The sequence below is a fragment of the Odoribacter sp. genome, from assembly GCF_985060555.1.
This window is the reverse complement of sequence record NZ_CFKYFN010000034.1, coordinates 1-57,671: the sequence shown is the minus strand read 5'-3', so window position 1 is coordinate 57,671 and position 57,671 is coordinate 1. Positions and strand designations below refer to the sequence as shown.

Sequence of the window (57,671 nt, the reverse complement as noted above, 5' to 3'; positions counted from 1 at the left end):
TTTCTTTCCAACAATCAATGGTTACACAAGGATGATCACCACTATATTTTATAGCATTATCTACAAGGTTGACCACCATATAAAAGAAATAGACCTGATCCAGACAGGCCGAAGCAGCCTCGGGAGTGATATGAAAACTCACTTTGGCATAGGGTTTGAGTATCTCGAAAAGTTCGAGTACCATGTCCATTTCTTGTCTGACATTCAAATCGGCACACTTGAATTGGGGCATGGAATTACCACAAATCATGAGTAAAGTATCTGTCATATCAGCCATTTTGATCAATCTTACCCGCATCATTTTCAATTTCAGCTGCTCCCGTGCGGTCAGGATATCTTTGTTACTTTCCATCAGATCCTCTACTGCATTCAATAAAATCGCTATCGGTTTTTTCAGCTCATGTTCTAGATGAGCAGCCCCCATCATCTTTACTTCCGAAGTTTTCCAAAAAGTGTGAATGTAATGCCATTGCCACAATAAACTCAATATAAAACCGAGTAAAAAAATAACTTCCACCAGCAAGATACCCATAAAAGCGTTGAATACAAAAGGGAGTTCGAAGGAAGCGATCAGGTGATGCTGAAATCCGCATCCCAAATTTGCCGGCACTGCCTGAATTAACTTATCGGAGCCGGAAACTTTCCCGCAAGTGAGTAAGATATGACCTGTATTCCGGTCTGAGATGGCCCAACAAACCAACGGAGGCATAGAACGTTCGGTCAAGGCATTCCGCAATAAAGAATCGAGTCGTCTCACATCGAGCTCCCGATTCTCGTACAAATCATCATATACCAAGTGGATTTTATCCTCAGAAAACACATAGAAATGATTTACCGGAAAACATTTTTCATCTTTATTTTCTCTTAATCTCCCATTACGGAAAGAAGAATCTCTACCATAAGCCAAATACTTAAGCCCCTCGTCTGCAATATATTCCTCCGCCACTTCCGAAAGAAGATAACCTGCCCGCATTTTGAATTCTTTAACTTTCAATTCACGCACATGATAGATCCAGACTCCTTGTCCTAAGAGAAACAAGAATAACATAAGGAGCGTTAATACATTGATAATCTTTATATTATTATTCACCACATAAAAGTTTTGTAAAAAGAATATTATAGAATACTTGTTTTAGCACAAAAATATAAATCTTTTATAATTTTGCTTTTGAAAAAACAAAAAACAATATTCAAAAAAGAGAAAAAACTGACATTTATAAATAATGATATAATTATATCAGTTTTCTTATTTCAGTAAAGAAATTAATTAATTTAAAAATAATATATAAAAAATAAATACAAACAAGTAATATTTACGTGCCTACAGTTCATAAACCGACTTAACCTATTAGAAAAAGAAAAACAACATCAGAATATTTTGTAGAATTACCCATATTTCAAAATATAATGAGGTATTGAAATAGCCAGACCGGCAAGAACAAACGCTATATTTGAGTTACCTAGGATTGCCGACCTCACTATAAAGACGTTGCAAAGCGTTCTTGTTTATTCCGTAACGAAAAAAGCAAGCATTATCGCTCTTGCCCGGTCTGAGCTAATTTGAAAGTTTTATATAATGAATCAAGCAATAGAAAGCATAACTAGATGATCACTGCCGACTCATCTACATGGGAGGAAAAGAAACCAAGGAAAGTATTCCCAAGTTAATCCTTACAGGTTCTACCTCCCTTTCTTTTTGTCACTATTTCAACATATTCTTCACTTCTCCCTTCTGACATACACAGGCATACCGACCAGTTCTTTTTCATATTTTTCCTTTAAACTCTCTTCAAATTTAAACATTTTTTGCAAGCGGTCCCCTCAGGCTGTAACTCACGGGGAAGGGAGAAAGCGGGCTATTGTTAAAAAAATAGTGGAAAGTGATATATTCTTAAAATTATCGTTAACTTCAACCGTTCAATAAAACGGTGTTTCCGATCAGATTATAATGAAAAAAATTATCAAAAATATACTTCAATATATTGCAGTCATCGTTATTTCGTTAGTGATAGCAATCTTGTTACGACTGTTTGTCGTCGATTTTTATTCCATCCCCAGCGACTCCATGCAACCGACGATAGAACCGGGAGATTTTATTATGGTAAATAAATTGAGTTTCGGTGCGCGGATGTATAAAAATTTCGATTTTCTGAAAGACCGAACAGAACCGGAAACTTACCGGATCAAAGGCTTCTCGAAAATTCATAATGGGGATGTGCTGGTTTTTAATTTTCCCTATTCAGGAGGATGGGACAGGATCAGTATGCACCTTTCCCGTTTCTATGTCAAACGCTGCATCGGTATACCGGGCGATAGTCTGCAAATCAAAGGGGGATTTTATGAAATCAACGGTAGGCGGGGAATAGGCAATCTGAACGATCAGGAGATGCTTTCCAATTATCGGGGTGAATATCCGCAGGGAATATACAACACTTATCCATTCGACTACCGGCTAGGCTGGAACTTTATAAATTTCGGTCCCCTTTATCTGCCCCGTAAAGGGGATACCTTACCGATCGATACTTCAGCTGTCCGGATCTATTATAAAATGATTAAATACGAAAGTGGGCTGAACTTGCAAGAGCGAGAAGGTCAGGTGTGGTGTGGCGATTCACTGGTCGAGCGTTATACTTTCCGTACCAACTGGTATTTTATGGGCGGTGACAATATGTGGAATTCTCAGGATTCGCGCTATCTGGGGCCTATCCCCGAAGAATTTATCATCGGTAAAGCGACCTTGATTCTGACAGCCAAAGATCCCGAAACGAAAGCCTATCGCTGGAGGCGTTTTTTTACCCGGATCAGGAAAGAGGTAAAGAACAGATAGGAGCTGACCACAAAAGCTAAAACTTTTGGACCAGCTCCTTCTCTATAAAGACCGATTACGATCTTAGCTGAGCATCCATATGAGCAGCTGCCCGGCGTCCGTCTCCCATAGCGAGGATCACCGTAGCTCCTCCCCGGACAATATCCCCACCGGCATAAAACTCCGGCAGATTTGACTGCATGGTAGCATCATTCACGACAATCGTACCTTTCTTAGAAACTTCCAGTCCGGCCACCGAACGGGGAACGATCGGATTAGGCGAAACTCCGACAGCTACCACTACCACATCGGCATCGATCAGGTATTCGCTCCCTTCAACCGGCACAGGACGACGACGTCCGCTGGCATCGGGTTCACCAAGTTCCATTTTCTGAACCCTGACTTGTTTTACTCTTCCCTTTTCATCAGCGATATATTCTACCGGATTGGTCAAAGTGATAAATTCGCATCCTTCTTCCTTAGCATGTTTCACCTCTTCGAGACGTGCAGGCATTTCTTCTTCACTGCGCCGGTAAACAATCATCGCTCTCTCGGCTCCCAAACGTTTAGCGGTACGAACAGAGTCCATCGCTGTATTTCCACCACCGACTACGACTACATTTTTTCCCCGGTAGACCGGCGTATCCGAAAACTCGTTATCAGCCCCCATCAAATTCACCCGGGTCAGGTATTCGTTAGAGGAAAGCACCCCATTCGCATTCTCTCCCGGAATATTCATAAAATTAGGTAAGCCTGCACCGGAAGCGACATAAAATCCTTTGAAACCCTCCTTTTTCAGGTCTTCGATACTTTCGGTCATCCCAACGATAAAGTTAGTTACAAACTTCACACCCATTTTTTTCAGGTTACCGATTTCCACATCTACGATATGATTCGGCAGACGGAATTCAGGAATACCGTATTTCAATACCCCTCCAATCTCGTGGAGCGCTTCGAAAACCGTAACCTCATAGCCTCTCTTCACCATATCTCCGGCAAATGAAAGTCCCGAGGGTCCTGAACCGATCACTGCTATTTTTATTCCGTTGGGAGCAGCCACTTCGGGTATCGCCATCTGACCGGATTCGCGTTCGAAATCAGCTGCAAAACGTTCCAGATAACCGATAGCTACCGGTGCTTTTTTCATTTTTTGCAGATAGAAACATTTCGATTCACATTGTTTTTCCTGTGGACATACCCGTCCGCACACTGCCGGCAGAGCACTGGTCTTTTTCAATACGGCAGCAGCTTCAAGAATCTCTCCACGCTCGATATTTTTAATAAATCCTGGAATATCGATCCCAACAGGACAGCCTTCCATACAGGTCGGATTAGCACAATCCTGACAACGCCGGGCTTCCTGCATAGCCATTTCTTTCGTCAGCCCGGTATTCACTTCCAGGCGCTGGCTAGAGATCCGTTCCTGAGGAGTACGTTCGGGCATTTTCACCCTTTCGATCATCGTACGCTCTTTCGCTTTCACAGTTTCGCGCAGTGCTTTCCGCCAATCGGCATTCCGATCGCTCAGGGCACATTCGCCATGATGTACGAATTCCTCCATTTTTTCGGTTTCCGCCCCTTTAAAGCCTCCCAAGCGAGACAACATCTCATTGAAATCAATCTGATGGGCATCGAATTCAGGGCCGTCGACACAAGTAAATTTGGTCTTTCCACCGACAGTAACCCGGCAGGCACCACACATACCGGTACCGTCCACCATGATAGCATTCAAGCTGGCAATGGTCGGAATTTCATATTTTTTAGTAAGTAAAGCACAAAACTTCATCATGATAGCCGGTCCGATAGTTACACACAGATCCACTTTTTCACGGCCGATCACTTCTTCCATCCCCACGGTTACAACTCCTTGTTTACCATAACTTCCGTCATCGGTCATGATGATCACTTCATCGGAAGCTTTGCGCACTTCATCTTCCAGAATAATCAGTTCTTTAGTACGAGCAGCCAAAATACTCACTACCCGGTTACCGGCAGCCTTAAAGGCCCGTATAATCGGCAACAGAGGAGCCACACCGACACCACCTCCACAAGCCAACACGGTTCCCACTTTCTCTATATGAGTCGCTTTGCCCAATGGTCCTACCAAATCCGTTATATATTCTCCTTCTTCGAGATTACATAATTTGGTAGAAGAAACTCCCATTTTCTGGATCACAAGCGTAATCGTACCTTTCACCGGATCAGCGTCCGAAATCGTTAACGGCATCCGTTCGCCTTTTTCACCTACCCGTACAATCACAAAATTACCCGGTTTCCTGGATTTAGCTATTAAAGGAGCCTCGACGACCATTTGCACCACCTTCTCAGAGAAGTACGTTTTTTTCAGAATCTTATTCATTTTTTATACGTTTATAGTTCTTTGTTATATGGGCCGTATGGAATATTTTTCAATTCCACCTTTTGGTGATACAAAATTAGTGGCTATTTTCTCACAAACAACCCTTTAACAGAAAATTAAACAAAAAGTTCTATATTTGTATTTCTATTAAGAGATGGGAGAGAAGTGAAGATGAAAGATTAGGGATGTATCATCTCAGGAATTTAAGATATTAGTTTATGAAAGCAGATAAAAAGAACCGAATCCATGTAGTTTATTCCACTGATCCGAACTATAATTACGAATACAATAACGAGACAGAAGACGAGACATTACCCCCGGAAAAACAAAATCTGAGAGTAATGCTCGACTCCAAACAACGTAAAGGGAAAACGGTCACCTTAGTACAGGGCTTTGTAGGCAGGGAAGACGATCTGAAAGAACTGGCCAAACTGCTAAAAAACAAATGCGGAGTCGGCGGATCGGTAAAAGACGGAGAGATCATCATTCAGGGAGAAGTGAAAGAAAAAGTCCTGAATATCCTCCGGGAAAATAAATACCGGGCCAAATAAAGGTTGCTCCATTACGTTCCAGCGATTTTATCAATTCAATTTTCCTCTGAAAGACGATATTATCTTCTTTCAGAGGAGTTTGTCAAGTCACTTCAGCCTTCTCCTTTCTGTTTCAGCCCTTAGCCTATAGCCTCCCGGCCTTTTACCTCTTATTCATCCCTCAGTGCCTCCACCGGATTCACCCGGATGATCGCGCGTATTTTCCAGGCAATGGTCAAAGCCACCACCGTTACCATCACAAAGACTATAAAAATCCAAAAGGCCGGACCGTGACCGAAATGCAGGGTAAACCCCTGAAGCCACAAATGCATGATCCAGTTCAGAAAAGGGAAAGTAAGCACCATCGCCGCCACTAATAACCTCAGGTATAACCGGGCAAAGAGACGTACTATCACATAAGCCGATGCTCCGTTGATTTTACGGATAGCGATTTCCTTTCGTCGCCTTTCGGTATCGATACTGATCGCCGAATAAATCCCCAGAACAGTAATCGACAGACACACCAGCGTGAAAAACAGCAACATCGATTTCATCTGTTCCTGGGAGTGATTTTCTTTCTGCACCAATTCTTCCAGTGTAAAAATCCGGTTGTCCAGACTTTCCGGCACTTCTTCGGCCAGCATACGTTGCACCGTCTCCATGACCTTCGCTTTGGAGCCGGGAAGTACTTTAAGATAACACCACCTGGGATGTTCACTCAACATCCATAAACGTGCCCACGTATGATTTTCTGCATAAATCTGAGGAATAGCTTCCACCACCCCACAGATATTTATTTTTTTCCCATCGATATCTTCAAATCCATCGGTGATGACCTTTCCTCCGTATATGCCGTCGATAATCCGGTCAGCCACCCTTTGCCCCGGATACTTAAACATTTCGCCGGCAAGTACGGGAATATGAAAGAAAGAAGCAAAATTCGGTCCGGTCCGCACCTCACAGAATTCCCGGTACTGCCCTTCCCCCAGCCGAACCGTCGTCGTCGAAAAGTATCCGCCGAACAAATCCTTATCCATCGGCAAGACATCGGTGACACCGGCAATCTCTCCGAAACGGGCGATATAAGCCGTTTCCAATCCCTGCAACTGCGGATAGGTGAGATTAACTTCGAGGATATGCTCCCTCTCCTGTTTATCGAGAAAAGGAAAAATATTCTTCATATTCATTTCCGATTGTAAATAAACGGCCAGTCCGCCGGTAAAAAACAGGAAACAAATCACCAATTGCATACCCAACATCCAATTCCGTAATCTGTTTTTTCTTATTTTCAGGGAGGTTCCTATACCGGTCTGTATGCTCTGACGATTCAGCCGATGGGAAATCCCCCAGCAAACTCCCAGAAACAGGACGACACAGCCCCCCAGATATTGTAACAAATGGCGGTACAGCATAGCCGGCTCAAAAACGATCACCTGCCTCGTCAGACTAAAATCCAACCTATCGTATAGTAATTCGAGCAAACAAGCCACGATAATCCCGACAGCCATAAGCATGATCATCGTTTCGGCAAACAACAACCCCAATACCTGTCGACAGCTACTCCCGATAGCCCGGCGGATATTGTATTCCTTTTGTCGATTCAGAAAATTACCGCTGATGAAAATAAAAAAATTCAGTACCGCCACCAACAGGATCAATAATCCGATGCATAAATACCCATAGCCGAGATCATGATAATATTCCGTACTGTTCTTTCCGGGTGACAATAACTGCGGTCTTCCTTCCATTCCCGAGACAAAAATCTTATTTTTTTCGGGATCGATCCTTTGATTCACCGTTTCTTTTTTCACTCCGGGATATAGCAAAGCAAACGTCGTACATCCGGTTCCCTCTCCCGGTACATACCCGGCAAATCGGCCCTGCTGATCGTTAATCAACAGGGCATCAATCCGATTCAGGAGACTATAACTGGCATTCACCGGCAAATCCTCCATCACTCCCGACACCACATAATCGATAGCAGCCAATTCTTCCGGAGTATAATTTCTTTCGGACCTTCTTGTCAATTTATTCGGATGGAATACCTTACCGACCGGATTTTGTTTTCCAAAAATCCGACGTGCAGCAGACCGGCTCAATACTACAGCATTCTTTTGCCGGAACAACTGCCTCCAATTTCCGTCGGTTAACTGTACCGAGAAAACCTTCTGGAAATTGCTGTCAACCTCGATCGTATAAAGCATACAGACCAAAGGTTTTTTCTCTCCGCGTTCGAAGGTTACATTCATTTGTCCCCCATAGGATACTGCCGTACAACACTCGATCTGTCCCGGAAAAGCCGTTTCCATATCCCCGGCCAAAGTCGGCGGTGTCCCGGCAAAATAATCCTGCAACTCCCCGCCTTCTCCTACCTTGATCTGTATCTCCGCCATCCGGTCATAGTTAGGGAAGACCTTATCTATCGAAAAGAACAAACGGGCACAAAAATTACACAATACAAAACAGAGTAATCCCATCGCCAGACCGACTACCGCAATTCCGGCCGATACTTTATATTTACAGATATTGCGCCAGGCAACAATCAAAATGTGTCGAATCATAATTTCATACCAATCACAAAAAATAATATCTTCAATCGTTTTTCAATACCTCGGTCGGATTCACCCGGATGATTTTCAGCAATTGAGACCCGATTGTCAACAGCATAATGATCATCATCAGAATAAAAATCGCAGCAAACACATCCGGTCTCAACGTGATCCGGTGGCTATATTCTTCCAGCCACCGGTGCATCGTCCCGTATATCAGCGGAAAAGCGATACAGGCGGCAAAGATCAAGAGTTTCAGATAATGCAGACAAAAGATTCCGGCAATATCCGTCAAAGTAGCTCCGTTGATTTTACGGATAGCCATCTCCCGGCTTCGTTTTTCCACGGCCAGCATCATTGCCGAATACACACCCAAAGCACTGATCAGTATACAAAAAACAGCCAGCCAAAAGATCATACTGCCGAGTTCGATCACCTTACTTAAATAACCTTCCATATCTACCCAAAGATTTTCAATATATAGAGGGGTAAACGAACTCAACTGAGCTTGCACTTTATCTTTCAATGGCTGTATCCCTTGCTGAACATATCCCGGCCTGAATTTCACATAAAGCGTTTCGTTGATATAACCTTCCGGGAAAGGCAGATAAATTCCCGGTATGATCCGGGGTTCGTTTCCTACGGGTAAAAGATTCTCCATGATACCGATAATCCGGTAAGTAATCACTCCCATCATCCCATCGATAGTCACAGACTTTCCGATCGGATTTTCACCCAGCCAATCGGCAAATGCCCGGTTAACGACCATCACATAAGGTTCACCGGTCTTGAAAAAACGCCCTTCCTCCATTTTCGCATGGATAAAATCGGTATAGTTCGGGTCGACACAATTATAGTTCAACGTCACTTCTTTCTCTTCCTCCACACCTTCTATCCGATAACTTTTCGGGTATATCATCCAGGGAGCGAGTAATCCGGTACCACTCCGGCACCATTCTTCGGCATAGGGATTCGCCGCCAGCATATCGCGCATTTGTTTCCGGATCGGCTCGAGACTCTCACCATTCAGATTAAAGGCATAAATGCGCTCCATCTCCGCCCGGGTCATCCCCCCGGCCATCTGGCTTTCCAAGGCTTTTTGCTGATTCTGCATAAACCAGGAGAGACCGATCAGGAACATACAAATGACCAGCTGGATTCCCAATAGCACTGTCTGCATACGGGCACGGTAAGCAATCCCTCCTCCTTGTAAATTACGTAACATAGTCGCTTGCCGTACCTGCCGGATAATTCCGTATCCGACAACCAACATCAACAGCCACACTCCGATCAGGTATTCGGCTAAATCACCTCCCATTTTAATCACCCAACTCCCACCCTCGGAAAAATTCATATAATAGGTCCATTCCCCGGCAAAATACATCGAAATCAGTTCCAGCATGGCCGCCGCTATCACTCCGGTGATGAGCAAAGTCAGGGTTATTTCGACCATAAACAGCTGAAGCAGCCTCCCTGATGTCGCTCCGTGGAGTTCCCGGATACCCAGTTCTTTCCTGCGGTTGAACATCCTGCCGGCCGTAAACAACAGGAAATTGAACAGCGCTGTCAGCAAGACCAGCAACCCGATCCCGGAAAATATCAATCCCGCCTTACTCAATAGAGGCTTCCCGGTCAGTTTCTTATAGTCTTTGTAAGGATAAACTTTCACAGTCAAAGGTGTATTTCCCCTCCACTCCGGATGTTTCTCCATATAAACGCCGATTTTACGGTTCAGCAATTCATAGGAAGTCCCCTCCCGCAAGCGATAGTATACGAAAACATAATCCCTGTATCGGGCCTGACGCAATACATCGGAATTCAGGATCACCCCGTCCCCATACTGAAAATCCGTACGATGCGGAAAATTTTCCATCATCGCCGCCACGGTCCAGGAACGCTCAGTATTCTTAAAATCATTTACTTCTGTAAAACTCTTTCCGACCGCTTCCGAAGTACCGAAAATTTTATCGGCCCCTTCGGATGTCAGTATCAAAACATCGGGTTGCTTTTTCAATTTCTCCCCATTCCCCGCCGTCAGCCGAAAATCATAAAAATCGAAAAAAGAACTATCCGTCAGCACAAAGAAAGCCTTCGCAGCTGTCTGTTTCCCATTTTCCTGCCCGACGACACATAATTTATCGCTGACCCCGGACATACCGACATAATATACCGATTTTTCAATCTCAGGAAACTCCTGTTTCAACTGTTCAGCCAGATCCAGGCTGACCAACCCGTCGACCTCCCCATTTTCCCGGATAGTGACCAATTTATAAGTCTCCCCGTAATGGGGTAACTGTTTATTCCAGGCCAACTCTTTCCTCAACATATAATTACATACCGTAAAGCAGGATAATCCTCCGGCTAACCCGAGTACACAAATCACCGATTGTAACTTGTACTTCAATAAATTCCGGTATGCCATTTTCAGTCCATGACAACTCATCTCTTTATTCAATTTTCTGTAATTTCTACTTTCCTTCTTTCAGGGCCCTTGCAGGATCGCTACCGACAGCCCTGTCCATTTGCAGAGCCACCGCCAGACGATCTACAAATCCTGTCTCAACATGCCTGCCTGCTCTTTTATCATTTGAGAATCAATTCTTCGGCATCTCCAAAAGTATCGTAACCCGAGGTGATCACCCGATCCCCTGCTTTCAATCCTTCGATAATCTCATATTGACGCGGATTCTGCCGGCCTACCGTAATGGGTACTTTCACCGCTCTGTTACCGGATTCGTCCAATTTGTAGATCCATTGTCCTCCCGTATACTGGAAGAAATTGCCTTTCGGAATAACGACGGCATCTTCGGGCTGTCCCAGTTCGACCTGTACCCGGTAGCTTTTCCCGATGCGTACATTATCGGGCATCTTTTCACAAAATACCAAATCGACATCAAAGGTACGATCCTTCACCTCAGGAACCACCCGGGTAATTTTCAGCGGATATTTTTCATCCTGATAATTGACGGTGGCGGGTAGTCCGGTAGTAATCCGGTCGATGTAATATTCGCTTAGAGAAGTGTGGATTTTAAACTGGTCGAGCACTTTGATCTCGGCAATGCTTTCATTCGGGCCTACCTGTTGTCCCGGGGTCACTTTGACAAAGCTCAGTTGTCCCTTCACGGGAGCTCTGACCACCAATTTATCCAGACGTTCACAGGCCCGGGCAAATTTTTTCTTTTCGCGTTCGAGATCGCCTTGCATCAATTCTTTCCGGATCACCGTCACGGTAGAATCGTGCTGTAATCCCTCGAGTTGTAAAGCCGTACTTTTCTTTTTATATTCGTACTCATCCCGGGCAACTTCGAGCTGCGCCTTGCTTTTCACTCCCATCTTATATTCTTCCTGATCCAAAACATAGCTTTTTTCGAGGCGCTCCAATTCATAAGCGGCCTGTAATACCTGTTGTTTCAAATTCAGGCTTTTTTGTTCCATCTCGATCGCTTTCTCGCGGAATGCAGTAATTTGTTTATCCAAATCATCCCTTTGGTCGTCGATAGAACGGATCAGTTCCGGATTGGTCAGTATCAGGATAGTATCTCCTTTTTCCAGCATCACCCCTTCTTCGCCGATGATCTTATCGACACTTCCCCCTTCACGGGTATTTACTTTCAACGTCAGGATCGGTTGTACAATCCCTTCGGCATCCACATACTCCAGGAATTTATCTTGTCTCACCGTTTCGACCGACAGTTTATCGGCCTCTGTACGAAGCTTGCGTCCTCCCATCGAATTTACGACCACGTAAATCAAAAAGGCGAGAAAAACGACACCGGCAATCAGATAGTTCCGATAGCGGATGATAAAAGGTTTTTTTTCAAGAATCCGGTCCATACTATTTAATTTTCAAGTTTTTTATAATCTACACTGATCTCCGAATGGCGGGCAAAGTCATAGAGCGTCATACTCCGGAGCATATAATACAAATTCCAGTAATTACTCAAAGCATAAAGGAAATTACGGCTGGCAGTGTCTTTCTCGGTGACCGATGCATTCAAGTCGAGAATAGTGGATTTTCCCAGTAAGTACAGTTTACGGGCCACCTCATGACGGCGGCGGGCTGTCTGGTCGGTTTTCATAGCAATCTGTACCCGTTCGGCCTGCAAGTTGAATTGTAATACCAATTTACGGACATTCATTTCCAGGTTGTTCCGTTGTTGTTCCACCTGTATTTTCACCATTTCTTCCCTGGATTTCGCCACTTTCACCCGTCCGCGTCCACGGCCCCAGTCGAGGATCGGTAAGGAAATCCCGACACGAACCTGTTGCTGATCGTTGGGATTTGTATAGGCCTGGTTAAAAGTGGTCCCCGTCTGTGACAATCCGCACTGCACATACAGATCGGCCTTCAATCCGGCATTCGCCCTGGCCTGTGCCACACCACTCTTACTTTCTAATAATTGCCGTTCGAGATCATCTATATCGGGACTATTACGGTTGAATAATTCGTAGGCTTGCTCCGGATTCACCCGGATCCGGGGAACTTCGACATTTACCCGGACTTTCAGAATAACATTTTTATCCAGACCCAAATACACACACAAAGCCTGACGGCAGTTGTCCATTTCAATGGAAGCATCCATCACGTTGGTCGATTCGTTCAACCGATTGATCTCCAACTGTAAAAGTTCGTTTTCTGTGATCCGTCCGATCTCATACCTACCTTTACCGAATTTATACAGAGTATCCGCATTATTGTAATTGAACCGGGCCATATCGTAATTACTCTGAGCCTGTGCCAAAGCGAAAAATTTATTCACCGTTTCAGCCGATACCAGCTCGAGCGATTCCACATAGGCCTTTTTCGCCTCCCGATAACGTACCGGTTCGATCCGGCGGTCCCATCTCAGGCTATTGTATCCGAACAAGGATTGGCTATAACCGATAATAATCGGGGAAGAACGGAAGGATACCGAATTGGAATCGAATAATTTCATCCGTTGTAACGAACTCTGTACAAAAAAACTACCTCCGGTCAGGGAGACATTTTGGGAAATCGACAATTCACCGTCTACCGTCAACATATTCTGACTGACGTATTTCTCCGAACCATCCCCCAAGGTGACTTTACTAATCGTTCGTGTCAGATCGGGATTAGACGAAAGCGTCAATGAAGGCAGATAATTCGCCCGAAAAGAACGATAACTCCAATAAGCCGAACGGAAAGTGTGACGGGCAGATACTGCCGAGGGTGAATTTGTACGGGCCATGTCGACAGCCTCCTGCAAAGTCAATTCGATCACCTGACCGCTATCCCGGGCTACTTTAACCGCAAGATCGCCCCTATTCTGGGCCGAAAGCCCGGTAGCTACCAGTAATGACCATCCTGTGATATAGCATAATTTCAGGTTCATAGGTTTCTTTTTACAAATCAGGGAGGCAAACAACGTGCCATAAACAAAATAATATAATAATCAACAACTTACAAAACAAAAGCGATAAAATAGATGTGCATATCCGCACAAAAAATGTTCGAATCCGCACATACAAGCTGTAAATATTATTCCTACATTTGTTTGAAATGAATAACAACACCTGTTCAATCCTAAAACCATGGATGGAAAAATTCTGATTGTAGACGATAATGAAGATGTGCTTTTTGCTTTGAATCTATTATTAGAGCCTTATGTGGAAAAAATAAAGGTCACTACTTCTCCTGCGCGTATAGAATATTTTATGGACAATTTCAACCCGGACATTATCTTACTGGACATGAATTTCAGCCGGGATGCCAGCAGTGGACAAGAAGGCTTTCTATGGCTGGAAAAAATTTTACAAAAAGACCCGCAAGCCGTCGTGTTGTTTATCACCGCATATGCCGACACCGAGAAAGCCGTGAAAGCTATTCGTGCCGGCGCGATCGATTTTATTCCTAAACCCTGGGAAACCGAAAAACTGCTGGCCACCATTTCCTCGGCTATCCGTCTCCGCCAAACCCGGACCGAAGTAGTGGCTTTGAAAGAGCAGCTGACAGCCCTTTCCGCTCCGGACGAAGGAGTAGAAATCATCGGTGAATCGCCGGCCATACTGGAAGTAATTCACACCATCAAAAAGATCTCGGGCACCGACGCCAACATTCTTCTATTGGGTGAAAACGGTACGGGGAAAGACCTGATAGCCAAAGCCATTTACCAAAACTCTCCCCGCAACGGAGCTCCTTTTGTCCCGATCGACCTGGGGGCAATCCCGGAAACCTTATTCGAAAGCGAGCTTTTCGGTTACGAAAAAGGAGCTTTCACCGATGCCCGGAAAGACAAAGCAGGACGTATGGAAACCGCCTCGGGGGGAACCCTGTTTCTGGACGAAATCGGAAATCTCTCGCTTCCCATGCAAGCCCGGCTATTGACAGCGATCGAGAAACGTCAAATCACCCGTTTAGGTTCTACTCAGCCTAAAAACATCGATATCCGTTTGATCTGTGCCACCAATGCCGATATCCACAATATGGTCACTACAGGAAAATTCCGCCAGGACCTTCTTTACCGCATCAATACCATCGAAATCCCGATTCCTCCCCTCCGGGAACGGGGAAAGGATATTTTACTCCTGGCCCGGCATTTTCTCAACCGCTATTGCTATAAATACAAAAAAGAAATTACAGGCTTTACACGAGACACCCAACAAAAATTGCTCCAATACAATTGGCCGGGCAATGTAAGGGAATTACAGCATGCTGTCGAACGGGCCGTTATCCTGGCCCCGGGCAAGCTGTTAGAACCGGACAATTTTATGTTACGTCCCCCATATAGTAGTACTACCGGTGACCTGGAAACCTTAAACCTGATGGAATTGGAACAAAAAGCGATAGAGAAAGCGATGAAAAAATGTGAAGGTAATATCAGCCGGGCTGCCGAAATGCTGGGCATCACCCGTTTTGCCCTTTACCGTAAACTGGAAAAATACGAAATCTGATGAAATCTTTCCAAAACTCCCGTCTGATCTTACTCTTACAAAGCGGATCGTTGGTCTTCCTTTCTGTTTTGTTGGGAATCCTATTGATGAAATCGCTTTGGTTTTGTTCGCTCTTTACTTTTTTCGTCATTCTCCTGTTTATCCTCCATATCGACAAGCAGCAACAAAAGTTGACCGAAATGGTCATGCGGCTCATTACGGCTATCCGTTTTTCAGATTTTTCGTTATCTTTCCGTCCGGGGAGTAAAAAACAGGCAGACCCTCGGTTAACGCAGGCGATGGAACAAGCTTTAAAGCAATTCCGGGAAAAAATGTACACCCTCGAAGAACAACACCTATATTATAATACCTTGTTGAGTACCATCGATTCGGGCATATTGGTCCTCAACCGGAACGGAACCATCGAATGGTATAATAAAACCGTGCTTCGGGAATTCGGCCTGACCAGCCTTCGCCAACTTTCAGAACTGGCAGCGATTACCCCTGACTTACCCGACCTATTGCTGCGGCTTATCCCCGGAGAAACTCATATTCTGCGTCTGGAACAAGTCGGCCGGGTTCGTGAAATCGCTCTGAATCCGGTCATTTTCAGAATACAGGGCAAAGAATTATTATTGATCAGCCTGAAAAACATTCATTCGGTACTGGAAAACAATGAAATCGAAGCCTGGCAAAAACTGATCCGGGTGCTGACCCATGAAATCATGAACTCCCTGGCCCCCATCATTTCTCTATCCGAAACCCTGACGGAACGGGTTGCCCGGACAACGACCGAAGATGCGACCTCACCGGTCATGCTCCAGGCTTTAGAAGCGATCCACCGGCGTAGTAAGGGATTACTCGAATTTGTACAAAATTACCGGAAACTTACCCGTATCCCGGCTCCCGAATTAGTCCCGCTCTCGCTGGAAGAATTATTCACCGGTCTTCGGAAACTCCATGCGACCTCTGTTATTCCCTGTGAATTTATTTGTCACGATCCCCGCCTGCAAATCCAAGCCGACCGAACCCAGATCGAACAGGTACTCCTCAATCTCATCCGAAATGCCGAAGAAGCCTGCCGGGATATACCGGCTCCCCTGATCCGCATCACCACCCAGTCCGACACCACTCAGATCACCATCCACGTCGAGGACAACGGACCGGGCATCGTCCCTGAAGCTTTGGATAAAATCTTCGTTCCTTTTTTCACAACCAAATCCGGAGGCTCGGGTATCGGTCTCAGCCTGTGTAAACAAATCATGACCCTCCATAAAGGCAATATCACCGTCAAATCACAAACCGGTGCAGGAAGTGTTTTCACCCTTTCTTTCCGAAGATAAACCAATCACGGGAGGGGGATCGGAATATCAATAGCTCAGCAGACTTTGCAAGAATTTTCCGACCGCTTTTTGTAATTGTGAAGCAGTACAGGTATAATGGTTGATGAGAACGGTAAAGGCCATTCGTTCATTCCCCGTAGTAGTCAGGTAACCTGCCAGACAACGTACTCCGGACATCGACCCGGTTTTAGCCTGCATCCGTCCTTTCAATGCTGTCGCTCCGATACAATAACCACTTAAACCACCGTCTTTTCCTGCCACCGGCAATGAACGGCCCAATGTCTCCCCTACCACTTTGTCTGCATAAACCAACAGGTCGGTAAAAACAGAAGCCGGCACAGCATCCATCGGCGACAACCCACAGGCATCTTTTAAGATCATTCCTTCCGCCGGTATCCCAGCCTCTTTGAGTAACATTCCGACCTTTTCCGGCCAATCCGCCGGAGCTACCAGGCACCCTAAGGCTTCGGCAAACAAATTGACACTGGCTTTGTTGGTATGGAATACGATTTCCCCCAATTCAGGAGAAGTCAGGGTCAACCATTCCGTACGGGGTTGTTCTTCGATTTTTTTCTTCGCAACGGTAATTCCTCTGGCTTTCAGTATATCGGTCAATTCGGCTACAAATACTTCAGCCGGACGATGTATCGCACCTTTCACTTTAAAGAGCGTCCGGTTTTGTGGAAGAGTCCCCCGAATACATAAAACTTCACTATAGGGTCCTCCGAACACCCAGGCATCATCCCGGTTTCCGACAGCAGCCGTTACCTCATTCACTATTTTCACTCCCGGCAAAGCAGGGACAATCTCTTTTAACTTAGCCGGAGTGCCTGCGACTCCTGTCTGAAAATGATAAAAACAGGTATTATCCCGGTAATTGAAGGGCAGATACAAAGCTGCATAGTAATTCGAAACATCTTCCCAAGTCCACGATCCCGGAATATTCACTCCCGGTAATGCTCCCTCGACCCGGATACTTCCGTCTATTCGTTGTATTCCTGCTTTTTCCAACGCAGTGACGATCGGACTCAAAAGAGAATGATTGGGGAAATAACGGGACTCGAGCGTCGGATCACCCGCTGCCACAAGAATCAAATCTCCGGTTAAAGTACCATCTTGTATCTTTCCGGTATACCCGACCCGGGTTTTAAAACGAAAATCTTTCCCTCTTTCCTGTAAAGCAAATACAGTAGGCAGTAATTTCGTCACGGAGGCCGGAGTCAAGGCCATTCCTGCCTGATGAGCCAATACCGTCGTTCCATCTCCGACTTTTTTCACCGATATACCGATAGCAGCGTGATTCAATCCCGGCGTTTCCAGTAATTGCTTTAAAGCCACTTCCGGCTGTCCTTGCACGCCCCACCCCCAAAGACAAAAACAAAATACAACTCCCCAATATCTCATCATCAATCTTCTATCGTCTTCAAAATCTTCTCTACCTCTTCCTCGGTCTCGTGCAGTTTGGATTTACAAAAAGCAATCAATTCCGATACCCGCTTTACCTTGCCGCTCAATTCATCGACATCCAGTTGATTATTTTCCAGTTTAGTCACGATATCCTCGATTTCGGCCATAGCCTCTTTATAGGTTAATTTATTTTCTTCCATAGGGTTATAAAAGTTTTTGAGTTGCTGAGTTACTGAGTTGCTGAGTTACTGAGTTGCTGAGTTGCTGAGTTGCTGAGTTGCTGAGTTGTTAAGGATTTGACATTGGATTTTACCATGAGCTAATTCGGTTTCCACGATCTCTCCGGCTTGTAAAACCGCAGCTTTTCTGACTGCTTTTCCATTCAAACGGGTGATCGAATAACCTCTTTCCAGCACATTTTTAGGATCTACGTATTTGATCGTCGTTGCAGCCAATTCCAGACGACGGTGTTGATCTGCAAATATCCGACCGGTTTGTTGTTGTAAGGCCTTTCCGAAATTTTCCAGGCGATTTCGCTGACGATCGGCCAAGACATCTATCCGGCCGGTTATTTTCATTTTCAAACGATCGAAATATACCTGCCGGTTCCGGATATAATTTTCAGAAGCATGGTCCAAACGTTGGGACAGCAATTTCAGGTTTGTTCGATTCCCTGTCAACACCACTTGCACCGAACGTTTAAAATCGGATATCCTTACCACCTGTCTGTTTTGTTCGTTGTGGAGCAATTCCTGCACTCCTACGATAAAATCATTTTTCCAGGTCTCCAACTGCCCATCCTGCTCCCGGAAAGTCCCGATCAAAAAAGCGGCAGCAGCCGTAGGAGTCTTCACCCGCATATGTGCAACACGGTCGACGATTGTTTCGTCTCTCTCGTGACCGATTCCGGCAATCACAGGCAAGGGAAACTGCGCAATATTAGCAGCCATCTCATAAGAATCGAAACAACCCAGATCGGTCTGCGAACCACCTCCCCGGATAATGACCACCACATCGAATACCGATTCATATTCATAAATCCGTTCCAAAGCGGCAATCACCGAATCGGTCGTTTTATCCCCCTGCATAATCGCCGGAAAGAGTTTGACCTGAAAACGATACCCGTACGGATTGGTCTGCAGCTGATTCATAAAATCTCCCAATCCTGCAGCCGTAGGTGAAGAAATGACTGCGATCGTTTTAGGCAATACCGGGAATTCCAGTTCCCGGTTCATATCGATTACCCCATCGGCCTCGAGCTGAGCCAGGATTTCTCTCTTTTTCCGTTCCAGATCCCCGATGGTATAAGTCGGGTCGATATCCCGGATATTCAACGAATAACCGTATAATTCATGAAAAACGACCTCGACATTCAACAGGACTTTCATCCCTTTCTCCAACTGCCGTCCGGTTGTCGTCTCGAAATAAGGACGCAACGTACGAAAGGTAAACGCCCAGATCGTCCCCCGGGCAGTGGCTACAATACTGTCTTCCTGTTCCCTCTTGTCCGCCAATTGCAAATAACAATGACCGGAACGATTCAGCTGTACCTCTGTAATCTCGGCCGTAATCCAAACCGAATCGGCAAAGCTAGCCTTCAAAGTCTGCTTGATCCGGTTGTTCAATTCATATAGACTGATCGCCTCCATCATTCCATCCCGGTTAATTTCATATACCCCTCCGGATCATCGGCAAAAACAGCCGGATCGGGAATCTTTTTTACCGTCGACAACAAAACATCCAACTGCCGGCTTTCTTCCAGCTCATCTTCCTCTGCCGTATCCGAAATACCGGCGCGGTAGTTTTTACGTTTTACCTCTACCCCCGAATCATCGAAAAATACCCAGGTTCCCTCTTTCCGGTCATTCCGGTACCGGCCTTCCGAACGTAATATCCCCTGATAACTATAAGTCTTCACTTCCCCATCCAATTTTCCGGCTTTCAAACCGGCGATCATCCGCAACTGTCCGTTATCATAATACAATTTCCACTCCCCTTCCGGTTTACCGTTCACCCAACCTTTTTCCTCAGCGGGATTACCCGTACTGAAAAAACGGACCGTCTTCCCATTCAATACCTGATCACGATATTCCTCCTTCATCAAAAGACAATCGTTCTTAAAATATTCCCAGGTCCCCTGCTTCTTCCGGCCGACATATTTTCCCCGCATGCAACAATCGCTTTTCCGGCTGTACAACACAGCCTCGACCGTATCTCCGCGATACACCATCCGCGCCTGCAACTTACCGTCAGGATAATACCGTTTCATTTCTCCGGCAGGCTTTCCTGCTCTGAAATACCCTTCATAACGTAATGTCCCGTCAGGATAAGTCCCTTTACGCCACTCAGCCTCCTGTCCCCGGCTCTCCGGCATCCCCAGGAGCAAACATCCCCAAAACAAGACAGCAAGCACAACGTTCGTCTCCATATTCTAAAATATAATCAGTTCTTAAAGTTGCTCTTTTGTCACTTAAAGTTTATGTACTTTATAAACTATTCAATCCTACAATTTTACGGTACGGTTCAATTCATCGATATAATCCAGCACCTCTTCCCGTCCCAATCGCTTTTCAGAAGAAGTCATAAAAGCCATAGGTGTCGTCTCCCAGGTTTCCAGCATCACCTTATGATAGTCGTCGATACATTTCAAGCGTTGTGTGGCAGAGAGTTTATCCGCTTTCGTGAAAATCATCACAAAGGGAACCCCATTCTCACCCAGCCATTCCATAAATTCCAAATCGATTTTCTGCGGTTCCAGTCTACTGTCTATCAAGACAAAAAGGCAGACCAAATTCTCCCGTTTGAGAATATAATCCCGAATCATTTTTTCAAATTGCCGGCGGGCGGTTTCGGAAGTACGGGCATATCCATATCCGGGCAAATCCACCATATACCACATATCGTTGATCAGAAAGTGATTGATCAATTGGGTCTTCCCGGGCCGTGCAGCTGTCTTAGCCAATTTTTTATTGTTCGTCAGCATATTGATCAACGATGATTTTCCGACATTCGACCGCCCGATAAAAGCATATTCATGCCGGTCCGGCTTCGGACATTTCTCCACTGTTGCATTACTGACGACAAATTCTGCTTTTACTATATCCATATTCCATTCCATTTGGGATTATTTTACAAAGATAAAATATAAAACGGAGAATGAGAAAAACAGGAAACAAAACAAGAAAAATCAGAATCACCTAATTAGTTCTTCAGGGATTTCTTTGTCTCCTCTGCGGGATTTCACCCCCAATTCTTTTAGTTTCAGGGTTTGGGAGATCAGGTTTCCGTTACCTTCTTTTAAGCGGTTTAATGCTTGCCTGTAACTTTCTTCTGTACGTTGGATGTTGTCGCCGATAGCGGTCAGGCTTTCCAGAAAAGCCACACATTTATCGTAAAGCTTAGCTCCCCGTTCAGCGATTTCCTGAGCATGGCGGTTTTGGTATTCCCGGCTCCATAAATCGGCAGTGAGTTTCAAAGATACGATCAGATTGGAAGGACTCAACAACAATACCCTTTTCCGATAAGCTTCATGCCAAAGGGTAGGTTCCGACTGCATAGCCAACACATAAGAAGATTCGTTGGGAATAAACAACATCACAAAATCCAGGGCACCGTCACACCAATCGCAATAATTTCTGGCAGACAATTCGTCTATATGTTTCCTTACCGACAACAAATGGGCCTTCAAGGCAACTTCCCGTTCCGTTTCGGTCTCTGCATTGCAATAATCGACGTAGGCGGTCAACGAAACTTTAGAATCGATAATCACCTTCCGGTTATCAGGATACACCACAATCACATCCGGCCGCATCGTGTTCCCGTTCTCTGTCCGGATCACCCTATCGCTTTCATCTTTCAACGTTTCCTGAATAAAATACTCCCTTCCTTTCGTCAATCCCGAATTTTCAAGAATTCGCTCGAGAATCATTTCCCCCCAATCCCCCTGCGTTTTCGTATTTCCTTTCAAAGCATTGGTTAAATTGACGGCATCCTCCCGGATCCGATTATTCAGCTGCACCAATTCTGCGATCTTTCGTTCCAGTACGGTCCGCTCGACCGTTTCTTTCGAATAGCTTTCTTCCACTTTTTTACGGAACTCCTGAATATCTTTATTCAAAGGGCTCAGTATACGCTCTATATTTTCCCGGTTCGCTTCCGTAAAACGCCGGGATTTATCCTCCAGGATATCGTTTGCCAGATTTTGAAACTGCTCTTTCTGTAAAGCCGCTATTTGCAAAATCTCCTCTTTTTGGCCCCTCCATTTTTCTTCCGTCTGCCGCAAATTCTCCTTCAACCGTTCATTATCGCGGATCAAGGCCATTTTTTCTTCCTGCCATCGTTGTTCCTTCTCTTCCCAGGCTTTGACTTTTTCCTGTAATATCCGAAGATTGACCTCCATACCTTTTCTCCCGATACGGGTCGAAAGATAAGTCAGTAAACCACCTATTCCGGCTCCTGTCAAAAAATACAGTAATACTTCCATTGAAAATCAGTTTCATTATAAAAATAAAACAGACTCAACCGTTATCACCGTTTCATCTGTTTTATCTTTTGTTCTATTTCATCCGTCGTTTATCGTCTTATCTTTTCTTGCGGGAACGACCTCCGCTTTCGATACCTTTTTTCTTTTCTCCGAAGCGTCCACGGCTACTTCCGTCACTCCGGCGGTTTGCCGAACGCCATTTATTGTTGGCAGTAGAACTCCGGCGTTCTCCGCCCCGGTCCGAACGGTTATAACGATCCTTTACCTCGGAAAGCGTAAAGGGCAGACCGTTGAAACTGACATTCCGGAAACAAGACATAAACCCGTTGATTCCACGCACATCGACTTCAAATTTCGTATTATTACCGAAAATGCGGATACTCCCGATTTCCAATCCTTTCCGCGGGGCATTCTCATTGATAATAGTCATCAGATCACGTGGAGTGAACCCGTCCTCTTTACCGACATTCACAGAGAAAGTCGTAAAAGTCACACTCTCTTCATTTTTCCGTTCTCCACGCCGTTTTTCTCTCCGTCCTCCATCGTGCCGCTCTTCATCCGAAAGATTCAAATCGGCAACCGAAGCATATTTTTTCAGTAATTTTCCGAATTCATAGGACATCATCTTCTGGATCAACTCTTCTTTAGACAACTCTTCGAATTTCTCGAACAACTCGTGCCGGTATTTATCCAGAGTCTCTTTCGGTTCTGTCATCAGGATCTTGTCGGCATAATACGACAGCTGAGCCCGACACACTTCTTCACCTCCGGGCACTTCCTTATACTGGAATTTTTTCTTCAGGATATTCTCGATCCGGCGCAATTTTCCTTTTTCTTTCGAATTGATAATAGCCACCGAAATCCCCTCACGTCCGGCCCGGCCGGTGCGACCGCTACGATGGGTGTAACTTTCCACATCTTCGGGCAAATTATAATTGATTACATGAGTCAGATTGTCCACATCCAATCCCCGGGCAGCCACATCGGTAGCCACCAGCACTTTCAGCCGTTTAGCCCGGAAACGGTCCATCACATCATCCCGTTGTGCCTGACTCAAGTCACCGTGCAGGGCATCACAATCGATCCCGTCTTTCTGTAACTTCCGGGCAATTTCCCGGGCATCCATTTTCGTCCGGGTGAAAATAATCGCATACATATCCGGAGCGCAGTCGATCACCCGATGAAGAGTCTCATAACAATCCCTGGCCAGCACCTGATAATATTCGTGCGTCACTGTATCTGCCCCCTGATTTTTCTTTCCGGTAGAAATTTCCTGAGGATTACGGAGATAATTCTTAGCGATACGTTCCACCTCACGAGGCATAGTCGCTGAAAACAGATAGGTATTTCTTTCTGCAGGAGTTTCATCCAAAATAAAATTCAGATCCTCCTTAAAACCCATATTCAACATCTCGTCGGCTTCATCGAGTACGACTGCCCGAACCTGTTCGATTTTCACCGCTTCCCGCTTGATTAAATCACAGAGACGGCCCGGAGTAGCCACCAATACGTGTACACCCCTATCCAATTCCCTGATTTGTTTGCGGATATCCGCCCCCCCATATACACATGCCACCCGGATATCACTCCGGTATTTCGCATAATTCTGCAAGTCCTTACCGATCTGCATACACAACTCGCGGGTAGGACTCAGAATCAGCACCTGAATTGCATTCAATGAAGTGTCCAGCTTTTGCAATAAGGGCAAACCGAAAGCCGCTGTTTTACCGGTCCCGGTCTGAGCCAAGGCCACCAAATCATTTTCTTCCCCTAAAATCACGGGAATTACTTTTTCCTGTACAGGACTAGGAACCTCGAACCCTAAATCTTCAATTCCTTTTAGAATTTCTCCTTCTAAACCTAATTCTTTAAATTTTTCCATTCTTTTTTTTAATGCAGCATCTTGCTGCGTTACTTGGCAACTCCATTGTTGCACTTTCTCCTCTTCCCCATTTCTCTCTTCCTCCCCCTATCTTTCCCCCCTTTTACTTTTTACCTTTTACCTTTTACTTTTTGTGCCTCTCCCGTCTTTAGCTTTTAGCCTTTAGCTTTCTAGCCTTTAGCTTTTAGCCTCAACTCACCCTCAAGTCCCTCCGTTCGAATGCAGGTACCGTCTCTAATTCCCTCACCTGTTCTTCGGTCAATCCGGGTTTCACCCGTACTTCTTCCTCTTTCAGGCATTCCGGTTGTTTAGCATATCCGGCACAAGTATTCTCTTCTCCGAACAACTCGATATCTCCGGTAGGGAAACCGGTAGCAATGATCGTCACAGAGACGGCATCCCCCAAATCGGGATCGGTACCCACACCCCAGATCACAGCGGCATTATTTCCCACTTTACGAATAATATGGGAAGTAATCTGAGACATTTCGTCCATGGTAATCTCATCTGTTCCGGAAGTAATATTCAGTAAAATATCTTTCGCTCCTAAAATATCGTTATTATTCAGCAGCGGACTTTCCAAAGCCTCTGTGATTGCCCGGATCGCCCGGTCCTCACCGCTAGCCTGGGCAGCTCCCATAATAGCCACCCCACTATCCGTCATCACCGTCCTGACATCGGCAAAATCGACATTGATATATCCCGGAAGGGTAATAATCTCAGCAATACCTTTAGCAGCGATATTCAGTACATCGTTGGCTTTTGCAAAAGCTTGCGATATAGTTTGCGATCCATAGATCGATTTGATTTTTTCATTATCGATAACGATCAGACAATCCACATGATCTTTTAAGCGACGCAATCCGTCACGGGCCTGATCCAAACGTTTCGGACCTTCGAAACGCGCCGGCACCGAAACGATCCCAACCGTCAGAATCCCCATGTCCTTAGACAACCTGGCAATCACCGGGGCAGCCCCCGTACCGGTACCTCCTCCCATAGCAGCCGTGATAAAGGCCATCCGGGTATCCTTCTTCAGAATAGCTTCTATATCGGCCAGACTCTCCTGAGCCGACTTCTCTCCCATGGCAGGATTATTACCTGCTCCATGTCCTGCGGTCAACTCTTTCCCCAACTGAATTTTACAAGGAATCGGACTGTTGCGGAGCGCCTGATAATCTGTATTACAAATGACAAAATCGACATCACAGATCCCTTTCTCGTACATATATTCCACAGCATTTCCACCTCCGCCACCGACACCGATCACCTTGATAATGGTAGGCGTTTTCTCGTTCAGATTAAAATTTATAAATCCGTCGACCATGGTATTATTCGTTTATTTGTTTATTCTTCATCACTAAAAAGCGTACCGATCTTTCGTTTGAGCCATCCGTTCGTATCGGGCACTTCATTGACTCCCCGCTGGCTCCGCTCAAAACGGTCTACCCGTCGGTTAGATTCCCGTTTCTGTTTTCTCGCCCGTTCTTCTTCCTGTTTCTGACGGCGCAAACGGGCTTCTTCCTCCAGTTCGGCCGGATTCATAACCTTCATCTCCAGATCGTCGGGCAAGGGCTCCACCTTAAAATAGGGCTTTTTAGCCGATGTCGTAGTTGCCGTTTCTATTTTCTGCTCTGTTGCAGCAGTAGCTCTTCCCCGGTTATTGTTAAATCCGGTAGCGATCACCGCTACCCGCAGTTTATCCCCCAAGGTCTCGTCTTTACCGGTCCCCCAAATCACATTCACATTTCTTCCTACTTTCTCCCGCAACGAATCGGTGATCAGACTGATTTCATCCATCGTGACTTCCTTTTCGCCGTAAAGCATATTCAACAGAATATTAGAAGCTCCCCGAATATCGTTACTGTTCAACAAAGGCGATATCAAAGCATTCGTCAAGGCTTCCATCGCCCGGCCTTCTCCTTCCGCTTCAGCCGCTCCCATCAAAGCCACCCCGCTATCCCGCATCACGCTCTCGACATCGGCAAAATCGACATTGACATATCCTTTTACGGTAATGATTTCGGCAATACTCTTCGCCGCAATCGTCAGGACGTTATCGGCCATAGCAAAAGCATCGGACAACTTCAGGTCTCCGTATATCTCCCGCAACCGTTCATTGGCAATAATCAGCAAAGCATCTACATACTCTTCCAGTTCATCGATACCGGTCATCGCCTGTTCGATCTTGCGTTTGCCTTCGAAGCTGAAAGGCACGGTCACGATACCGATGGTCAGAATACCCAATTCCTTCGCCTGCCGGGCAATTTCAGGAGCGGCTCCGGTACCCGTCCCTCCCCCCATTCCGGCAGTAATAAACACCATCCGGGTATTATGTTCGAGAATCGTTTTGATAAAATCCATACTCTCGATAGCGGACAGACGTCCTCTTTCGGGCTGGCAACCAGCCCCGCGTCCTTCTGTCAGCTCCTTCCCCAACTGGATCCGGTTTTTTACCCGGCTCTGGCGCAAAGCTTGTATATCCGTATTACAAACGACAAATTCAACCCCATGAATTCCCTGCCGGAACATATGGTTTACGGCATTACTTCCACCTCCGCCGACACCGATCACCTTAATGATCGATTCTTCTTGAGTTGCATCAGGTAATTTCAATGAAATCAGGTCGTCTTCAATTTCCATAACTTGAAAAATAAAAGTTAAACATTCCGGAGCCTAAATACCGAAGATCTTACCGATTCTTCTGACAATCTTTTCTCCGATACCATTAGGGGTCTCCTTCGGTTCTTGCCGGGCACAAAGCAACAGTCCCAGAGCCACCAGATACTCAGGTGTCCGCAACACTTCTTCCCGGGGGGCCTGAATCCGACGTGCCGCAGCACTTTCTACAGGATGTCCGGACATCCGCCGCAACAATTCATCTACATCCTGCAACCGACTGCCTCCTCCTGTCAACAATACCGGATCTTCGACATCATCGAATCCCCATTGCTGCAACTGGAAAATCACACCCTCCAGCAATTCTTCGCACCGACTTTGTATAACCGTAGCCAAATCCCGGCTTTCCAACGTTAAGCGGGTATCCGGTATCGGCAATTTTTTATTTTTACAGATCGACCTTAAGGCCTGTCCGTATTCGTGTTTCAACTTACGGGCTTGTCCGAAACTCAAGGCAAAAGCAGCCATCGTATCGGTATCTATCGTCCGTACCCCGATCGGCAAATGCGCTTCATATTCCAACATTCCATCACGGAAAAGGACGACGTTCACTCCCATCGCTCCCAGATCCACCAAAGCAAAGTCACGTTCAGCCCGTTCTACATCCAGTGCTTCAGCATAAGCACGAACCGCCGGATAAAACTCTATCTCCTGAATCCCGCTTCCCTCGAACAGTCCCTGAATATCGGCCAAATAATCATAATCGGCCAGATATACCTGATAGGTCACCTCCAGATTCCGTCCGCTTCTACCCAGCGGATCGGCGATCATTTCCCCGCGGTCGATCGCATAACCTACCGGCAGGATATCCACCACTTCATCCTGTCCTCCGCCATAAGCGTCTATGCAACGTTGTTCTGCCCGGAATAAATCACTTTGTTCAACGACTTTCTTTTGTATAGGTACGACTATTCTTCGTTCGACGATCCGCAAAACAGCTCCCGACAAGGCCACATTCATCACCTCGATTTCCCGGTCTTTCATCAGCTCCGACATCAGGCTACGAATACACATTCTCACCTTCTCCTTATCCTTGATTACGCCATGTTCGATGCCTTGTGAGGCCATAATCTTTATTCCTTTCAAATGGCAAACGCTCCCTTCTCCCGAAGCCAGCGCCATAACCATTTTTTCAGATCCCATATCCAAAGATGCAGTCCAACCCATAATCTGCTATATTATCTTTTAACACATACTATCTGATTCTTAAACTTCAGATTTATTTCTTTATATACGTTCCATCCCTTTAAAACTATACCTTCCCGAAGGAAAAGACGTAAATTTTCCAATTTCTCGTTCATATCGTCCAAAGTCCCTAATACAATCCTGAAATTCCCGACTTTCGGGATCAGTACAACTTCATTTCCTTTTTCGACGACGATCTGTTCCACCAAAGCATCCCAGAACTCATCATTCCGTAAAGTCATTATAAAAGGGTATAAACCATTACAAGCAAACTTTCTGGATATATTTCCGGTAGCCACGACTACGCGCGACGTATATTTCCGGGACAACGGCATGATTTTACCATCTTCATCCACATAATAACCTTCACCTGACATAATTCTCAGTACAGGCTTTCGTTGTGTGATTTCTACATGAAAATAACCGTCCAAAGTGTAGTAAACCTGAGCCGACTTAATCACCGAATTTCTGACCAGAATATGCTCCAAACTGTCTTTATCGACACTGACTATATTGCATCCCTCGATATCACCATATCCGCGTTTAATAATCCCCAACACTTCCGTCTCGTCGATAAACGCATTTTCTTCGGTACCGTCAACGACAACCTGCAAACCCTCACATTTTACCTCCCTCAATTTTGCCGATGCAAAGGTAAACACAATTATCAGGTATACAAACAAACTGACAGATAATATGTAAGGCAATGTTTTTTTCATTCTTCCCGCCTTTATAGCTTATAGCATATAGCCTTTAACTTTTTACTTTCTACCTTTTTACCTTCTCCCCAATCTCTCCCACCAACCGATCGATATCCCCTGCTCCCATCGTCACCAATATACCTCCCTGAAAATCAGGTATAATCTGTTGTAACAGTTCCTCTTTTGTCACAATATTCCCCGGAACAGTAAGCCTTTTCCGGATCACTTCCGCAGTAATTCCCGGAATAGGTCGTTCCCTGGCCGGATAAATCTCCAGTAAAACCACCCGGTCGGCCAAACTCAGGCTCCGGGCGAAATCCTCCTGAAAATCCCGGGTCCGGGTATATAAATGAGGCTGAAAAACCACCGTCACCGGCCGATCGGGCCACATTTCCCGGACAGAACGCAGCGTAGCCTCGATCTCCCGCGGATGATGAGCGTAATCGTCGATATAAATGGTCTTTTCAGTATACACTTGTATATTAAAACGCCGGGCTACTCCCTTAAAGTCAGGCAGTGCCCTGCGGATTTCCTCAGGCTGTACTCCGGCTTCCAAAGCCAACGTGATGGCTGCCGTTGCATTTTCAACATTCAACCGCCCCGGTATTCCCAGTATCAATCCTTCGATATCTACCCCACGCCCATGATAATCGAATACATAACGTCCCTGTTCGATCCTCAACCCATCGGCATAACAATCGGCTTTCACCTCTACGCCGTAATAACCGGTTACCTGCGTCTGCTTCAACTGCAATCCTTTTTTCAGAAACAGTCTCCCGCCCTGTGGGTTCACTTGTCCGGCAAATGCTTCGAAAGCCTCCAACAGATTGGCTTTATTCTCATAGATATCCAAATGATCTTCATCCATTGCCGTGATTACCGCTATTTCCGGACTCAGATGTAAAAACGAACGGTCGAATTCATCTGCTTCGATAACGATATACGAAGAATTACGATCCAGCAATAGATTAGTTCCAAAATTCGCCGCTATTCCGCCCAAAAAAGCATTACATCCTACGGTTGAATTTTTTAACAAAAAGGCAGTCAGCGTAGATACCGTCGTTTTCCCATGTGTACCGGCTACACAGATCGCCTTTCCTTTCCGGGAAATCATACCCAGGACCTCCGCCCGTTTATGCAAATCGAAACCCGCCCCTACGAAATAAGCCCGTTGCCGGTTATCCCCGGGTATCGCCGGAGTATATACCACCAACGTCGTCGTTTTATCCCGGAATTCAGCCGGAATCTCTTCCTCTTCATCGATATAATTAATCCGGATTTCTTCTTCAGCCTGCATTTTTTGAGTCAATGCCGAAAGAGTCCGGTCATAACCGGCCACTTTGTACCCTTTAGCCTTAAAATAACGGGCCAAAGCACTCATACCTATTCCTCCGATACCCAGGAAATAAACGTTTTTTATCGTCTGTTCTAACTCAACCATACTATTTTCAAACACTTAGCCGATCACCTTCAATATTTCTCTCGCAATCTGCTCATCCGAATCCCGGATAGCCAATTTCGCTATATGCTTTTCCAGCTCTTTCCGTTGTTTTTCATCCGATAGCAAACCGGTGAGCACCTGTTCCAACCGTTCTTCAGCTTCCGTATCCCTGATCATGACAGCAGCCCCTTTATCGACCAGCGCCATAGCATTCTTTGTCTGATGATCTTCTGCCACATTAGGCGAAGGAATCAATACCGCCGCTTTTTCCAATAAGCAAAGTTCGGATATTGTCCCTGCTCCGGCACGGGCAACGACAATATCCGCAGCAGCATAAGCCAAATCCATCCGCTTCAGGAAAGCCAGTAATTTTACATTTTCCGGTAATTTACCGTCCAGCTGTTTTTTCAGATCCTCATAATAATAACTACCACACTGCCACAATACCTGTACCTCTTGCCACTGCCCTATATCCTTTAAACAACGCATCACCGCTTTATTCAATGTGCCGGCACCCAAGCTTCCTCCGGTCACCAATATCGTCTTCTTCGAGGCATCCAGTCCATAGAATTCTATTCCTTCAGCCCTGATTTCCCGGGCCTGTAACAGATCTTTCCGCACCGGGTTACCGGTAAAGATAATTTTCTTTTTTTCAAAAAAACGCTCCATCCCTTCATAAGCCACACAAATCTTACAAGCTTTTTTCGCCAGTAGTTTATTCGTCACCCCTGCATAGGAATTCTGTTCCTGCAAAATCAAAGGAATACCTGCTTCTGCAGCTACCCGTCCGATCGGCCCACTGGCATATCCACCGACTCCCACCACAGCATCGGGTTTAAACTCCCGGATAATCTTTCTGGCTTTACGCAGACTCTTCCAAAGATTATACAATACTTTCACATTTTCCAGAGTCAGTTTACGTTTTAGTCCCCTCACCGGTAATCCTTCGATGCGATAACCCGCTTCAGGCACTTTTTCCATCTCCATCTTCCCCTCGGCCCCGACAAACAAAATCTCGATATCCGGTTGCAACCGCTTCAATGCATTCGCAATCGACAACGCCGGAAAGATATGTCCTCCGGTACCTCCTCCGCTAACAATCACTCTTTTCATATCACAAAAGTATTAATCTATCTTCAAATCAAAAATCCGTATATAACTTAAATTTATAAACTTCCAATTTATCTTCCCCTTCGCTTCAGCTCATTCAATACTTCCCGGCCTTCACTTTCCAGCTCGTCCCTGATCTCTCCGATTCCTTCCTCACCGAGAATATCGAAATCCCGATCTTCGTCGTACTCTGCCGGTTTTCTCCCCCGCCGTCTTCCTGTCGGAGGCGTTACGGTCCGGGGTTGCATCTCCGGCAATTCCCCATCTTCCACTTCATCGACCAGCACTTCCTCGGGTTCGTATTCTTCCCGTCTGTTCTTCCGCCCCTGTTTTTCACTTTTCATCTTCAGCCGTTCGCTCTCTTCCTTTTCACCCTCCGGTGAAAAGGTATGGGCAATACTGAGAATCACACCGAAAGCTGCACTGGTAAACAAAAGCGACGTACCTCCCATACTCACCAAAGGCAAGGTCTGTCCGGTCACCGGTAATAACCCCACACAGACTCCCATATTGATCATTGCCTGTAAAACGATCGTCAACCCTAAACCGACAACCAGCAAAGCCGGAAAAATATCCGGCATACCCCGATCATTCAACACTTCCTTCCTCATGCTCTTTCGCCCGATCACTCCTACCCGGAACAAAATCACCGCATACAGCAACATGATGAAAGCACCGCCTCCCAATCCGTATTCTTCAATCACAATAGCATAAATAAAATCGGAATAAGGGTGAGGCAAAAAATTACGCTGCGTACTGTTACCGGGTCCGCTCCCCATCAATCCCCCCTTAGCCACCGCAATACGAGCCTGTACCGACTGATAGGAATAACCGTCTCCATCCTCTCCGCCTTTGGCAAAATCTGTAATACGGTTAACCATCGTACCGATCCGTCCCCATTTTTGCACCTGAGGCACATAAATTCCCAGAATCAACACCAAAGCAATCGCCGCCAAAGCGGTTCCCAAGGTCATCGCCAACAACCGCCAGCGCATCCGGGCTATCATAAACAGGATAAAACATACTGCCCCGATCAAAGCCGAGGTAGAGAAATTATCCATAAAAATCAACAAAATCACCGGTCCCACAAAAAGCAGAAACTTCTGTAAAACACTATCGTCACAATGCGTGTCGGTCTGAGCCTCGGACAAAATCCGGGCTGTAAACATCATGATAGCGATTTTCGCCAGCTCGGAAGGCTGAAAAGTAAGACCGATCAAAGGCAAACGGATCCATCGCCCGGCTCCGTTGATATTCGTACCCCCAAAGGCTGCACAAACCAATAAAATCATAGATACGAACAACAACACTCCGGCATATTTATAAAAATACCGGTAATGAATCGACTGTACGATAAACATCACTCCAAAACAGCCTCCGATCAAAAATAATTGCTTGATCAGATAGAAAAACGTATTCCCCGCCTTCTCGTTATAAGCCAGACGTCCTGTAGAGGAATACACCACCATGACAGAAGCGATCATCAGCATGATAACGATATACCAGAGAATCTTATCTCCCTTAAATGCTATTTTTTCTTTCCAGTCGTTCATTTCAATCGAATCCAGATTTCAGTTCACAATTTCCTACAGCTCTTTTACGGCAGCTTTAAAAAGTTCGCCGCGGTTTTCGTAATTTTTAAACAGATCGAAGCTGGCACAACAGGGAGAAAGCAGAACCGTATCTCCTTCCACCGCATACTGCCGGGCAGCTGCCAGCGCATCTTTCAAACTATGTGTATCGACTACCTGACAAATTCCGGAAAAATTATCGATCAATTTCCGGTTATCCACGCCCATACAAATCAACACTTTGACTTTTTGACGTACCAGATCGAACAAGACACTGTAATCATTTCCTTTATCCGTACCTCCGGCAATCCAAATCACCGGAGTAGTCATACTATCCAAGGCATACCAGGCAGAATCGACATTGGTGGCTTTCGAGTCGTTGATATAAGTCACCCCCTCCACAACCCGTACGGTTTCGAGCCGATGTTCCACCTGCGGGAAGGTCCGCAATCCTTCAGCGATTTTTTCGTCCGAAACACCGACCTGCATACAAGCCAGAATCGCAGCCATCGCATTATAGACATTGTGTCTCCCCTGAATACTGATCTCCTGTTTGGCGATCCGGAACTGCCGGTTTTCCAACTGCACGACCACCTCTTCTCCTTCCATCCAGGCACCGCTTCGACATGTATTTTTCTCCCATATACTCCGGTCAGCATAAATAAATCCGGCCATCCGGGGTACAACTCTCACCTGCCGGAGTCTATGCCCTACCGCCTCGCTATCCAAACCGTAAATAAACAAATCCTGAGGACGCATATTATTCAGTATCCGGAACTTCGAATCGATATAATTTTCGAATTTATGGTCGTACCGATCCAAATGATCCGGGGTTATATTCGTCAGAACGGCAATATCCGCCCGGAAATCAAACATCCCGTCGAGCTGAAAACTCGAAAGCTCGACGACATACAGCGGATGTGCATCCTCTGCCACCTGTGCAGCCAGACTACGCCCCACATTTCCGGCTAATCCGGCATCGATCCCCGCTGTAGTCAAAATATGACAAGTCAGCAAGGTAGTCGTCGTTTTCCCATTGCTCCCGGTAATACACACCATTTTCGCCTCCGTATGCCTGCCGGCAAATTCGATTTCCGAAATCACCTCGATCCCCCTTTCGCGCAGAGCTACGACCATCGGCACCGTATCGGGAATCCCAGGACTCTTTACCACCAATTCAGCAGCAAAAATCCGATCCATCGAGTGCTGCCCTTCTTCAAACGCAATCCGGTGTGTAATCAATTCGTCCCGATAAGATTCAGCCAATTTTCCCTTATCCGACAAAAATACTTCATATCCTAAATGACGGCCCAACAAGGCTGCACCGACCCCACTTTCTCCCCCTCCTAAAACCACCAATTTCATAAACTTCAATTTTTATATTTATTTTCCTCCCTTTCTTTCCCCTCCTTCTATCCCATAACTTCCAGCCTTCAGCTTATCGCTTTTAGCCTTTTAGCCTTTCAGCCTTTTACTTTCTACCTTATCTTCAGCGTCACAATCGTCACCACCGCCAGAATAATACCTATAATCCAAAAGCGGGTAACAATCTTAGGTTCGGGTATACCTTTCTTTTGGAAATGATGATGTAGAGGTGCCATCAAAAAAATCCTTCTTCCTTCTCCGAATTTCCTTTTCGTATATTTAAAATAACTGACCTGCATCACGACAGACAGATTCTCCATCAGGAAAATCCCGCACAAAGCCGGTATCAATAATTCTTTATGAATGATAATAGCGAAAACGGCAATGATCCCTCCCAATGCCAGACTTCCGGTATCCCCCATAAACACCTGGGCCGGATAAGAGTTATACCACAAAAACCCGATCGTCGCTCCGATAAAGGCAGAACCGAATACCACCAATTCTCCGGAATGCGGAATGTACATGATATTCAGATAATCGGCATAGACCATATTCCCCGACACATAGGCCAGGATTCCCAGCGTCGCTCCGATAATCGCCGACGTTCCGGTAGCCAGACCATCCAGACCATCGGTCAGATTCGCCCCATTCGACACAGCTGTAATGATAAAAATAGTAACCAAAACAAACAACAGCCACCCCAGCTCGTCGGCATATTTTCCCGCAAAAGAAGTAAACCAGGCATAATCGAACTCGTTATCTTTAAAAAAAGGAATAGTTGTTTTTGTCGATTTGATATCTTTCGTACGGACCTGCTGGGTACCCTCGGCAGAAAATCCTTCATCCACCGTACTGGTCACCACACCGATTTCACTCACCGCAGCCCTCTCCCGGATGACGACCTCATCATTCATATAGAGGGTCAGTCCGACAATCAATCCGAGCCCTACTTGTCCGATCACTTTGAAACGGCCTTTCAACCCTTCCTTATGCTTCCGGAATACTTTGATATAGTCATCGGCGAAACCGATCAATCCCAACCATATTGTCGAAATAATCATCAGTTGGATATAGACATTATCCAAACGGGCGAACAAAAGTACCGGAATCAGGATAGCCAGTAAAATAATGATCCCCCCCATCGTCGGCGTTCCTTTCTTCTCCATCTGGCCCTGCAAACCCAAATCACGGATTTCCTCCCCGATCTGCTGTCTCTGCAGCATCCGGATCACTCTTTTCCCCACCACGGAGGCAATGATCAAGGACAAAATAATAGCACAGGCCGAGCGAAAAGTGATGTATTGAAACACCCCGGCTCCCGGAAAATCAAAACTCTCTAAATATTGAAATAAATGATACAACATTACGTTTAAAAGTTAGGAATTAGCGATTAGAGAGATCAAAAATCTCCCGGATAACTTCCTTATCGTCGAAGTGGTGTTTTACTCCTTTCACTTCCTGATAATTTTCATGTCCTTTACCGGCAACCAATATGATGTCTCCTTTTGAAGCCATACCAATCGCTTTCCGGATAGCCTCTTTCCGGTCGGTAATGGCTTCTACCCGGTACTGAAATCCTTCTTTCACTCCGGTCAGCATATCACGGATGATCTGTTCGGGATCTTCACTCCGCGGATTATCGGAAGTGAGGATGACATGATCACTATAACGGCAAGCTGCATCAGCCATCTCCGGACGTTTGGTCTTATCGCGGTCGCCTCCGGCTCCCACAACGGTAATCACCTGATTATCTCTGCCCTTCAATCCGCAAATCGTCGACAATACATTCTCTACAGCATCCGGAGTATGGGCATAATCGACCACCGCCATCACTCCTTCGGTCGAAATCAAAGTTTCGAAACGTCCGGACACCGGCACCAGCAAACTCACATATTCCAACACGTTCTCTTTCGGGAACCCCAACAAACGGGCAGCAGCATATACTGCTAACAGATTGTAAGCGTTGAAATCACCGGTAAACTTGGTCCACACTTCTTCCCCGTCAAGTCGGAGCAAGGTTCCGTCCAAATGTTTCTCGAGCACTTTAGCTGTAAAATCAGCCATCGTCCGGCAAGAATAGGTATATCGGTGTGCTCTGGTATTCTGCAACATCACCAGGCCATTTTTATCATCAGCATTGGTCAAAGCAAAAGCATGGGCCGGTAAACGGTCGAAAAAAGCTTTCTTCGCTTCGATATAAGCCTTGAATGTTTTATGATAATCCAGATGATCGTGTGTAATATTGGAAAAAATAGCCCCGTCGAAATCCAGACCGGCAATCCTTTTCTGATGGATCGCATGCGAACTGGCTTCCATAAAACAATACCGGCATCCGGCATCTACCATCCGCCGTAATAATTCCTGGATAGACAGCGCATCCGGAGTTGTATGTGTCGCCGGAATCTTTTCCTCTCCGATATAGTTACATACCGTCGACAACAGTCCGGCCTTTTCTCCAGTCAATCGAACCAGTTCGTACAACAAGGTTGCCGTCGTCGTCTTTCCGTTTGTCCCCGTCACCCCGACCAGTTTCAGTTCCCGGGAAGGATTATCCCAGTAATTCCCGGCCATTACTCCCAAAGCCTCGGAGGTATCTGCAGTCCATATATAAGTTACCTCTTCCGGTCTGTTTTCCGGCAATTGTTCACACACTACCGCAACAGCCCCGCGGGTCAACGCTTTGTCGATAAAAGCATGTCCGTCCGCATTGACTCCTCTCTGAGCGATAAATACATCTCCCGGTTCGATTTTGCGTGAATCGAAATGGATATGTCCGATCTCCCGGTCGGTATCCCCATATACTTTTCCGACATTTACTCCGTTTAATAATTCCTTTAATTTCTTCATCTCTTTGTGCAGCCCTGGCCGCGTTATTTAATCTCTTATCTTAGTTCAATCCGGATATAAGACCCTTTGGGAACTTCCGCCCCGGGTTGGAGCGATTGCCGCTGTACCATTCCGGCACCGGAAAAATCGACTTTCAAACCGGAATTTTCCAATACGTACAGTGCATCCCTCAAACCCATTCCCTTCACATTCGGCACCGATGAATAGGAAATCCGCCGGGGTTTGATCACGATATTTTCCCCTTCGTTGCTGGCCGTGACCACCCAATCGGCACCATCCGCATCCCTCACTCCGTCTATATCCATATCCAATTCATCGAAAATAGTCCTGAAATCTTCTTTCAGGCCATTTTTACATACCGGCAAAGTCTTATCCGCTTCATATTCGGGTTCTCCATATTGTACGTATGCCATAGAGTAAACCTTATCGGCAATTTCCCGGAAAACCGGAGCCGATACAGTCGTGGCATAATAACCGTTCGTCGGATTATCGATCACGACAATACAGGAATACAAAGGCCGTTCGGCAGGGAAATATCCCACGAAGCTCGCCCGGTAACGTCCACCTCCATATCCGCTCGACCCGCTTGCCAAACGGGCTGTACCCGTTTTACCGGCGATCCGGTATTTAGGCGTATAAATATTCCGGGCCGTACCGTTTTCGACGACTCCTTCCAACATATCTTTTACCTCGTTCAACGTCTTCCGGCTACAAATCCTTCCCCCGACTTCCTCCGGCTCGAAGGATTCCACTACCTCTCCCCGGTTCCGGATCTCTTTTACCAGGCGCGGACGCATCCGCTGACCGTCATTGGCTATGGCATTATAAAAAGCCAGAATCTGCAGAGGAGTAACTTTTAATTCATACCCGATACTCATCCAGGGCAAACTGATACCGCTCCAGCTTTTATCTTTGGGATATTTGATATAAGGCTCTATCTCTCCCGGCAGACAAATACCGGTTTTCTTATCCAACCCCATAGCATACCAGCGGTTTACAAATTTCTCCGGCCGGTCTTTATAATGATCATACACCAATTTCGCAATACCGTTCGACGATTTTTCCATTATCTGTTTTACCGTCACTTTCCCTAAACCATCATGCGATTCGGTCAGATAACGGTCATAAAATTTATATCTCCCTGAAGTACCCAGGTCGATCGTATCGTAAGGAGTGACACACCCGTCCTCCAGCAAGGCGATCATAGTCGCTGCTTTGATTACAGATCCCGGTTCACCGGCACCACTGATAGCAAAATTCTGGTTTTCGATATATACCCCGTCCTTTCTGGCCAGATTGGCGATTGCTTTGATATCCCCGGTTTTCACTTCCATCAGGATAGCCGTACCGTGTGTCGCCTCGCTTTTCTCCATCTGTTTTTTCAGGGCATGCTGCACGATATCCTGATAATCCACATCTATCGTGGTCACGACATCGTGTCCATCTACAGGTTCTTTACGGGTAATGATCATCCAGGTACCCGACATCATCCGCTTGATCCCCTGTCCGCATTCACCCTTCAACTGGTTTTCAAAAGTAGCTTCCAGTCCTACCCGTCCTTCCCTTTCCCCGGTCTCCGATTCGTTCAGATAACCGATCGTCCGACCGGCTAAATTCACATGGGGCTGTAATCTTTCGTCATTGACTATAGCCTGAAAACCACCTTTATTCTTTCCCAGACGGAAAATCGGGAATTGACGGATTTGTTTCAACTCCTTATGATTCACTTTACGTTTATTGATCAGCAAATAACGGTCGGGACGAGGTTTCCGATTGCGGGCACCCACCAGCTTATCTTTATAAAAAGCCTTACTTCCATCCTTAAAGAACCGGGATAAACACAAAGCCAGACTATCCACTTCAGCATCGAACACTTTCTTATTCACTGCAATAGGATCGAAACGGAGTTCATAAAAAGGAACCGAGGTCGCCAGAATCCGACCGTCGGCTGCCCAGATATCTCCCCGGTTGGGTTCTATTTTGACAGGCTGCACCGGCACATTTGCCGACGCCATCTTCCGCCACTTTTCCCCTTCCACAGTCATCACTGCACAAGCTTTAGCCAGAATCAGACAACCGAACAGTACGATAAACACATAAACAATTATGGTTCTCCACGTTATGTCATCCTTTATTGCCATTTCGATCACCGATACAATTTTACCGGAGGTTCTTTACTCTCCTCCAATGCTAATCCTTCATTTTTTATCCGTTTGATAATCTCCGATTGCTTGCGCATCAACATCAAATCCGCTGCTGCAGAAATCGACTCGAAACGCAGATCGGTTACTTCCTTTTCCAGAAGAACCCTCTCCCGATGCAGCTTTTCAGTAGAATATCCATTGGATATATACCAAATCCCTAAAAAAGTAGCAAAAAGTACAAACCGGATATTCTGCCGCAGTTTTTCTGCTAGCAGACTTCCCTCCAATACACTTTTCACCGAGGACGACGTTTTGACCTCCTCTTGCCTCTCCTCCTCCACCGGCACATCTTCCGTTATCTTTTTCCTACTAAAAACTCCCATCTCTTTCCTTATTATTTCTTAATCCTTCTTTCTCGCAATCCGAAGCTTTGCACTCCTGGCCCGCGGATTACGCACGATTTCCTCTTCCGAGGGAACGATCACTTTCCGGTTGACCAATTCAAAGTTATGGTGTACATGACCGAACACCAGATCCTTTTCCAATTTACCTTCCGCATTCCCGGCCTTCAAAAAATTCTTCACAATCCGATCTTCCAGAGAATGATAGGTAATAATCACCAATCTGCCCCCCGGCTTCAATACCTCCATCGCCTGTTGCATCATCTCCTCCAAAGCTTCCAGCTCCCCGTTCACTTCTATCCGTAAAGCCTGATAGACTTTTGCCAGATATTTTTTTTCTTTCAACTTCGGAATACAAGGCAAAATAATCTGATAAAACGCCTCGGAAGTTTTTATTTCCTGATTTGCCCGGGCTTTCACGATCAAATCCACCAACCTCCGGGCATTCTCCACCTCCCCGTAATTCCTGAAAATAGCGGTCAACTGTTCTGCATCGTAGGTATTCAGCACGGTAGCGGCTGTCAGCTTACTCCGTTGGTTCATCCTCATATCCAATTCCGCTTCGAACCGGAACGAAAATCCCCGGCCGGCTTCATCGAATTCATGAGAAGATACCCCCAAATCCGCCAGAATGCCATCCGCTTCTTCATACCCATAATAGCGCATAAAATTACGCAAATATCTGAAATTATGATTCACAAAAATAAAACGATCATCTTCCGGCACATTAGCCAAAGCATCCTCATCCTGATCGAACCCCAGCAAACATCCCTCTGCATCCAATCGTTTCAATATCTCCCCGGAATGTCCTCCCCCCCCGAAGGTCAGATCCAGATACACACCTCCCTGCCGGATATCCAATCCATCGACAGACTCTTTCAGCAAAACCGGTACATGATATTCGGACATATCTATCGTATATTAGTTTTTAAAAATTTCTTCCGCCATCATCCCTAACTCTTCTCCACTAATCGCCACCTCCTCATACACCCTGGCATCCCACACCTGTATCATCGAATCCTGCGCAGCCAACACCATTTCCTTATCGATTCCGATCTCATCCAGCATCTTCCGGGGTAGTAAAATCCGGCCATTGGTATCCATCTCTACCTCCTGCGTTCCCCGACAAAACTCCCTAAAAAAAGCCGCATGTTTAGGATCGAACAAATTCAGACGGGCACGTACCCCTGCAATCATATTTTCCCATTCCTGCAAAGGATACATATCGATGCACTTCCCGAAGACATTTTTCCGCAAAACAAAAAACGTCTGTTGCGAAGCCACCATCACTCTCCGGAAAGAGGCAGGCACCACAACCCGACATTTGCTATCAGCTTTACAGGTATAATCTCCGATAAATGAAGCCATCGTATTACCAATTAATTCTATAACAACTTATTACAAACATACACAGCTCCCGAAAACAAGAGGTGGATTTGTGATGTAAAGTTAGGAAATATTTCCCACTTTAAACCACTTTACCCCACTTTTTTATTAAAAATAACGCATTCCCAAGCAGGACAAGTATATGAACGACGAAGTACCCATATAATCCGCAAAACGAATTGTGCACAATTCGTTTTGCGGATTATAGTATTTGGCAACACCCGTACCCCGATTTTTAATCAGAGAACGGCTAAGCCTTTCGAAGGCTATGCTTTCCCTAAGGTTCCTCCATATATCAGCTACTATAAAATCAATTTAAACCTATATTAAAACCAATTTATCTAACTTTTAATATGGATTTAACGTGAATTTAACCTGAATTTAATCTGGATTTGAAGATACGAATCCCAGGCGGATCACTGAAAACAAAAGAAAAATCAAGCAAATCCTTGATAATCAGACATTAGCAGGGATTTCTTTTTTCTGGCAGATAGCAGAAAATAGCCGTTTCAAGCATATTGTTGGTGTGCAAATCGTGGTACATAAATCAGGCTGAAAAAAGTCCCACGATTTAGCTTCTTTCTCACTGATTCATAGCATTTTGCATGGTCGTACTTTGGAAGAGAATACATAGTTTTGTAACTCTAAAAACGATGTAAAAATGGCTAGAAAAACCTTCAATGTGCTATTCTTTATCAAGAAAGCCAGATTATTAAAGAATGGAGAAGCACCCGTGTGCATGAGAATTACTGTAAACGGCTGTATGGTAGATGTTTTAGTAAAAAGAAGCTGTCCTGTAAATCTATGGAATCAGGCAAAAGAAAACTCCAAAGGAAAAGATCGTATGTCGGTGGAACTGAACCACTACTTGGAAATCACACGCTCTCGCATACACCAAATTTATAGAGAACTGGAATCCACAGGTAAGACTATTACAGTCGATCTTATGAGAAAGCTATATTATGGGGTGGATGAAGATAGTAAAACGCTATTGCAAGTATTCAGAGAGCATAACGAACAAAGCCGTAAGCTAATCGGTAAGGACTTCGTTAGTAAGACCGTTCAACGGTATGAAACCACTACCCGATATTTAGAGGAATTCATAAAGAAAGAATATCAATTATCTGATATTGCCCTAAACAACTTGGAAGCCAACTTTATTTCTAAGTTCGATGCTTTTTTGAAAATTGAAAAAGGTTGTGCGCAGAATTCAGCTATCACCCGATTGAAGAACTTGAAGAAGATTATCCGTATTGCTTTGGAAAACGACTGGATAAAGAAAGATCCGTTTGCTTACTATCGCTTCAAACTGGAAGAAACCGATCCTGAGTTCCTGACGATGGACGAGATTAAAATTATTCTTGCAAAAGAATTCACGATTAAGCGAGTAGAACAGGTACGTGACGTTTTTATCTTTTGCATTTTTACTGGATTGGCGTTCAGCGATGTGAAAGATTTATCACCCGAACACTTGGTAAAAGACAACAAAGGGGAGCTTTGGATAAGAAAGAACCGCCAAAAGACAAAAATCATGTGCAACATTCCTGTGCTGCCTGTAGCAGCTTCTATACTTGATAAATATAAGGATGTGGCAGAGTGTACCGGAAAACTTTTACCTGTATTGTGTAATCAACGCATGAACAGTTATTTGAAAGAAATTGCCGATGTGTGCGGAATTCATAAAAATCTTAGCACTCATACGGCCAGACATAGCTATGCCACTTCCGTGTGCCTTGCAAATGGCGTAAGTATGGAAAATGTAGCCAAGATGTTAGGTCATGCAGATACCAGCGTGACGAAACACTACGCACGGGTACTGGATCAGAATATTCTAAAGGATATGCAGAAAGTGAATAGCTGCTTGTCGGAATTGGCTATATAAATAAGGCAGTAGCCAATATAGAAAAAAGGATTGGGAATAATGAACTTCATTTTCTCAACCCTTTTCTTTTAAAGTAAGTTTTCCAGAACCCAATATGAAGCATTGACAAAGGTAATTTCCGTATTTAGCCTGTTCAAGTCCAAGCCTTCGGTTTAGATAAAAATCTTCCTCTCATTGCATTTCGAGCGTATTTTTATCTAAAGACTTGCACAGACTAAATACTTCACTGGAAAAGTCAATGATTCAAATTAAATTCCGAAAAACAATGTTTTTGTGAGTGGCAGATTATTCTTTCCAACTTTCAAAATAATGCTTTTGGAGCAGTTTATCAATATCGCTCTGGCGATAGATGATTTTACCTTTTATCTGGATAAAGGGGATTAGCCCTGTATCTCGCCACTCTTGCAGGGTTCGCAAACTGACATTCAGTTTCTTGGAAACTTCATTATTAGAAAGAAAGCGTTCCCCGTTCAGGTGGGGCTTGTAATGCTTAACTATAGATTCAATACCGATCAGCATCGAATCAAGCGAAGAAATAAACTCTTTAATTTGCAGGGTATCTTTATTTATTAGTTCCATGACTGAAAGATTGTTTTATTGAAATATTGATTTCAAGATTGCTATATGGCTGATTAGTTGCGCAGATAGTCACCAAGTGATGAAATGCTAAGTACATCTTTTGCCGGATCATAATCTACATAGAGTCGTTTGGATGCACTGGTAATAAAATACTGGCTACCATCTTGCTGTATCTCATAAGTAGCGGGTGAAGCTTGTTTAGTGGTTTCCGATACATATATAATAGAAAGAAGGTACTCTTTATCGCTCCGATAAATGATTATCGTAGGATTCAGATTAATGCTTTCCCATGTGCCTACAATGGAAAACAGATTGAAGGACGGATAATCTTCTTTAGTTCTTTTCATAAGGCGTGGTTTGTTTGGGTGACTGATTTTGTGTTTCACTGTCCGCAATAATTCTTTCAATATCGGAAGACTTATAATAAATCTTGCTCCCTATTTGAGAATAAGCCAGTCGCCCACTACTTCGGTAATATTGCAGCGTTCGCTTGCTCAAGCCTAACAACAGGCACACTTCCTGACTATCCAGCCAGTTTTCTACTTTTTGAGTATGACTGCTGCACAAACTCTCTATCCGTTTGGCAAACTCCGTGAAGCTCTCGCAGACATACGAAAATGTTCTTTTTTCGATGGTTACTACTTCCATACATTTAATTTTTAATGGTTAATAAAACGTGTTGATTCTATTTTCATCGGCAAATGAAAGAAGAATCAAGAGCCGTTTTCTAAACTGTCCGAGAGTGGTATAAAAAGACTGTTTATGGCAAAATGACACATGAATAATTTATTAGTCATAATACTCTTGCGGCACAACTATCAAAATGAATCCGAGTTAATTAATGGCGACAAGCTAAATAGATAAAAGGTAGAATGACAGAAAAGAGAAGTTTTATATGATACATTTTTAGCATATTCGATTAATCATTACTAAAATGGGAATCATGAAAAGATTAAAGTAGTTTTTACACATGATTTATAACCTGCGTATTAATAATAGCCATGGAAAGAGGTCAGAATAAGAATAACAAGAGGATACGGTAGAGGCAATACACGTACTTATGACTATGGTTTGGCGTGAAGTGGCTCTGCTGATAGTTACATACCCTTTTTTGTATCCCTACAAATAGGGATTGTTTTATAGAAAACACCCATTTGTATGGATTGTTTTATTTTTGAAATACAACGTACTTTGTATTCTAATAACAGGAACTACGTTCTGACCTATGCAAACAACAAAAGAATATACACATAAATTATTGTTGGAAACAGCAAGGAGAGCCTTTTTCAAGAAGGGCTTTAAGGCTGTGTCTATGCGTGAAATATCCAAATTGTCGGGTATCGGTCTGAGCAACATCTACAATTATTATCCTTGTAAGGACGATTTGTTGGCTGACGTGTTGCATCCGCTTTTGGAGGCGATGAACAGTATGCTGGAAGATCATAATCGCCCGGAGGCCTTTTCTTTGGATGTCTTTACCTCCGAAGAATATCATCGCTCATCCATGAAGGAGGTAATGAACATCGTAAGACGGTATCGTGAAGAATTTAAGTTACTTTTTTCATCTATCCAAGACTCTCGTTTCAATGATTATTGGGAACAATGGATTAAAAGAAGTACAGTAATGGGTATAGAATATATGGAAGGTATGAAAAAGCTCTACCCTGATCTGCATACCGATATTTCTCTATTCTTTATGCACTTCACCTGCTCATGGTGGGTTAATATGATGAAAGAGGTGGTGCAACATGAAGAGCTTTCCAGTGAAGAAATTGAATGTTTTATTGGTGAGTATATCCGCTTTAGCACAGGAGGCTGGAAAAGGCTCATGAATGTAAAAATAGAAAGATGAAAACAAATAGAAACATCCACACATCCTCCTGCCTACAATGCAACCCTTGTGGAAGCGGTTGTACAATTGTGGACAATCGGATTTCTTTCGTATTCGATTCGGAAAAGAAGCACTTTAGCCATCTTCTGTTCGACCCGACACCCGTTGCTTGCATGGGCAGATGCGGCAGGTCTTGTCAAGCAGGATTTCGCTTGGTGCAGGAGGCTAAATACCGCACCACTTCGGTAGAACAACTAAAAACAATCAATATATGAGTATCACCAACATCATCTGTAACGGCGAAATAACGCTTGTGCAAGGAGTAAACGGACTTTTCCTCTGCGAGGAATCGTGGGTAACACAAAGCAGAAAATCCGCTCTGCCCAGAGAGGCTTTGAACAAAGAGACTATTAGAATTAAAAAAGAATGCATCGATATTGAACGTCCAGAGACTGATTTTCCAGACTTAACTTAGTAACAGATGTATGAAACATCCCATTTTTAATAATAATAATTCATCGTATCAAGCGAGTCGCCTGCAAAGAGCGACTCGCTTTGTTTTTGAACAAAATAGATTTTCGTTCTCTTTTGAAGTACTAACTCCCAATCTGTCATAGCCATGTCACAACAAGTATTTGTTCCATTTCTTCTGACACTGTTTGCCGGTATATCCACCGGCATAGGCAGTGCCATTGCTTTTTTCGCCAAACGCACCAACACGTCGTTTCTTTCTCTATCGCTGGGCTTTTCGGCGGGAGTCATGATTTATGTATCGTTTGTCGAACTGTTTACCTCTTCTGTGCAAACACTTGTGGAGATGCACGGCAAATCAGAAGGAACGTTTTATGCCACGCTCTCTTTCTTCGGGGGTATCGTGTTGATATTGCTCATCGACAAGCTAATTCCTCGCTACGAGAATCCGCATGAAATGCACCGGGTGGAAGAAATGAGTGAAAAAGCGAAAATACAATTAGACGTGAAGCCCAAATTGCTACGTGTTGGCATGGTAACAGCCTTGGTGCTGGCTATCCACAATTTCCCGGAGGGTATGGTTACGTTTCTTGCTGCCCTAAAGGATGTGAACATTGCCATACCCATTGCCATCGCCATTGCCATACACAACATACCGGAGGGTATTTCGGTATCCGTTCCTGTTTTTTACGCTACAGGCAACCGCAAGAAAGCCTTTTGGTTCTCGTTTTTGTCTGGATTGGCAGAGCCGGTGGGAGCCGTCATAGGCTATCTCGTGCTGGCTCCGTTCCTCGACGACAATGTGTTCGGCATCATCTTCGGCATGATTGCTGGCATCATGGTATTTATCTCGCTCGATGAGCTGTTACCCGCAGCTGAAGAATACGGTAAGCACCACCATGCCATCTACGGTTTGGTGGTAGGCATGGCGGTCATGGCACTAAGCCTGCTGATGCTGGGTTAGCAAGAAGAAGTAATATAGAAACAATAAATAAAAAGCAGAAAAAGATATGCATACATCTCACACTTACCACTGTCATGAGCACGATGCTCACAAAGAGCATACTCACGGGCGTATATTTTTTAGGTATCGCGCACAGCAAATAATAGACATATCATATTAGTAAGAAAAGACTTAAAAACAAAGAATAATTATGAGCATAATAAAAAACATCTTTCAAAACTTCCGCAAACCCAAGAATAGCTTTATGGGCAGGTGCATTGTGAAAATGATGAACCAAGGGCATAACCGGATTTCTCTTTGGTGCATTGACAACTTCGTAAAACTTTCCGGTGGCGAAACGGTGCTCGATATCGGTTGTGGCGGTGGGCAAAACGTAGCTAATTTCATCAAACGAACTCATGGATTAGTTTGCGGCATGGATTATTCACCCACGTGCGTGGACATTGCGAGTCGCAAGAACAAGGCGGCTATCAGTCAGGGACGAGCATCTATAGTAGAAGCGAATGTTTCAAACATTCCTTTTGACGATAACCGCTTCGATATTGTAACCGCTTTCGAAACTATCTACTTTTGGAATGATATAGTGGAAAACTTCAAGGAAGTATTGCGTGTATTGAAACCCGAAGGAAGGTTCTACATCTGCAACGAGGCATGCAGCGAGGAAGGCAATGAAAAGTGGGTGAGGAATATCGACCTGCGCATTTACTCACCCATAGAAATACAAAGAATGCTGGAACAAGCGGGATTTATAAATGTGACCTACGACATCTCGCCGGAGAGCCAATCGCAACGAATATGCGTGCAAGCGACAAAACAACCGATGATGAAACCAATAGACAGATGAGCATCAATAAATATACCCCGATACATCGGGTTCTGACTACCTATCCGCAGTTGATTCATCGACTGGTGAAACGAGACAGTCGTTATGTTTCTTTAATCAATCCTGTATCAACTTGTACGTTGGGGCATTGCACTACTATTGAGAGCATTGCCTTTACAGTAGGAGACGATATGGAGACTCTTCTCACATACCTCAAAGGAGAAATGGAACGAGAAGATATACAGTTCAAATATTGAAAATTACTACTAATAACTGCCCGAAAGGGCACAAAACAATATCGATTTATGCTTATACTTTATAACAAAGCAGCCCGCAAAAATCTTTCCAAGCCGAAGGAAGCTGCCAAATGGTATCCCGTGCTACGTTCTACGGGTATGTTGAAAGAACGTGAAGTGCCCAAACTCATTGCTGACAAAACGACACTCAACCCCAAAGAGGCGATCGCCAGAATAGAGTTTAAGGATGTTGAGGTACTTACACAAAAAGTAACCGAAGGAAACTCTTCAGGTACAACACCTATAGTCGTTTCCACGCCGGAAGCTCCCGATCCCAGCATTTAAGGAGAAACCAACAATCATATAAATAAACAATGAAACAGAAAGTACTATTTTCTCTATTGATACTGATGCTCATGAGCATCAGTGTATCCGCCCAAACAGGTGGGGGGCGGATTGCGGGCGTGGTCATCGACAACACTGACGAAGATCCACTGCCCGGAGCAACCCTCTTTATTGAGGAACTGAAAAAGGGCGATGTAACCAACAAATATGGCGAGTTCTCTTTTTCAGACATTCCTTTCGGTACTTATACATTCACCGTGAAGTTTATGGGCTATCAAACAGCAGTCCAAAAAGTAACCGTAAGTAAAGAGAATGTAAAGAAAACTATTATCCGCCTGAAAGCCGAAGTCAAATCGCTGGACGAAGTGGTGGTGATGGGCAAAAGTGAAGCCCGCAAGATTCGGGAGCAAGCCATGCCGGTAACGGTTTACAGTATGAGCCAGTTACAAGGTACAATAAATAGCGTAGAAGATATTCTGACTAAGACCGTAGGCGTAACCATTCGTTCGCAGGGAGCAGTAGGCAGTGCCTCGCGTATCTCTGTTCGCGGCTTGGAAGGCAAGCGTATTGGATTCTTTATAGACGAAGTACCGATGAACGATAATTCCGATTTCATCAACATCAACGATATACCCATCGACATGATTGACCGCATTGAAATATATAAAGGTGTGGTTCCAGCCAAGTTCGGTGGATCTGCCGTGGGGGGTGCTGTAAATATCGTGATTAAAGAGTATCCACCTCGTTACTTGGATGCTTCGTATTCGTTCGGTAGCTTCAATACACATAAAGCAAGTAGCGTCTTCAAGCGGAATCTGGTCAAACAAGGAATAGAGTTGGGGGCAGCGTTGTTATACACCCATTCTGATAATGACTATCGTATGGAATTGCCTCAGAACAAAGGTAAGTTCATAAAACGCGACCATGACAAATTCAACCAATCGGGGGGAGGGATATCGATGAAAGCCCGTAAATGGTGGTTCGATCAGATGGAGTTTGAACTTGAATTTATCCGAAACAGCAAGCAGATACAAGGCGTGGTAGAGAACATACGCTCTGCCGAAAGTAGTGCCGGAGCTTACAACTTCGCCATTGATTTACAGAAAGACAATTTCCTACTCAATGGACTTGACTTCAGTAGCGGCACGGGCTATGCCTATTCTCAATACAACTTTGTGGATACAGCTAGGCTTCGCTACGACTGGGATATGAATCCTTATCCGCCTGTTTCGGCTTACGGAGGAGAAATAGGAGTTTTACCCTCTGACATGAAAATGCGTAAGCATACCGTGGGAAATAAGACCAATCTCAATTACATCATCAATGACCGGCACTCCATCAACCTCAACTCATTATTCAAATGGGCATTGGGGAAGCCCTCCGATCCGTTGTTGGATAAAGCGGTGGGGCGACAGATAAACTTCGACTCACACATGACGAGCTGGGTATTAGGTTTGGGTTACGACTATAAATCCCCCAATGACAAATTCCTCAACTCGCTGACGGGTAAGTATTATTACTATTCCATGAATACGAAAATAGGAGATGTTTGGAATTCCGTACCCAAAGAAGTGGATATGCAGCAGCACGATTGGGGTGTAAGTGAAGCCTTGCGCTACCGCTTCACCAAAGAGTTGTTGGGGAAAGCCTCCGTAAGCTATGATGTACGACTACCGACAGATGCCGAACTCATTGGCGACGGCTTCCTTATTGCTCCTTCGGGCGACTTGAAACCCGAAAGAGGAACTAACGCTAACATCGGATTGATGTACGATAAAAAGATTGGTTCCGGATTGTTGCAGGTGGAGGTAAACGGATTCTTCTCTTACCTGCAAGATATGATACGCTATACGCGCAACTTCGTGCAGGGCAGATACACTAATTTCGGTGAGATGCGTACCTTCGGTGTAGAGGCAGAAGTCAAAGCAGATGTTACACGCTGGCTTTACGGATATGTAAATGCCACGTTTCAAGACCTTCGCGATACACGTAAGTACGAACCAACGAGTAACGTTCTCAATCCGTCGAAGGGATTGCGTATGCCTAATATTCCCTATTTCTTAGCAAATGCGGGGGTAGAGTTTCACAAAGAGAATCTCTTCGGAGGGAAAGGTCAGAATGTAAGACTATTTACCGATGCTTCATTCGTAGAAGAGTATTTCTTCGATTTCGAAGTAAGTCAATATCAAGAGAAACGCATTCCGCGCTCTTTCAAGCTCGACTTGGGATTAGAATACTCCATCATGAACGGTGGGCTTACCTTCTCGGCAAAAGCATCCAACCTTACGAATGCCCGCCTGTTCAGCGAGTTTAATTACCCGCTTCCCGGCAGAGCCTTTACCGCACGTATCAGGTACGTGCTGAAATAAAGCTAATCACAATTCAATATATTATTCAACAATAAAATAAAAAGTAAAATGAAAAAGAGAATCAACGGAGTATTACTCCTCCTAATGAGTATCACTATGCTGTTTTCAGCTTGTAGCAAAGACCCGGAAACGAAACCAATCACGACCGATCCGGAAGTAAAAGTTGGCGATATACTTGTTTACACCATGCTTATGAATCCCGGTGGACAGACCGGGTCAGGTTGGATGCAGTTAGCAGATGGAGTGTCTCCCAAGAAACTGACAAACAAAAATGCCGTGCAAGTCGGTTACGGAATGATGCCAGTGTGCAACGGTAATGATGTGTACACTTTTCCTGCGTTCGGAGCACAAGGTGATGAAAATGTAGTAACAAAATGGGGGCGTTCGGGAACTAAACTCACCAAAACGGCAACCATGCCTATTCCCCTTAATTCTGTTCCAAGACACATCTCTTTTGTTAATGCAACAAAAGCCTATCTGATATCACTTATCGGCAAGTTATTTATATTCAACCCTCAAACGATGGAACTAACTGGTGAGATTGATCTGTCCTCTTACGCTGCACCGGGATTGGCCGTACCGATGTTTGGATCTCCGTTTGTGCATAATGGACGTTTGTATGTAACACTGAATCAGACAGACATGACATTCCAACCGGCTACCGAACCTCAGATAGAACTCGCGGTAATCAACACTCAAACGGACAAGGTGGAGCGTGTCATCTATGAAAAGGCGAGTGGTATCGGTATCGGGGCTTATACCTATGGGCAACAAACCTTTATCGATGAAAAAGGCGATATGTATCTGATGTGCACGGGCGCATACGGCATGAATCCTAAGTACAAGACCGGTATCTTGCGCATCAAGAAAGGCGAAACCGAATTTGACCCTACCTATAATTGGGTGTTGAACGATCAAACAATCGAAGGCGAATCGGGCAAAACCGTTTGGCTGCTTCAATCACAATACGCCGGCAACGGAAAAATGTATGCCACGATGGATATTCCTTCTTATTGGGCAAACCCAACATCTCCCAACTGGTTCACGGATAAATCGCTCATCAGTGTAGAGATGGATATTTACAATAAAACGGTAAAAAAACTTCCGATACCGATGACGTCAAGCTTTGGAGGAGCAGTGGAGAAATACAAGAATCTTATCGTGTTTGCTATTAATGGCAGAAATGATGTGGGCTTTTATACGCATAATCCTGCAACCGGCGAAACAAGCTCGGATGCCGTAGTAAAGGTAGATGGAGCTCCTGCATATTTCCATTGGTTTGAAAACTAAGTAATAATCAATCACTCAGAAGAGGCAAAGGTGAGAGTTGAATTATCGGCCTTTCCTTTGCTCTCATTTTTTAGCCCAAACATTTATTAATCTTGTTTCTCCATTCAGAAATGGCTATTCAAGGGTTTCAATATCACACACAATAAATAAAATTTCGTATGCCAATAAACGATTTCATTCAATTTCACTTCGGTTGGCTCAATGCATGGATACCTTCGTTTGCATTGGTGCTGATACAACTTTTGTATATGATTCTTTACCGAGAAGGTGGCAAACGTGCCGTAGATACATCTTGGTATACCTCTAAGGACAAGCGGTACGCCACTTTAAGCTTTGTGTTTCAGGGAACATTGCTTTTGGTGTCGCTCTTTGTCCCTCTCCGCATAGGTACACCGCTATTCACGGTGGGGTGCGTCTTGTTTGCCTTTGCACTTGTCGGATTTATGGCAGCCTTTCATGCTTATGCCTCTACGCCTAAAGGAGAAACTGTCGTACGAGGCGTTTACCGCCTGTCGCGCAATCCGATGTACTTCTTCTATGAAGTGGGAGCATTGGCGGTTTGCATTGCCTCGGCATCGTTGTGGTTGCTGCTTGCCACAATTCCTTTGATCCTCGTCACGCATGGCGTTATCTTGGGTGAAGAGCGATACTGCATGACCACTTATGGGGAAGACTATGCGCGGTACAAAGCGAGAACTCCCAGATACTTCTTACTCAAATAGCAACCTTATGAACAATCTCTCTCAAATACTCAATTCCGCCACGATGGGGCAGCCCCGTCGCTTGCGTCCGCTGATAGGCTGGACGGTTGCGGAGTACTTTTTTCGTGGCGCACCGTATGGGGCAATGCTGCTCGTGGTGTGGGAGGTATTCAAACCTCTGCAAAATCCCGGCACACCGCTCAACCTCGTGAACATAGGTTGGGCGTGCCTAATGCTTCTAATTTCTCTCGTTTGCCTTTGGCTCATTAGCAAAAAGGCATACCTTGTAGCCTATAAAGACGGCTACGACATTTGTTGCGATGGTCGTTTGGAAGTGGTCAATCACCTGCGCCAACTGCCGATGAGTTTCTTCAATAGTCGTGATCCCGGCGACATCGGGGCATACATTGTCAGCGACTATAACAACGTGGAGATGCTCACTACTCACCTTATCGGTCAGTTCTTTGGCGGGCTGGCGATGCCCATCGTCGCTTTGGTTTCGCTCTCATTCTTCAACTGGCAATTAGCTTTGGCGGCAGCAGCTGTCATTCCATTGGCATACCCCATGATGTGGCTCACCAATCACTTTGTGGCAACCTTGGGCAAGAGGCATCAAAAAATAAAGACCAATGCCGCTTCGCGCATGATCGAGTATATACAAGGTATCCGCCTGATTAAGGCTTTCAACCTGAGCGGCAATAAGTTTGAACGCTTGGAACGAGCTTTCCGTGATCTAAAGCGGGAGAGCATCCGTTTGGAAGCGGCTCCCGCACCCAGCATCACGCTGGCTTCCACTCTGCTCAATGGCGGCCTGGTTCTTATTATGCTACTTGGCTTCTCGATGTTGTTAAATGCCAAAGTCTCCATGCCCGTTTACATCATGTTCCTGCTGGCAGGATCGGCTATCTATGCCCCACTCATCAACGCCTTGACCTTTATCGCCCTCATCAACTACATGAAGCTGGGAGCCGAACGCATTGATGCTCTTTGCAAAACGCCCGTACTTCCGGAGGGTATAATAGAAGATGTTGTCAACTCAGAGATAGAGTTCCGTCACGTCAGCTTCAGCTATAATGCCGATATTCCCGTACTTCGGGATGTATCGCTTACCATTCCCGAAAAGGAACTGACCGCTTTTGTGGGACCATCGGGTTCGGGCAAAACGACATTGACACGACTCATTGCCCGTTTCTGGGATGTAAGCGAGGGGGAAATCCTATTTGGCGGACGAAACATCAAAGACTACACCGTGCATACACTGATGCAACAAGTTTCCATCGTCTTTCAGGATGTGTATCTCTTCAACGATACCATTTATAACAACATCCGCGTGGGACGTGAGACAGCTACCCGCGAAGAGATAGAAGTTGCCGCACGCAAGGCGCAATGCCACAACTTCATCACCGCTATGCCTGATGGCTACGAAACGATGGTGGGTGAAGGAGGTAGCACACTATCCGGTGGAGAGAAACAGCGTATCTCTATTGCCCGTGCCATTTTGAAAGATGCGCCCATCGTGTTGCTTGACGAGGCAACCGCTTCGCTCGATCCCGAAAACGAGGTTCACATCCAAGATGCTATCAACGACTTGGTGAAAGAAAAGACTGTAGTCATCATCGCTCATCGCTTGGGCACGGTGATAGGTGCCAATAATATTGTAGTGATAGACCAAGGACGGGTGGTGCAGCAAGGCAAGCATCAAGCTCTTTTGGCAGAGGAAGGACTGTATCGCAATCTTTGGGAGGAACAACAACGGGTAAAAGGATGGAAGTTCAAACAATCGAATAAACAGTAAGGCTATGGATACAAATAAACGCAAGACCGGGCTGGCACGGTTGATAGAAATAGCCGGCACTAAACGTCGGCTGCTCATCGGGGCGATGTTGTTGGCAGTTATCACCGCCATCGTGCAGTTTGTGCCGATCATAGCGGTGTACAATATTCTCATCGAGTTGGCAGAGCATGCGCTTGATCCCTCATTGATTGACAAGGCATACATCTGGCTGTGGAGCTATATCGCCTTGGGAGCTTTCTTCGCTTTCGGAGTGCTCACGTTTGCTTCCCTCATGCTCTCGCACATTGCCGCTTTCAACATTCTGTATGAAATACGAATGCAGCTAGTACAAAAAATGGTTCGTTTGCCCTTGGGGTTCTTTTCCCGCCGGGCTTCGGGAGAACTGAAGAAAATAATGAGCGACGACGTGGAGCGCATCGAACTGTTTATTGCCCACCATATCCCTGACATCGTAACTGCCCTACTTTTTCCGCTGATTCTCGTCAGCTATATGTTTGCCGTAGACTGGCGGTTGGCTATCGTAGTATTGGCTGTGCTGGCGATGGCATTCTATGTGATGGGAAGAATGTACACCGGCAAAAAAATCCGGGAGGTTTCCAAACGGTATGTGGAGACCTTAGGCAGAATGAATGCTAGTATTGTGGAATATATTCGCGGTATTCAGGTGGTGAAGACCTTCACCGAATCGACTAATGCCTATCGCAAACTCAATGACGACATCAAGGAGTACCGCAAATTTGCCAACGAGGTAAACGTACAATACCAACCCACATATGTAGGTTTCCTTACCATACTCTCTTCGGCACTGCTCTTCATCATTCCCGTGGCAGTGTGGCTGCTTGTGGGGAGTGCCTCGTATGCCACTTTCGTGCCGGTGCTACTCATGTTCCTGTTTTTCGGCGTGGCTGTTTTCTTTCCCGTGCTTAAACTCTTGTGGATAGGCAGCTTTCTGAATCAGAACAACATGGGTGTACAGAAGATTGATGACATTCTCTATATGGACGAAATCGAAGAGCCTGACATTCCCCGACACCCCAAAGACGCTTCAGTGGAATTTCGCAACGTCTCTTTTGCCTACGACACCACGCCGATACTCAAAGCGATATCTTTCATCTCCCATCCCGGTACGATAACTGCATTAGTCGGTCCTTCGGGAGCCGGTAAAAGTACCGTTGCTATGCTTGCCGCCCGCTTTTGGGACGTTCAAAGCGGAGAAATCTTAATAGGAGGAGTGCCAGTCAAAGAGATTCCCACTTCGGTGTTGATGGACAACGTCGCTTTTGTCTTTCAGGATAATATGCTCTTCTTCGATACCATCGAGGAGAATATCCGTATGGGTAACAAGACTGCAACCTTTGAGGAAGTGGCACGGGCTGCCTGTGCCGCTCAATGCCATGAGTTTATAGAATCCTTGCCCAATGGTTATCAGACATTGGTAGGCGAAGGAGGCATCTACCTCTCTGGTGGTGAAGCACAACGCATAGCCTTGGCTCGCGCCATATTAAAAGACTCCCCTATTATCTTGCTGGACGAAGCCACCGCCTTTGCCGACCCCGAAAACGAAGGTAAGATTCTGGCAGCATTCTCTCATCTCATCAAAGGAAAGACGGTATTGGTCATCGCTCACCGATTGTCTACAATCACCAATGCCGACCGAATTCTGTATGTAGATAAGGGTGTGATAGCCGAGCAGGGAACACATGAGCAGCTACTTGCTCTTAAAGGAGAATACGCTCGTATGTGGGAAACCTACAACCGAGCAAAGAGGTGGACGATTGGTGGAAAAAATAACCGTAAATTATAAATACAACAAAATATAACCGGTATGAAAAAACTCATTCAAACCGCTGGCTACGGGAGAATTGTATCAACGCAATCCTCAGCAAAGCAACGCAATTTATCAATATGTAAATGTATTAATTATGAAAGACTTATCAGATTTGAGATTTTTCCGACTATTATCGGAACACTCACAGAAAGAGTTTGCCGTAAATGATTTTACGGCCGCATTGCAAGAACTTGCCAATCACTTAGTAAGTATTGCTATAAAGGAACAGGACTACGCTGTATTATTACGTTACTTCTCTTTTGGACTAAACAGGCTCAAGTCGTATCGAGTACAATTTGAGCAGGGGGAAAAACGCCTTGTCATTGCTTATTGATGAAGCGATAGGACTTGTAAATACGGAAATCCGCATACTCAATATGCAAATTAAATATCCGGTTCAATTCCAAAACCGGAAGAATAAACTTCCACTCTCGCCGCTCTACCTTACAGACGAAACCTATCTTATTGAGATTATGGAGATAGTTAGTGGATTGTTCCTATCTAAAAGAGTGGTAACGCGCAGTGGTACAGAAGCACCACTTACAGAAATCGGAAGAGCCTTTGAATACCTTTTCAATATTAAATTGGGCGATGTGCATAAGAAGCATGAAAGTGTCGTTAGTCGTAAACCATCAAAAATAACCGAATTTTTAGATACGCTTCGTAAAGCCATTAATGAAGAAAGCAAAAAGAAAGGCTATCTATAAATCAACTATTTAACAACTATTTATGGGGCTGTCCAAAAAAGTGAAGTGCACCCTAAAAGTTGGACAGGTTAAACATTATCCAGTTATAGAAAGAGTTCGGTATTGTACCGGACTCTTTCCATTTAACCGGGATTTGATTCTTTTATTGTTGTAATAATCAATATATTCATTCAAAGCCTTTATAAAGGCTTCCGGCGACTCAAATTTCTCGGCATAAAGCAATTCGGATTTCATTATGCCGAAGAAGTTTTCAGCCATGGCATTGTCAAGACAATTGCCTTTTCGGGACATACTTTGGATTATATTGTAATCCTCAAGACGCTGTCTGTATCCGAAGTGTTGATATTGCCATCCTTGATCAGAATGTATTATAAGCCCGTCAAGATTATCGGCGTCCTTCGCGCAGCTCTTTCTGCTCCTCGGAAGTGATTTTCACGCCGCCTATCTCGTTCGGGATGTAGATTTCCCGCGCGCCTTCAGGGGAGTCGGGGTTGTAGCGGGTGTAGGACGGGCGGCCCGTCGCCTCGTCGAGCTTCACGTAGGAGGAGAACAGTTCCCCGTCCTTGCGCTTCATGCCCTCCACGAAGATGGCCTTGCCCGCATTGAGGCCTTCCACCTGCTTCTTGGTCAGTTCCACGCCTCCCAGGTACTGCCGGTTGAAGAGCTTGTCGTTCTCGAAGATGAACTCCACGCTCCTGCGCTTGGCATTGACCTGAATGTGGGCGTCGAACGGGTTGCCCGATCTGGCCGTCATTCCTTCGATGAATATC

At 45.2% G+C, this 57,671-nt stretch carries 47 protein-coding genes and 2 pseudogenes (1 of these 49 running past the window's edge); 17 read left to right on the top strand and 32 right to left on the bottom strand.

Annotated elements, in window-relative coordinates:
* On the bottom strand, positions 1-1,048 hold the 5' portion of the coding sequence (locus tag AC5RDS_RS04290; RefSeq protein ID WP_013611583.1) for a sensor histidine kinase. The gene continues 233 nt to the left of window position 1, outside the view; 1,048 of the gene's 1,281 nt are visible here — the first part of the coding sequence; it begins with the start codon at positions 1,046-1,048; its stop codon lies off the left edge, out of view.
* A gap of 900 nt (positions 1,049-1,948) precedes the next feature.
* Here AC5RDS_RS04290 and lepB point away from each other — a divergent pair.
* Positions 1,949-2,827, top strand: coding sequence for a signal peptidase I (gene lepB / locus AC5RDS_RS04285; RefSeq protein ID WP_046404983.1), 879 nt, complete (start codon positions 1,949-1,951; stop codon positions 2,825-2,827).
* A gap of 55 nt (positions 2,828-2,882) precedes the next feature.
* On the opposite strand, the gene AC5RDS_RS04280 is transcribed toward lepB, so the two are convergent.
* The gene (locus AC5RDS_RS04280; RefSeq protein WP_022159422.1) at positions 2,883-5,165 is read right to left on the bottom strand and encodes a bifunctional dihydroorotate dehydrogenase B NAD binding subunit/NADPH-dependent glutamate synthase; all 2,283 of its coding nucleotides are present in this window, start codon (positions 5,163-5,165) and stop codon (positions 2,883-2,885) included.
* A 218-nt stretch (positions 5,166-5,383) separates the two neighbouring features.
* On the opposite strand from AC5RDS_RS04280, the gene AC5RDS_RS04275 reads away from it, so the two are divergent.
* Positions 5,384-5,716 carry a translation initiation factor gene (locus AC5RDS_RS04275; RefSeq protein ID WP_013611586.1) on the top strand — a complete coding sequence of 111 codons (333 nt, stop codon included), beginning with the start codon at positions 5,384-5,386 and terminating at the stop codon, positions 5,714-5,716.
* A gap of 149 nt (positions 5,717-5,865) precedes the next feature.
* Here the strand turns inward: AC5RDS_RS04275 and AC5RDS_RS04270 are convergent, their stop codons facing one another.
* From AC5RDS_RS04270 to AC5RDS_RS04255, 4 genes are all read right to left on the bottom strand, one after another.
* Positions 5,866-8,256 carry an ABC transporter permease gene (locus AC5RDS_RS04270; RefSeq protein ID WP_494222221.1) on the bottom strand — a complete coding sequence of 797 codons (2,391 nt, stop codon included), beginning with the start codon at positions 8,254-8,256 and terminating at the stop codon, positions 5,866-5,868.
* A gap of 31 nt (positions 8,257-8,287) precedes the next feature.
* On the bottom strand, positions 8,288-10,699 hold the full coding sequence (locus tag AC5RDS_RS04265; protein ID WP_494222220.1) for an ABC transporter permease: 2,412 nt from the start codon (positions 10,697-10,699) through the stop codon (positions 8,288-8,290).
* 128 nt (positions 10,700-10,827) lie between these two features.
* The gene (locus AC5RDS_RS04260; RefSeq protein WP_013611589.1) at positions 10,828-12,078 is read right to left on the bottom strand and encodes an efflux RND transporter periplasmic adaptor subunit; all 1,251 of its coding nucleotides are present in this window, start codon (positions 12,076-12,078) and stop codon (positions 10,828-10,830) included.
* A 5-nt stretch (positions 12,079-12,083) separates the two neighbouring features.
* A complete protein-coding gene (locus AC5RDS_RS04255) occupies positions 12,084-13,598 on the bottom strand; it encodes a TolC family protein (protein ID WP_494222219.1) in 1,515 nt (504 codons plus the stop codon).
* A gap of 199 nt (positions 13,599-13,797) precedes the next feature.
* Between AC5RDS_RS04255 and AC5RDS_RS04250 the strand changes: the two genes are divergently transcribed.
* Positions 13,798-15,156, top strand: a complete 1,359-nt coding sequence (locus AC5RDS_RS04250) for a sigma-54-dependent transcriptional regulator (RefSeq protein ID WP_494222218.1) — start codon at positions 13,798-13,800, stop codon at positions 15,154-15,156.
* Positions 15,156-16,478, top strand: coding sequence for a sensor histidine kinase (locus AC5RDS_RS04245; protein WP_046405852.1), 1,323 nt, complete (start codon positions 15,156-15,158; stop codon positions 16,476-16,478). The genes AC5RDS_RS04250 and AC5RDS_RS04245 overlap by 1 nt, the downstream gene beginning before the upstream one ends.
* A gap of 27 nt (positions 16,479-16,505) precedes the next feature.
* On the opposite strand, the gene dacB is transcribed toward AC5RDS_RS04245, so the two are convergent.
* The 21 genes from dacB to AC5RDS_RS04140 all read right to left on the bottom strand — a co-directional run bounded on the left by dacB (position 16,506) and on the right by AC5RDS_RS04140 (position 41,062).
* Positions 16,506-17,885, bottom strand: coding sequence for a D-alanyl-D-alanine carboxypeptidase/D-alanyl-D-alanine endopeptidase (gene dacB / locus AC5RDS_RS04240; protein WP_046405851.1), 1,380 nt, complete (start codon positions 17,883-17,885; stop codon positions 16,506-16,508).
* Positions 17,885-18,085, bottom strand: a complete 201-nt coding sequence (xseB, locus tag AC5RDS_RS04235; RefSeq protein WP_013611594.1) for an exodeoxyribonuclease VII small subunit — start codon at positions 18,083-18,085, stop codon at positions 17,885-17,887. Before xseB ends, dacB begins: the two co-directional genes overlap by 1 nt.
* Before the next feature lie 45 nt (positions 18,086-18,130).
* Positions 18,131-19,537: an exodeoxyribonuclease VII large subunit gene (gene xseA / locus AC5RDS_RS04230; RefSeq protein WP_195328859.1), complete on the bottom strand. Its 1,407-nt coding sequence runs from the start codon at positions 19,535-19,537 to the stop codon at positions 18,131-18,133.
* Complete coding sequence (locus AC5RDS_RS04225; RefSeq protein WP_118108000.1) at positions 19,534-20,313, bottom strand: toxin-antitoxin system YwqK family antitoxin; 780 nt, start codon at positions 20,311-20,313, stop codon at positions 19,534-19,536. The genes xseA and AC5RDS_RS04225 overlap by 4 nt, the downstream gene beginning before the upstream one ends.
* 75 nt (positions 20,314-20,388) lie before the next feature.
* Positions 20,389-20,991, bottom strand: a complete 603-nt coding sequence (gene yihA, locus AC5RDS_RS04220) for a ribosome biogenesis GTP-binding protein YihA/YsxC (RefSeq protein ID WP_041557235.1) — start codon at positions 20,989-20,991, stop codon at positions 20,389-20,391.
* Between the two features lie 87 nt (positions 20,992-21,078).
* Positions 21,079-22,368 carry a DNA recombination protein RmuC gene (rmuC, locus tag AC5RDS_RS04215; protein ID WP_306450554.1) on the bottom strand — a complete coding sequence of 430 codons (1,290 nt, stop codon included), beginning with the start codon at positions 22,366-22,368 and terminating at the stop codon, positions 21,079-21,081.
* Between the two features lie 97 nt (positions 22,369-22,465).
* Positions 22,466-24,250 (bottom strand): DEAD/DEAH box helicase, encoded by a 1,785-nt coding sequence (locus AC5RDS_RS04210; RefSeq protein ID WP_013611599.1) that lies wholly within the window; start codon positions 24,248-24,250, stop codon positions 22,466-22,468.
* A 190-nt stretch (positions 24,251-24,440) separates the two neighbouring features.
* On the bottom strand, positions 24,441-25,577 hold the full coding sequence (gene ftsZ, locus AC5RDS_RS04205) for a cell division protein FtsZ (protein WP_118104303.1): 1,137 nt from the start codon (positions 25,575-25,577) through the stop codon (positions 24,441-24,443).
* Positions 25,578-25,597: 20 nt separating this feature from the next.
* A complete protein-coding gene (gene ftsZ, locus AC5RDS_RS04200) occupies positions 25,598-26,893 on the bottom strand; it encodes a cell division protein FtsZ (protein ID WP_013611601.1) in 1,296 nt (431 codons plus the stop codon).
* A 33-nt stretch (positions 26,894-26,926) separates the two neighbouring features.
* Entirely contained in the window at positions 26,927-28,096 is a 1,170-nt protein-coding gene (locus AC5RDS_RS04195; RefSeq protein ID WP_013611602.1) for a cell division FtsA domain-containing protein, read from the bottom strand.
* Positions 28,097-28,107: 11 nt separating this feature from the next.
* Positions 28,108-28,833, bottom strand: coding sequence for a cell division protein FtsQ/DivIB (locus AC5RDS_RS04190; protein WP_013611603.1), 726 nt, complete (start codon positions 28,831-28,833; stop codon positions 28,108-28,110).
* A 49-nt stretch (positions 28,834-28,882) separates the two neighbouring features.
* A complete protein-coding gene (gene murC, locus AC5RDS_RS04185; protein WP_046405845.1) occupies positions 28,883-30,256 on the bottom strand; it encodes a UDP-N-acetylmuramate--L-alanine ligase in 1,374 nt (457 codons plus the stop codon).
* A gap of 15 nt (positions 30,257-30,271) precedes the next feature.
* Positions 30,272-31,369 carry an undecaprenyldiphospho-muramoylpentapeptide beta-N-acetylglucosaminyltransferase gene (murG, locus tag AC5RDS_RS04180; protein ID WP_013611605.1) on the bottom strand — a complete coding sequence of 366 codons (1,098 nt, stop codon included), beginning with the start codon at positions 31,367-31,369 and terminating at the stop codon, positions 30,272-30,274.
* Positions 31,370-31,437: 68 nt separating this feature from the next.
* Positions 31,438-32,919 (bottom strand): FtsW/RodA/SpoVE family cell cycle protein, encoded by a 1,482-nt coding sequence (locus tag AC5RDS_RS04175; protein WP_118104309.1) that lies wholly within the window; start codon positions 32,917-32,919, stop codon positions 31,438-31,440.
* A gap of 33 nt (positions 32,920-32,952) precedes the next feature.
* A complete protein-coding gene (gene murD, locus AC5RDS_RS04170) occupies positions 32,953-34,302 on the bottom strand; it encodes a UDP-N-acetylmuramoyl-L-alanine--D-glutamate ligase (protein ID WP_013611607.1) in 1,350 nt (449 codons plus the stop codon).
* Between the two features lie 113 nt (positions 34,303-34,415).
* Complete coding sequence (gene mraY / locus AC5RDS_RS04165; RefSeq protein ID WP_022160735.1) at positions 34,416-35,666, bottom strand: phospho-N-acetylmuramoyl-pentapeptide-transferase; 1,251 nt, start codon at positions 35,664-35,666, stop codon at positions 34,416-34,418.
* A 19-nt stretch (positions 35,667-35,685) separates the two neighbouring features.
* Positions 35,686-37,149 (bottom strand): UDP-N-acetylmuramoyl-L-alanyl-D-glutamate--2,6-diaminopimelate ligase, encoded by a 1,464-nt coding sequence (locus AC5RDS_RS04160; protein ID WP_118104311.1) that lies wholly within the window; start codon positions 37,147-37,149, stop codon positions 35,686-35,688.
* A gap of 35 nt (positions 37,150-37,184) precedes the next feature.
* Positions 37,185-39,290, bottom strand: coding sequence for a penicillin-binding protein (locus AC5RDS_RS04155; RefSeq protein ID WP_494222217.1), 2,106 nt, complete (start codon positions 39,288-39,290; stop codon positions 37,185-37,187).
* Positions 39,291-39,295: 5 nt separating this feature from the next.
* A complete protein-coding gene (locus AC5RDS_RS04150) occupies positions 39,296-39,676 on the bottom strand; it encodes an FtsL-like putative cell division protein (protein ID WP_118104315.1) in 381 nt (126 codons plus the stop codon).
* Positions 39,677-39,694: 18 nt separating this feature from the next.
* Complete coding sequence (rsmH, locus tag AC5RDS_RS04145; RefSeq protein WP_013611612.1) at positions 39,695-40,603, bottom strand: 16S rRNA (cytosine(1402)-N(4))-methyltransferase RsmH; 909 nt, start codon at positions 40,601-40,603, stop codon at positions 39,695-39,697.
* Positions 40,604-40,615: 12 nt separating this feature from the next.
* Positions 40,616-41,062, bottom strand: coding sequence for a division/cell wall cluster transcriptional repressor MraZ (locus AC5RDS_RS04140; protein WP_013611613.1), 447 nt, complete (start codon positions 41,060-41,062; stop codon positions 40,616-40,618).
* Between the two features lie 679 nt (positions 41,063-41,741).
* On the opposite strand from AC5RDS_RS04140, the gene AC5RDS_RS04135 reads away from it, so the two are divergent.
* On the top strand, positions 41,742-42,962 hold the full coding sequence (locus AC5RDS_RS04135) for a site-specific integrase (RefSeq protein WP_005868395.1): 1,221 nt from the start codon (positions 41,742-41,744) through the stop codon (positions 42,960-42,962).
* Between the two features lie 285 nt (positions 42,963-43,247).
* Here the strand turns inward: AC5RDS_RS04135 and AC5RDS_RS04130 are convergent, their stop codons facing one another.
* Genes AC5RDS_RS04130 through AC5RDS_RS04120 form a run of 3 tightly spaced genes read right to left on the bottom strand, consistent with a single transcriptional unit; the run spans position 43,248 to position 44,189 of the window.
* Complete coding sequence (locus AC5RDS_RS04130) at positions 43,248-43,541, bottom strand: helix-turn-helix domain-containing protein (protein WP_013611614.1); 294 nt, start codon at positions 43,539-43,541, stop codon at positions 43,248-43,250.
* Between the two features lie 53 nt (positions 43,542-43,594).
* Positions 43,595-43,888, bottom strand: a complete 294-nt coding sequence (locus tag AC5RDS_RS04125; protein WP_008659881.1) for a DUF3876 domain-containing protein — start codon at positions 43,886-43,888, stop codon at positions 43,595-43,597.
* Positions 43,875-44,189: a helix-turn-helix domain-containing protein gene (locus AC5RDS_RS04120; RefSeq protein ID WP_013611615.1), complete on the bottom strand. Its 315-nt coding sequence runs from the start codon at positions 44,187-44,189 to the stop codon at positions 43,875-43,877. Before AC5RDS_RS04120 ends, AC5RDS_RS04125 begins: the two co-directional genes overlap by 14 nt.
* 577 nt (positions 44,190-44,766) lie before the next feature.
* On the opposite strand from AC5RDS_RS04120, the gene AC5RDS_RS04115 reads away from it, so the two are divergent.
* The 12 genes from AC5RDS_RS04115 (at position 44,767) to AC5RDS_RS04060 (ending at position 56,901) form a co-directional block, all read left to right on the top strand.
* On the top strand, positions 44,767-45,393 hold the full coding sequence (locus tag AC5RDS_RS04115; protein ID WP_002560569.1) for a TetR/AcrR family transcriptional regulator: 627 nt from the start codon (positions 44,767-44,769) through the stop codon (positions 45,391-45,393).
* 598 nt (positions 45,394-45,991) lie between these two features.
* A complete protein-coding gene (gene zupT / locus AC5RDS_RS04110; RefSeq protein WP_005868405.1) occupies positions 45,992-46,807 on the top strand; it encodes a zinc transporter ZupT in 816 nt (271 codons plus the stop codon).
* A gap of 190 nt (positions 46,808-46,997) precedes the next feature.
* Positions 46,998-47,651 carry a class I SAM-dependent methyltransferase gene (locus AC5RDS_RS04105; RefSeq protein ID WP_005868409.1) on the top strand — a complete coding sequence of 218 codons (654 nt, stop codon included), beginning with the start codon at positions 46,998-47,000 and terminating at the stop codon, positions 47,649-47,651.
* On the top strand, positions 47,648-47,887 hold the full coding sequence (locus AC5RDS_RS04100) for a DUF1858 domain-containing protein (protein WP_005868411.1): 240 nt from the start codon (positions 47,648-47,650) through the stop codon (positions 47,885-47,887). The genes AC5RDS_RS04105 and AC5RDS_RS04100 overlap by 4 nt, the downstream gene beginning before the upstream one ends.
* A 48-nt stretch (positions 47,888-47,935) precedes the next feature.
* Positions 47,936-48,211 (top strand): hypothetical protein, encoded by a 276-nt coding sequence (locus tag AC5RDS_RS04095; protein WP_005868413.1) that lies wholly within the window; start codon positions 47,936-47,938, stop codon positions 48,209-48,211.
* A gap of 29 nt (positions 48,212-48,240) precedes the next feature.
* The gene (locus AC5RDS_RS04090) at positions 48,241-50,580 is read left to right on the top strand and encodes a TonB-dependent receptor (RefSeq protein ID WP_493591778.1); all 2,340 of its coding nucleotides are present in this window, start codon (positions 48,241-48,243) and stop codon (positions 50,578-50,580) included.
* 48 nt (positions 50,581-50,628) lie between these two features.
* A complete protein-coding gene (locus AC5RDS_RS04085; RefSeq protein ID WP_013611617.1) occupies positions 50,629-51,870 on the top strand; it encodes a DUF4374 domain-containing protein in 1,242 nt (413 codons plus the stop codon).
* Positions 51,871-52,028: 158 nt separating this feature from the next.
* On the top strand, positions 52,029-52,592 hold the full coding sequence (locus tag AC5RDS_RS04080) for a methyltransferase family protein (RefSeq protein ID WP_013611618.1): 564 nt from the start codon (positions 52,029-52,031) through the stop codon (positions 52,590-52,592).
* A gap of 7 nt (positions 52,593-52,599) precedes the next feature.
* On the top strand, positions 52,600-54,366 hold the full coding sequence (locus AC5RDS_RS04075; RefSeq protein ID WP_005868421.1) for an ABC transporter ATP-binding protein: 1,767 nt from the start codon (positions 52,600-52,602) through the stop codon (positions 54,364-54,366).
* 4 nt (positions 54,367-54,370) lie between these two features.
* Complete coding sequence (locus tag AC5RDS_RS04070; RefSeq protein WP_057327215.1) at positions 54,371-56,170, top strand: ABC transporter ATP-binding protein; 1,800 nt, start codon at positions 54,371-54,373, stop codon at positions 56,168-56,170.
* A 118-nt stretch (positions 56,171-56,288) separates the two neighbouring features.
* The gene (locus AC5RDS_RS04065; protein WP_002560578.1) at positions 56,289-56,528 is read left to right on the top strand and encodes a hypothetical protein; all 240 of its coding nucleotides are present in this window, start codon (positions 56,289-56,291) and stop codon (positions 56,526-56,528) included.
* Positions 56,518-56,901, top strand: coding sequence for an RteC domain-containing protein (locus tag AC5RDS_RS04060; RefSeq protein WP_008778329.1), 384 nt, complete (start codon positions 56,518-56,520; stop codon positions 56,899-56,901). The genes AC5RDS_RS04065 and AC5RDS_RS04060 overlap by 11 nt, the downstream gene beginning before the upstream one ends.
* Positions 56,902-56,976: 75 nt before the next feature.
* Here the strand turns inward: AC5RDS_RS04060 and AC5RDS_RS04055 are convergent.
* Both AC5RDS_RS04055 and AC5RDS_RS04050 read right to left on the bottom strand, forming a co-directional pair.
* Positions 56,977-57,276, bottom strand: a pseudogene (locus AC5RDS_RS04055) (transposase); the annotation flags it as partial.
* Between the two features lie 16 nt (positions 57,277-57,292).
* Positions 57,293-57,671 (bottom strand): annotated as a pseudogene (locus AC5RDS_RS04050) (DUF3945 domain-containing protein); the annotation flags it as partial.

Coding starts and splice junctions, on each gene's coding strand:
- lepB (WP_046404983.1), top strand. CDS start 1,949: ATGAAAAAAATTATCAAAAATATACTTCAATATATTGCAGTCATCGTT.
- AC5RDS_RS04280 (WP_022159422.1), bottom strand. CDS start 5,165: ATGAATAAGATTCTGAAAAAAACGTACTTCTCTGAGAAGGTGGTGCAA.
- AC5RDS_RS04275 (WP_013611586.1), top strand. CDS start 5,384: ATGAAAGCAGATAAAAAGAACCGAATCCATGTAGTTTATTCCACTGAT.
- AC5RDS_RS04270 (WP_494222221.1), bottom strand. CDS start 8,256: ATGATTCGACACATTTTGATTGTTGCCTGGCGCAATATCTGTAAATAT.
- AC5RDS_RS04260 (WP_013611589.1), bottom strand. CDS start 12,078: ATGGACCGGATTCTTGAAAAAAAACCTTTTATCATCCGCTATCGGAAC.
- AC5RDS_RS04255 (WP_494222219.1), bottom strand. CDS start 13,598: ATGAACCTGAAATTATGCTATATCACAGGATGGTCATTACTGGTAGCT.
- AC5RDS_RS04250 (WP_494222218.1), top strand. CDS start 13,798: ATGGATGGAAAAATTCTGATTGTAGACGATAATGAAGATGTGCTTTTT.
- AC5RDS_RS04245 (WP_046405852.1), top strand. CDS start 15,156: ATGAAATCTTTCCAAAACTCCCGTCTGATCTTACTCTTACAAAGCGGA.
- dacB (WP_046405851.1), bottom strand. CDS start 17,885: ATGATGAGATATTGGGGAGTTGTATTTTGTTTTTGTCTTTGGGGGTGG.
- xseB (WP_013611594.1), bottom strand. CDS start 18,085: ATGGAAGAAAATAAATTAACCTATAAAGAGGCTATGGCCGAAATCGAG.
- xseA (WP_195328859.1), bottom strand. CDS start 19,537: ATGATGGAGGCGATCAGTCTATATGAATTGAACAACCGGATCAAGCAG.
- AC5RDS_RS04225 (WP_118108000.1), bottom strand. CDS start 20,313: ATGGAGACGAACGTTGTGCTTGCTGTCTTGTTTTGGGGATGTTTGCTC.
- yihA (WP_041557235.1), bottom strand. CDS start 20,991: ATGGATATAGTAAAAGCAGAATTTGTCGTCAGTAATGCAACAGTGGAG.
- rmuC (WP_306450554.1), bottom strand. CDS start 22,368: ATGGAAGTATTACTGTATTTTTTGACAGGAGCCGGAATAGGTGGTTTA.
- AC5RDS_RS04210 (WP_013611599.1), bottom strand. CDS start 24,250: ATGGAAAAATTTAAAGAATTAGGTTTAGAAGGAGAAATTCTAAAAGGA.
- ftsZ (WP_118104303.1), bottom strand. CDS start 25,577: ATGGTCGACGGATTTATAAATTTTAATCTGAACGAGAAAACGCCTACC.
- ftsZ (WP_013611601.1), bottom strand. CDS start 26,893: ATGGAAATTGAAGACGACCTGATTTCATTGAAATTACCTGATGCAACT.
- AC5RDS_RS04195 (WP_013611602.1), bottom strand. CDS start 28,096: ATGGGTTGGACTGCATCTTTGGATATGGGATCTGAAAAAATGGTTATG.
- AC5RDS_RS04190 (WP_013611603.1), bottom strand. CDS start 28,833: ATGAAAAAAACATTGCCTTACATATTATCTGTCAGTTTGTTTGTATAC.
- murC (WP_046405845.1), bottom strand. CDS start 30,256: ATGGTTGAGTTAGAACAGACGATAAAAAACGTTTATTTCCTGGGTATC.
- murG (WP_013611605.1), bottom strand. CDS start 31,369: ATGAAAAGAGTGATTGTTAGCGGAGGAGGTACCGGAGGACATATCTTT.
- AC5RDS_RS04175 (WP_118104309.1), bottom strand. CDS start 32,919: ATGAACGACTGGAAAGAAAAAATAGCATTTAAGGGAGATAAGATTCTC.
- murD (WP_013611607.1), bottom strand. CDS start 34,302: ATGAAATTGGTGGTTTTAGGAGGGGGAGAAAGTGGGGTCGGTGCAGCC.
- mraY (WP_022160735.1), bottom strand. CDS start 35,666: ATGTTGTATCATTTATTTCAATATTTAGAGAGTTTTGATTTTCCGGGA.
- AC5RDS_RS04160 (WP_118104311.1), bottom strand. CDS start 37,149: ATGAAGAAATTAAAGGAATTATTAAACGGAGTAAATGTCGGAAAAGTA.
- AC5RDS_RS04155 (WP_494222217.1), bottom strand. CDS start 39,290: ATGGCAATAAAGGATGACATAACGTGGAGAACCATAATTGTTTATGTG.
- AC5RDS_RS04150 (WP_118104315.1), bottom strand. CDS start 39,676: ATGGGAGTTTTTAGTAGGAAAAAGATAACGGAAGATGTGCCGGTGGAG.
- rsmH (WP_013611612.1), bottom strand. CDS start 40,603: ATGTCCGAATATCATGTACCGGTTTTGCTGAAAGAGTCTGTCGATGGA.
- AC5RDS_RS04140 (WP_013611613.1), bottom strand. CDS start 41,062: ATGGCTTCATTTATCGGAGATTATACCTGTAAAGCTGATAGCAAATGT.
- AC5RDS_RS04135 (WP_005868395.1), top strand. CDS start 41,742: ATGGCTAGAAAAACCTTCAATGTGCTATTCTTTATCAAGAAAGCCAGA.
- AC5RDS_RS04130 (WP_013611614.1), bottom strand. CDS start 43,541: ATGGAACTAATAAATAAAGATACCCTGCAAATTAAAGAGTTTATTTCT.
- AC5RDS_RS04125 (WP_008659881.1), bottom strand. CDS start 43,888: ATGAAAAGAACTAAAGAAGATTATCCGTCCTTCAATCTGTTTTCCATT.
- AC5RDS_RS04120 (WP_013611615.1), bottom strand. CDS start 44,189: ATGGAAGTAGTAACCATCGAAAAAAGAACATTTTCGTATGTCTGCGAG.
- AC5RDS_RS04115 (WP_002560569.1), top strand. CDS start 44,767: ATGCAAACAACAAAAGAATATACACATAAATTATTGTTGGAAACAGCA.
- zupT (WP_005868405.1), top strand. CDS start 45,992: ATGTCACAACAAGTATTTGTTCCATTTCTTCTGACACTGTTTGCCGGT.
- AC5RDS_RS04105 (WP_005868409.1), top strand. CDS start 46,998: ATGAGCATAATAAAAAACATCTTTCAAAACTTCCGCAAACCCAAGAAT.
- AC5RDS_RS04100 (WP_005868411.1), top strand. CDS start 47,648: ATGAGCATCAATAAATATACCCCGATACATCGGGTTCTGACTACCTAT.
- AC5RDS_RS04095 (WP_005868413.1), top strand. CDS start 47,936: ATGCTTATACTTTATAACAAAGCAGCCCGCAAAAATCTTTCCAAGCCG.
- AC5RDS_RS04090 (WP_493591778.1), top strand. CDS start 48,241: ATGAAACAGAAAGTACTATTTTCTCTATTGATACTGATGCTCATGAGC.
- AC5RDS_RS04085 (WP_013611617.1), top strand. CDS start 50,629: ATGAAAAAGAGAATCAACGGAGTATTACTCCTCCTAATGAGTATCACT.
- AC5RDS_RS04080 (WP_013611618.1), top strand. CDS start 52,029: ATGCCAATAAACGATTTCATTCAATTTCACTTCGGTTGGCTCAATGCA.
- AC5RDS_RS04075 (WP_005868421.1), top strand. CDS start 52,600: ATGAACAATCTCTCTCAAATACTCAATTCCGCCACGATGGGGCAGCCC.
- AC5RDS_RS04070 (WP_057327215.1), top strand. CDS start 54,371: ATGGATACAAATAAACGCAAGACCGGGCTGGCACGGTTGATAGAAATA.
- AC5RDS_RS04065 (WP_002560578.1), top strand. CDS start 56,289: ATGAAAGACTTATCAGATTTGAGATTTTTCCGACTATTATCGGAACAC.